At 45.8% G+C, this 57,671-nt stretch carries 54 protein-coding genes (2 of these 54 cut by a window edge); 34 read left to right on the forward strand and 20 right to left on the reverse strand.

Translation table 11 applies throughout. The features are described 5' to 3' along the window. Nucleotides 1-262, reverse strand: partial view of an ArsR/SmtB family transcription factor gene (locus tag G9F48_RS05555; protein ID WP_007407855.1) — the 5' portion only. 50 nt of this gene lie to the left of the window's left edge; the window shows 262 of its 312 coding nt (coding positions 1-262); it begins with the start codon at nucleotides 260-262; the stop codon falls past the left edge of the window. Nucleotides 263-404: 142 nt separating this feature from the next. Here G9F48_RS05555 and G9F48_RS05560 point away from each other — a divergent pair, with 142 nt between their 5' ends. Further along, nucleotides 405-824, forward strand: coding sequence for a DUF5391 family protein (locus G9F48_RS05560; protein WP_004393203.1), 420 nt, complete (start codon nucleotides 405-407; stop codon nucleotides 822-824). 103 nt (nucleotides 825-927) lie between these two features. Further along, nucleotides 928-2,172 carry an outer membrane protein assembly factor BamB family protein gene (locus tag G9F48_RS05565; RefSeq protein WP_165409168.1) on the forward strand — a complete coding sequence of 415 codons (1,245 nt, stop codon included), beginning with the start codon at nucleotides 928-930 and terminating at the stop codon, nucleotides 2,170-2,172. Between the two features lie 39 nt (nucleotides 2,173-2,211). On the opposite strand, the gene G9F48_RS05570 is transcribed toward G9F48_RS05565, so the two are convergent. Further along, the gene (locus G9F48_RS05570) at nucleotides 2,212-3,549 is read right to left on the reverse strand and encodes an aldehyde dehydrogenase family protein (protein WP_004393206.1); all 1,338 of its coding nucleotides are present in this window, start codon (nucleotides 3,547-3,549) and stop codon (nucleotides 2,212-2,214) included. A 141-nt stretch (nucleotides 3,550-3,690) separates the two neighbouring features. Here G9F48_RS05570 and G9F48_RS05575 point away from each other — a divergent pair, with 141 nt between their 5' ends. The 4 genes from G9F48_RS05575 to G9F48_RS05590 all read left to right on the forward strand — a co-directional run bounded on the left by G9F48_RS05575 (nucleotide 3,691) and on the right by G9F48_RS05590 (nucleotide 7,975). After that, nucleotides 3,691-4,848 carry a TetR/AcrR family transcriptional regulator gene (locus G9F48_RS05575; RefSeq protein WP_165409169.1) on the forward strand — a complete coding sequence of 386 codons (1,158 nt, stop codon included), beginning with the start codon at nucleotides 3,691-3,693 and terminating at the stop codon, nucleotides 4,846-4,848. Between the two features lie 222 nt (nucleotides 4,849-5,070). Continuing rightward, complete coding sequence (locus G9F48_RS05580; RefSeq protein WP_165409170.1) at nucleotides 5,071-6,120, forward strand: fatty acid desaturase; 1,050 nt, start codon at nucleotides 5,071-5,073, stop codon at nucleotides 6,118-6,120. Nucleotides 6,121-6,242: 122 nt separating this feature from the next. Then, entirely contained in the window at nucleotides 6,243-7,379 is a 1,137-nt protein-coding gene (locus G9F48_RS05585; RefSeq protein WP_165409171.1) for a sensor histidine kinase, read from the forward strand. Beyond that, nucleotides 7,376-7,975 carry a response regulator transcription factor gene (locus tag G9F48_RS05590; RefSeq protein WP_007407848.1) on the forward strand — a complete coding sequence of 200 codons (600 nt, stop codon included), beginning with the start codon at nucleotides 7,376-7,378 and terminating at the stop codon, nucleotides 7,973-7,975. The genes G9F48_RS05585 and G9F48_RS05590 overlap by 4 nt, the downstream gene beginning before the upstream one ends. Nucleotides 7,976-8,035: 60 nt before the next feature. On the opposite strand, the gene G9F48_RS05595 is transcribed toward G9F48_RS05590, so the two are convergent. Then, entirely contained in the window at nucleotides 8,036-8,857 is an 822-nt protein-coding gene (locus tag G9F48_RS05595; protein WP_004393214.1) for an SDR family oxidoreductase, read from the reverse strand. A 128-nt stretch (nucleotides 8,858-8,985) separates the two neighbouring features. Here G9F48_RS05595 and G9F48_RS19695 point away from each other — a divergent pair, with 128 nt between their 5' ends. Both G9F48_RS19695 and htpG read left to right on the forward strand, forming a co-directional pair. After that, nucleotides 8,986-9,234, forward strand: coding sequence for a hypothetical protein (locus G9F48_RS19695; RefSeq protein ID WP_021494665.1), 249 nt, complete (start codon nucleotides 8,986-8,988; stop codon nucleotides 9,232-9,234). A 171-nt stretch (nucleotides 9,235-9,405) separates the two neighbouring features. Beyond that, nucleotides 9,406-11,286 carry a molecular chaperone HtpG gene (gene htpG / locus G9F48_RS05605; protein WP_109567328.1) on the forward strand — a complete coding sequence of 627 codons (1,881 nt, stop codon included), beginning with the start codon at nucleotides 9,406-9,408 and terminating at the stop codon, nucleotides 11,284-11,286. A 42-nt stretch (nucleotides 11,287-11,328) separates the two neighbouring features. Here the strand turns inward: htpG and G9F48_RS05610 are convergent, their stop codons facing one another. The 3 genes from G9F48_RS05610 to G9F48_RS05620 form a co-directional block, all read right to left on the reverse strand. Continuing rightward, nucleotides 11,329-12,717: a sugar porter family MFS transporter gene (locus G9F48_RS05610; protein WP_065180357.1), complete on the reverse strand. Its 1,389-nt coding sequence runs from the start codon at nucleotides 12,715-12,717 to the stop codon at nucleotides 11,329-11,331. A 118-nt stretch (nucleotides 12,718-12,835) separates the two neighbouring features. Then, the gene (locus tag G9F48_RS05615; RefSeq protein ID WP_109567326.1) at nucleotides 12,836-13,768 is read right to left on the reverse strand and encodes an aldo/keto reductase; all 933 of its coding nucleotides are present in this window, start codon (nucleotides 13,766-13,768) and stop codon (nucleotides 12,836-12,838) included. Nucleotides 13,769-13,845: 77 nt separating this feature from the next. Next, nucleotides 13,846-14,601 (reverse strand): DeoR/GlpR family DNA-binding transcription regulator, encoded by a 756-nt coding sequence (locus G9F48_RS05620; RefSeq protein WP_004393223.1) that lies wholly within the window; start codon nucleotides 14,599-14,601, stop codon nucleotides 13,846-13,848. Nucleotides 14,602-15,045: 444 nt separating this feature from the next. Between G9F48_RS05620 and iolA the strand changes: the two genes are divergently transcribed. The 10 genes from iolA to iolJ all read left to right on the forward strand — a co-directional run bounded on the left by iolA (nucleotide 15,046) and on the right by iolJ (nucleotide 26,323). Next, nucleotides 15,046-16,509 (forward strand): methylmalonate-semialdehyde dehydrogenase, encoded by a 1,464-nt coding sequence (gene iolA / locus G9F48_RS05625; RefSeq protein ID WP_165409172.1) that lies wholly within the window; start codon nucleotides 15,046-15,048, stop codon nucleotides 16,507-16,509. Nucleotides 16,510-16,582: 73 nt separating this feature from the next. Then, nucleotides 16,583-17,398: a 5-deoxy-glucuronate isomerase gene (gene iolB / locus G9F48_RS05630; protein WP_109567324.1), complete on the forward strand. Its 816-nt coding sequence runs from the start codon at nucleotides 16,583-16,585 to the stop codon at nucleotides 17,396-17,398. A gap of 23 nt (nucleotides 17,399-17,421) precedes the next feature. Then, a complete protein-coding gene (gene iolC / locus G9F48_RS05635; protein ID WP_165409173.1) occupies nucleotides 17,422-18,414 on the forward strand; it encodes a 5-dehydro-2-deoxygluconokinase in 993 nt (330 codons plus the stop codon). Nucleotides 18,415-18,438: 24 nt separating this feature from the next. After that, entirely contained in the window at nucleotides 18,439-20,352 is a 1,914-nt protein-coding gene (iolD, locus tag G9F48_RS05640) for a 3D-(3,5/4)-trihydroxycyclohexane-1,2-dione acylhydrolase (decyclizing) (RefSeq protein WP_165409174.1), read from the forward strand. Nucleotides 20,353-20,367: 15 nt separating this feature from the next. Further along, entirely contained in the window at nucleotides 20,368-21,264 is an 897-nt protein-coding gene (iolE, locus tag G9F48_RS05645) for a myo-inosose-2 dehydratase (protein ID WP_057080344.1), read from the forward strand. 12 nt (nucleotides 21,265-21,276) lie between these two features. Continuing rightward, nucleotides 21,277-22,572 carry an MFS transporter gene (locus G9F48_RS05650; protein ID WP_165409175.1) on the forward strand — a complete coding sequence of 432 codons (1,296 nt, stop codon included), beginning with the start codon at nucleotides 21,277-21,279 and terminating at the stop codon, nucleotides 22,570-22,572. 22 nt (nucleotides 22,573-22,594) lie between these two features. Beyond that, a complete protein-coding gene (locus G9F48_RS05655) occupies nucleotides 22,595-23,629 on the forward strand; it encodes a Gfo/Idh/MocA family protein (RefSeq protein ID WP_165409176.1) in 1,035 nt (344 codons plus the stop codon). A gap of 19 nt (nucleotides 23,630-23,648) precedes the next feature. After that, nucleotides 23,649-24,518, forward strand: a complete 870-nt coding sequence (locus G9F48_RS05660) for a sugar phosphate isomerase/epimerase family protein (protein WP_165409177.1) — start codon at nucleotides 23,649-23,651, stop codon at nucleotides 24,516-24,518. An 87-nt stretch (nucleotides 24,519-24,605) separates the two neighbouring features. Beyond that, nucleotides 24,606-25,448: a 2-keto-myo-inositol isomerase gene (gene iolI, locus G9F48_RS05665; protein ID WP_012118841.1), complete on the forward strand. Its 843-nt coding sequence runs from the start codon at nucleotides 24,606-24,608 to the stop codon at nucleotides 25,446-25,448. Nucleotides 25,449-25,450: 2 nt separating this feature from the next. Beyond that, nucleotides 25,451-26,323, forward strand: coding sequence for a 6-phospho-5-dehydro-2-deoxy-D-gluconate aldolase (gene iolJ, locus G9F48_RS05670; protein ID WP_165409178.1), 873 nt, complete (start codon nucleotides 25,451-25,453; stop codon nucleotides 26,321-26,323). 282 nt (nucleotides 26,324-26,605) lie between these two features. Here iolJ and G9F48_RS05675 read toward each other — a convergent pair whose 3' ends face one another. Beyond that, nucleotides 26,606-28,807, reverse strand: a complete 2,202-nt coding sequence (locus G9F48_RS05675; protein WP_165409179.1) for a peptidase domain-containing ABC transporter — start codon at nucleotides 28,805-28,807, stop codon at nucleotides 26,606-26,608. Nucleotides 28,808-28,858: 51 nt separating this feature from the next. Next, on the reverse strand, nucleotides 28,859-32,047 hold the full coding sequence (locus G9F48_RS05680; RefSeq protein WP_165409180.1) for a type 2 lanthipeptide synthetase LanM family protein: 3,189 nt from the start codon (nucleotides 32,045-32,047) through the stop codon (nucleotides 28,859-28,861). A gap of 209 nt (nucleotides 32,048-32,256) precedes the next feature. Between G9F48_RS05680 and G9F48_RS05685 the strand changes: the two genes are divergently transcribed. Beyond that, on the forward strand, nucleotides 32,257-32,841 hold the full coding sequence (locus tag G9F48_RS05685; RefSeq protein ID WP_165409181.1) for a flavoprotein: 585 nt from the start codon (nucleotides 32,257-32,259) through the stop codon (nucleotides 32,839-32,841). 48 nt (nucleotides 32,842-32,889) lie between these two features. Here the strand turns inward: G9F48_RS05685 and G9F48_RS05690 are convergent, their stop codons facing one another. From G9F48_RS05690 to G9F48_RS05710, 5 genes are all read right to left on the reverse strand, one after another. Further along, complete coding sequence (locus G9F48_RS05690; protein ID WP_007614849.1) at nucleotides 32,890-33,531, reverse strand: response regulator transcription factor; 642 nt, start codon at nucleotides 33,529-33,531, stop codon at nucleotides 32,890-32,892. A gap of 95 nt (nucleotides 33,532-33,626) precedes the next feature. Beyond that, nucleotides 33,627-33,833, reverse strand: a complete 207-nt coding sequence (locus tag G9F48_RS05695; RefSeq protein WP_029325769.1) for a plantaricin C family lantibiotic — start codon at nucleotides 33,831-33,833, stop codon at nucleotides 33,627-33,629. A gap of 283 nt (nucleotides 33,834-34,116) precedes the next feature. Further along, the gene (locus G9F48_RS05700) at nucleotides 34,117-34,851 is read right to left on the reverse strand and encodes an ABC transporter permease (protein WP_229154627.1); all 735 of its coding nucleotides are present in this window, start codon (nucleotides 34,849-34,851) and stop codon (nucleotides 34,117-34,119) included. Between the two features lie 16 nt (nucleotides 34,852-34,867). Then, on the reverse strand, nucleotides 34,868-35,626 hold the full coding sequence (locus G9F48_RS05705) for an ABC transporter permease (RefSeq protein WP_165409182.1): 759 nt from the start codon (nucleotides 35,624-35,626) through the stop codon (nucleotides 34,868-34,870). Beyond that, nucleotides 35,623-36,534 (reverse strand): ABC transporter ATP-binding protein, encoded by a 912-nt coding sequence (locus G9F48_RS05710; RefSeq protein ID WP_165409183.1) that lies wholly within the window; start codon nucleotides 36,532-36,534, stop codon nucleotides 35,623-35,625. The genes G9F48_RS05705 and G9F48_RS05710 overlap by 4 nt, the downstream gene beginning before the upstream one ends. 242 nt (nucleotides 36,535-36,776) lie before the next feature. Between G9F48_RS05710 and G9F48_RS05715 the strand changes: the two genes are divergently transcribed. From G9F48_RS05715 to G9F48_RS05745, 7 genes are all read left to right on the forward strand, one after another. Next, nucleotides 36,777-37,499, forward strand: coding sequence for a response regulator transcription factor (locus G9F48_RS05715; protein ID WP_165409184.1), 723 nt, complete (start codon nucleotides 36,777-36,779; stop codon nucleotides 37,497-37,499). Beyond that, complete coding sequence (locus tag G9F48_RS05720) at nucleotides 37,496-38,935, forward strand: sensor histidine kinase (protein WP_165409185.1); 1,440 nt, start codon at nucleotides 37,496-37,498, stop codon at nucleotides 38,933-38,935. Before G9F48_RS05715 ends, G9F48_RS05720 begins: the two co-directional genes overlap by 4 nt. A 151-nt stretch (nucleotides 38,936-39,086) precedes the next feature. Then, complete coding sequence (gene yxdJ, locus G9F48_RS05725; RefSeq protein ID WP_165409186.1) at nucleotides 39,087-39,776, forward strand: two-component system response regulator YxdJ; 690 nt, start codon at nucleotides 39,087-39,089, stop codon at nucleotides 39,774-39,776. Continuing rightward, on the forward strand, nucleotides 39,773-40,750 hold the full coding sequence (gene yxdK / locus G9F48_RS05730; RefSeq protein WP_165409187.1) for a two-component system sensor histidine kinase YxdK: 978 nt from the start codon (nucleotides 39,773-39,775) through the stop codon (nucleotides 40,748-40,750). The genes yxdJ and yxdK overlap by 4 nt, the downstream gene beginning before the upstream one ends. A gap of 144 nt (nucleotides 40,751-40,894) precedes the next feature. Then, the gene (gene yxdL, locus G9F48_RS05735) at nucleotides 40,895-41,668 is read left to right on the forward strand and encodes an ABC transporter ATP-binding protein YxdL (RefSeq protein WP_071392484.1); all 774 of its coding nucleotides are present in this window, start codon (nucleotides 40,895-40,897) and stop codon (nucleotides 41,666-41,668) included. Beyond that, entirely contained in the window at nucleotides 41,643-43,511 is a 1,869-nt protein-coding gene (yxdM, locus tag G9F48_RS05740) for an ABC transporter permease YxdM (RefSeq protein WP_165409188.1), read from the forward strand. Before yxdL ends, yxdM begins: the two co-directional genes overlap by 26 nt. 13 nt (nucleotides 43,512-43,524) lie before the next feature. Next, nucleotides 43,525-43,872, forward strand: coding sequence for a YxeA family protein (locus G9F48_RS05745; protein ID WP_004393256.1), 348 nt, complete (start codon nucleotides 43,525-43,527; stop codon nucleotides 43,870-43,872). Nucleotides 43,873-43,912: 40 nt separating this feature from the next. On the opposite strand, the gene G9F48_RS05750 is transcribed toward G9F48_RS05745, so the two are convergent. Next, nucleotides 43,913-44,875, reverse strand: a complete 963-nt coding sequence (locus G9F48_RS05750; RefSeq protein ID WP_004393259.1) for an iron-hydroxamate ABC transporter substrate-binding protein — start codon at nucleotides 44,873-44,875, stop codon at nucleotides 43,913-43,915. A 129-nt stretch (nucleotides 44,876-45,004) separates the two neighbouring features. On the opposite strand from G9F48_RS05750, the gene G9F48_RS05755 reads away from it, so the two are divergent. Further along, complete coding sequence (locus tag G9F48_RS05755) at nucleotides 45,005-45,397, forward strand: hypothetical protein (protein ID WP_004393261.1); 393 nt, start codon at nucleotides 45,005-45,007, stop codon at nucleotides 45,395-45,397. 50 nt (nucleotides 45,398-45,447) lie between these two features. On the opposite strand, the gene G9F48_RS05760 is transcribed toward G9F48_RS05755, so the two are convergent. Both G9F48_RS05760 and G9F48_RS05765 read right to left on the reverse strand, forming a co-directional pair. Continuing rightward, on the reverse strand, nucleotides 45,448-45,810 hold the full coding sequence (locus tag G9F48_RS05760; protein ID WP_007407823.1) for a hypothetical protein: 363 nt from the start codon (nucleotides 45,808-45,810) through the stop codon (nucleotides 45,448-45,450). A gap of 160 nt (nucleotides 45,811-45,970) precedes the next feature. Beyond that, the gene (locus G9F48_RS05765) at nucleotides 45,971-46,357 is read right to left on the reverse strand and encodes a hypothetical protein (RefSeq protein ID WP_004393267.1); all 387 of its coding nucleotides are present in this window, start codon (nucleotides 46,355-46,357) and stop codon (nucleotides 45,971-45,973) included. Between the two features lie 111 nt (nucleotides 46,358-46,468). Between G9F48_RS05765 and G9F48_RS05770 the strand changes: the two genes are divergently transcribed. From G9F48_RS05770 to G9F48_RS05800, 7 genes are all read left to right on the forward strand, one after another. After that, nucleotides 46,469-46,888, forward strand: coding sequence for a DUF3255 family protein (locus G9F48_RS05770; protein ID WP_015387486.1), 420 nt, complete (start codon nucleotides 46,469-46,471; stop codon nucleotides 46,886-46,888). Continuing rightward, a complete protein-coding gene (locus G9F48_RS05775) occupies nucleotides 46,878-47,402 on the forward strand; it encodes a hypothetical protein (protein WP_014306122.1) in 525 nt (174 codons plus the stop codon). The genes G9F48_RS05770 and G9F48_RS05775 overlap by 11 nt, the downstream gene beginning before the upstream one ends. A gap of 68 nt (nucleotides 47,403-47,470) precedes the next feature. After that, complete coding sequence (gene yidA / locus G9F48_RS05780; RefSeq protein ID WP_165409189.1) at nucleotides 47,471-48,283, forward strand: sugar-phosphatase; 813 nt, start codon at nucleotides 47,471-47,473, stop codon at nucleotides 48,281-48,283. Nucleotides 48,284-48,353: 70 nt separating this feature from the next. Further along, a complete protein-coding gene (locus tag G9F48_RS05785) occupies nucleotides 48,354-49,295 on the forward strand; it encodes a sugar-binding transcriptional regulator (RefSeq protein ID WP_004393275.1) in 942 nt (313 codons plus the stop codon). Nucleotides 49,296-49,385: 90 nt separating this feature from the next. Next, the gene (deoC, locus tag G9F48_RS05790; RefSeq protein ID WP_004393277.1) at nucleotides 49,386-50,054 is read left to right on the forward strand and encodes a deoxyribose-phosphate aldolase; all 669 of its coding nucleotides are present in this window, start codon (nucleotides 49,386-49,388) and stop codon (nucleotides 50,052-50,054) included. A gap of 92 nt (nucleotides 50,055-50,146) precedes the next feature. Then, nucleotides 50,147-51,328: a NupC/NupG family nucleoside CNT transporter gene (locus G9F48_RS05795; RefSeq protein ID WP_004393280.1), complete on the forward strand. Its 1,182-nt coding sequence runs from the start codon at nucleotides 50,147-50,149 to the stop codon at nucleotides 51,326-51,328. 27 nt (nucleotides 51,329-51,355) lie between these two features. Further along, nucleotides 51,356-52,657: a pyrimidine-nucleoside phosphorylase gene (locus tag G9F48_RS05800; protein WP_165409190.1), complete on the forward strand. Its 1,302-nt coding sequence runs from the start codon at nucleotides 51,356-51,358 to the stop codon at nucleotides 52,655-52,657. Nucleotides 52,658-52,710: 53 nt separating this feature from the next. On the opposite strand, the gene G9F48_RS05805 is transcribed toward G9F48_RS05800, so the two are convergent. From G9F48_RS05805 to hutU, 4 genes are all read right to left on the reverse strand, one after another. Continuing rightward, a complete protein-coding gene (locus G9F48_RS05805) occupies nucleotides 52,711-54,114 on the reverse strand; it encodes an amino acid permease (RefSeq protein ID WP_165409191.1) in 1,404 nt (467 codons plus the stop codon). A 68-nt stretch (nucleotides 54,115-54,182) separates the two neighbouring features. Then, nucleotides 54,183-55,133, reverse strand: coding sequence for a formimidoylglutamase (gene hutG, locus G9F48_RS05810; protein WP_165409192.1), 951 nt, complete (start codon nucleotides 55,131-55,133; stop codon nucleotides 54,183-54,185). Beyond that, nucleotides 55,126-56,391 carry an imidazolonepropionase gene (hutI, locus tag G9F48_RS05815; RefSeq protein ID WP_004393286.1) on the reverse strand — a complete coding sequence of 422 codons (1,266 nt, stop codon included), beginning with the start codon at nucleotides 56,389-56,391 and terminating at the stop codon, nucleotides 55,126-55,128. Before hutI ends, hutG begins: the two co-directional genes overlap by 8 nt. A gap of 1 nt (nucleotide 56,392) precedes the next feature. Beyond that, nucleotides 56,393-57,671: the 3' portion of a urocanate hydratase gene (gene hutU, locus G9F48_RS05820; RefSeq protein WP_165409193.1), read on the reverse strand. Its footprint extends 386 nt past the window's final position; 1,279 of the gene's 1,665 nt are visible here — the last part of the coding sequence; its start codon lies off the right edge, out of view; its stop codon occupies nucleotides 56,393-56,395.

A 57,671-nucleotide genomic window follows, 5' to 3' on the forward strand; every position in this document is an offset into this window, starting at 1 on the left:
TTCTTCTGTAATAGGTCCACTTTCCGATTCGTTCGGATTCAAGCAGGCCGGCTTTTTGCATCGTCAGCAGGTAGCTGGAGATGACGGACTGCGCAAGCCCTGACTTTGCCTGAATATCACCGACGCAAATTCCGGTGCGGAAACTGAGTCCCTGATCAAGATAAGGTCTTTCATCAAAATGGTCTTCCGGGTGTTTAAGCCACGTCATAATATCACTTCGTGTTTTGTTAGATAACGCTTTATGAATCAATATCGGTTCCATAACGTTTATTATATCTATTTTTCTGGATTTGTAAATTCGTTTTTAACAAAACATTCTCAAAATAACTAAATATCGTGCTAAAATATAACATATTATCAGATTACCGGTAAAAAAGCCGGGTTATTGTCAGGAGGATATTCACATGAATCAAAAGAAAAAAGGTGCGGTTGCGGTGACCTTGCTTTCCGCTCTGATGTTTTGTTTATTGCCGGTCCTCGTCTCGCTTTCTCCGCTTGCAGAAACGGGGCCGAACGCGAATCGTTTTAATTCCGCGGGCATGTGGGCCGCCGTCGGCCAGATCCTTGTGATATATGCGGTCCCGCTCATTATGTATATTCTCGGTGTTCGTGGCATGAAAATCATCATGGCTGTTTTTTGCGGAATCGGGCTTATCATTTGCGCGGCTGTCTTGTTGGTGGCGTTATTGACCGCAATTTCCTTAGGGCAGGAGCTGTCTCTTTATTACGGCCTTTTCGTTTGGTCAGGCGCGGCTTTCATCGTCAATGTGGTGTGGTATATTGCTGCGTTTCGATCATCCCCGAAGCATCAGCAGGCTATGTGACATTTGTTCTATAAATCTACCGAAAATACAAATATTTCATAGGATGATTATGGTATGATGAAAGCGGTATAGCAGTTTTTAATAGAAACGGGAGGAACTGACATTGAAAAAAAAGACAGCTTCATTGCGAGTGAAAACATTGGCGGCCGGCGCTGCGGTTGCTGCGGCTTTATCTGTGGGAGCGGTTACTGATCTGCCGGGGGCAAAATGGCTGCATCCGGCGGCTGCTCAAGCCGCGGAAACGGTATTTAAACAAAATCATGCGGCATCCGGTTTCTTGGCGGGACGGTATGACGCGCAGGCGATGTCTCCGACGATGTTCAACTGGTCAAGAGAAAGCCGGTTTACAAGCACTGCCGATGGCGCGTTAAAATGGGAAAAGAATGTTCCGGCCAATCCTCAAAACGGCGCGGGAGCCGCGGTTGACGGGGACGGCACCGTATTTATTCAATCAAAAGACGGGAAGCTGACGGCGTATCATCCGGACGGTACTGTGAAATGGGTGACGGAAAACCTCGGGACGACCTATACGCTGACTCCGGTGCTCGGAACAAACGGTGTTATTTATCTTCCTTCTCACGATAAAAAACTGTATTTCATCGACAAAGAAACCGGAAACATTTTAACATCGGTTCCGTTGAGCGGAGCGCCTAGTTCCGATGCGGCTATCGGCTCTGACGGCACGCTGTATGTGTCGACGCTGGATAACTATATCTATGCGATTAAACCGACGTCGCCTTCGACATGGACGCAGAAGTGGAAGTTTAAAACAAACGGCGTGGTCGGTTCCGCTCCCGTGTTAGCATCAAACGGCACTCTGTATACGGCAACGTACAATAATATCTTTTACGCGATCAATTCCGGAACGGGCCAAGTGAAATGGTCAAAAACGACGTCCAACGGGTTTAAAGGTTATCCGGTTATAGATAGAGACGGCACCGTTTACGCCGGAAACCAGGACGGCAACTTATATGCCTATACATCAACGGGTGCTGTAAAGTGGACGTTCCCGTTAAACGGTTTCTCCAGCTCTTCATTAGCGATCGACCATAACGGCAATGTGTATATCGGTTCCGGAAGCGGCGAGCTGTTTTCCATCAGCAAAACCGGCAATATGAACTGGTCTTTCTATACGGACGGGGCTGTGAGAACGGCGCCGCTGATTGATGCGGACGGCAATGTGTACTTCGGCTCTGACGATAAAAACGTCTATGCGGTTGACGCTGACGGTAATGAAAAATGGCGCTATCAAACAGACAGCAATGTCATTTCCTCCCCGGTTCTGGCTGAAGACGGCACGCTTTATGTCGGCACTTATACGAAACTGCTCGCATTCGGAGCAAAATAATATAAAAAAGAATCCGCGTCATCTGCGCGGATTCTTTTTTTATTTAGAGGCTTGAATAAATACGCCTTTTTCATGAGAAAATTCTTTAAAGCCGTACACACCGTGATATGAACCGATCCCGCTCGTATTGACACCGCCGAACGGAAGGTTGACGTCAGTGAAATGAACGACGACATCATTGACAGAAGCATTGCCGGATGTCGTATGCTGCAGAACATAATCGATCAGCTCCTGATTATGGCTGAATACATACAAGGCAAGCGGCTTGTCCCGTTCAGTGATGTAATCAACGGCTTCACTGATATCTTCGTAATTCATAATCGGCAGAATCGGTGCGAAGATTTCTTCCTGCATGATCTTCATATCAGGCGTGACGTTTGTCAGCACGGTCGGAGAAATCGTGCGGTCATGCGCATCAAATACACCGCCGAACGCCGTTTTCGCCCCTTTTTCAATGGCATCATCATACAGAGCTTTGACACGGTTAAAGTTGCGGTCGTTGACAATCTGCGTGAATTTGTTGCGGTCAACCGTATGATCATCCTCCATAAAACCTGCATTGACAATGGTCTGGAGAAGATCTGTAAAGGTGTCCTGTACATCTTCCTTCATAAGAAGATAGTCAGGAGCGATACATGTTTGCCCTGCATTGACAAATTTGCCGACGGCGATTTTTTTCGCCGCGTCCATCAAATCATAGCCGCTGTCGATGATCGTCGGGCTCTTTCCGCCAAGCTCAAGCGTGACGGACGACAAATGCTTCGCCGCTGCCGTCATGACGATTTTACCGACATTCGTGCTTCCGGTGAAGAAAATGTGGTCAAACGGCTGGTCGAGCAGTTCTGTGGCGACATCGACCTCACCTTCAAAAATGGCGACTTCTTCTTCGTGAAATGCCTCGCGAATAACTGTCGCGGCGATATGGCTCGTCTCCATCGTAAAATCGGACAGCTTCACAATCGCGCTGTTTCCCGCCGCAATGGCAGCCGCAAGCGGAGCCATCGTCAGCATAAACGGATAATTCCATGGGCCGAGAATTAAGGTAAGGCCTTTTGGCTCGTACATTAATACGCCGTCAGCGTCGGGGCTGACGGATGAGCCGACGCGTTTCGGCGCCATCCAGGTGTCGAGATTGTTCATATTATCTTTAATCGCCTTGATCGTTCCCTGCGTTTCCGCTCTTTTCACCTCATGATAAGGCTTGCGGACGTCCCGTCTGATCGCCTCGATGATTTCTTCTTCATGTGCGGTGACGGCATCTAAAAAGCGCTGAAGCTTTTCTCTGCGCTGCCCGGCTGTTGAAGCACGCAGCGTTTTTTGATTTTTTTTCTGAAGCGCAAAGACGCGTTTGATGTCTGCTTTTATATGCTGATCCATCGGTCTTCCTCCTCTGGTTGCTTTTTTGTTTCTTCAGGGCCTATTATAATGTGATGTGATTTTGCGGCAAAGACAGCGTAAACGCATCTATACGTTACCGTACAAATTGCCGTGATCTGTCTAATGAAAGGAGTGTTTCTTGTGCCGGATTCTGTGACAAATGACATCAAACAAGCGCTTTTGGCCATGCTTGGAGAGCGGGATATCCGCCGTGTGACCATGAAGGACATCGCCGGACGGGCGCGTGTGAGCCGGGGGACACTGTACCTTTATTACGAGGATAAATATGCGATTTTAGAGGATATAGAGGAAGAAATGAAAGACGGGCTGAGCGAAGCGCTGTATGATTCGCTGAAGAATAAAGATGTGCTTCATTTACATGGCGGATGGCAAAAAGTGCATCCGACACTGTCTTTTGTGGACCGGCATCGGGTGTTTTTTCAAACGATGATGGACCGTCATAAAATGCCGTATTTTCACTTTCATGCTTTTTTAAAAGATGTGTTCCGGCATGATGTGCTGCTGTCACCGGTCAATGCGGATTTCTCGCCGACTGAACAGGATATGTACATTCATTACCGCGCGTTATACACGTATGCCATTGTGTTGTACTGGCTGAATGAGGAGCCCGGGGCATCCCCGGAAGAAATCAGCGGACAGGTGTGGGATTTGATTTCTCAAAAACGGTTTTACTGGCTGTTTGGCCGCCGGGTGCCGGAACAAGAAGAAAAAAAGCCCGCCGACCGCCGGGTGACCCGAACGAGGCAGGCCTTGCAAGAAGCCATGATCGGCTTAATGGCGGAAAAAAAAGAGTACGCGGCAATCACGATTTCCGATATTGCCCGTCAAAGCAACCTCCGCCGTGCCACTTTTTATGACCATTACGCCAACAAAGAAGCATTGCTGAAAACGATCATCCATCAATCATGCCGGGATCTGATCGGATTATTGACGGTAAAAGGAGACCCTGCCGACTGCTCCGTGGAAGAAGCGGAAGCCGCGCTCGTCCGGCTCTTTTCGGCGCTGTCCGGCGGCCTTCCGCTCGTTCATTTTCTGAGAGAGGGTTCAGGAGTGCCTGACGTCATCCCGGAAATGTTCAGAGCGCTGCAATCGTTTTATCTTCATCAGCCTCTGCACATTCAGGCGGGCAAAAAGCTCTATGCATACTATGTCGCGTCCATGCTCGTCGGTCTGATTCAATATCGTCTTCATGAAGGAAAAGACCACGCGCCGGATATGCTGGCCCGGGAGTTTCTGCAGTTTTTGGATGTGAAGAAGTATCGGGTGATTTTGCTGTGAGGATGATGAAAAAGAACTCAGCCGGAAAACAGGCCGGGTTCTTTTTTGCTGTTTTCTTTGAGAAGTGCCGATATGAAAGAAACCTTCCATATGGCGCCTGATCAGCATTCTGCCGCCAAACATGACAAATGTCATATTCGGGGCATGATGGCTGCTACTACAACCGCGTCGGGCGCCCCGTTATACTTGAGATCATAATGAAAAAGAAGGGACATGACATTCATGATCAATCACGCCGCAACTCAAAAACAAGCGTCTTTAAAAAAGCAGGTTGCCGCATTTTCCGGCGCCGATACAAAGCATAGTATCATTCAGCTTTTCAACACGTTTGTGCCGTTTTTTGCCCTTTGGTTTCTTGCTTACTTCAGCCTCAATATCTCCTATCTTCTGACCCTCGCCTGTACTGTTATAGCAGCGGGATTTTTGACAAGAATCTTTATTATTTTCCACGACTGCTGCCATCAATCCTTTTTCAAACAAAAGAAGCTGAACCGGCTGTTCGGGTTTATTTCAGGTGTTCTGACACTGTTTCCGTTCCTTCAATGGCAGCGAAGCCACTCCATTCATCATGCGACAAGCAGCAACTTAGATAAACGGGGCACCGGCGATATTTGGATGATGACCGTCAAGGAATACAACGAAGCGTCAGCCTGGACAAAAATACGCTACAGACTTTATCGCAATCCGTTTATTATGTTTATTCTCGGTCCGATTTACGTATTTCTGATTAAAAACCGTTTCAATGTAAAAGGCGCCCGCCGCAAGGAGCGCTGGAACACTTATTTCACGAACGCGGCGATTGTCTTATTGGCTGCTGCGACGTGCCTGCTTGTCGGCTGGGAAAGCTTTTTGCTTGTTCAGGGTCCGATTTTCCTTATTTCGGGGTCAATCGGCGTCTGGCTCTTTTATGTTCAGCACACGTTTGAGGATTCTTATTTTGAAGCCGATGAGCATTGGGATTATGTGCAGGCCGCTGTAGAAGGAAGCTCCTTTTACAAGCTGCCGAAGCTTTTGCAATGGCTGACGGGCAATATCGGCTACCATCATGTCCACCACTTAAGCCCGAAAGTGCCGAACTACAAGCTGGAAGCGGCTCATGAGGGACACGAGCCTTTAAAAAACGTACCGACCATTACGCTTAAAACAAGTCTTGAATCCATGAAATTCCGTCTGTGGGATGAGGACGAAAAGCAGTTTGTCACCTTTCGGGAGGCGCGGAAAACACCGGCGCCCCATCCGGTGCCGAAAGAACCTTTAAAGAAAAATGCCTGATACGGCGCACGGCTGGCTCTTTCTCTTATCGGAAAGAGCCTTCTCTTCATGCGTGAGGGTGCAATGAAGGCGGTGTTTTGATAAAGTGATGGTAGACACAAGCAGCAGAAGGTGGAACAAAGATGAAGAAGTATTTTAAATTTCAAAAACTGAACGGGATTTCTCCTTATATATGGACGGTTTTTTTCATCCTGCCTTTTTATTTTATTTTTAAAAGCTCTTCTACCTTTGTCATCGTGGCCGGCATCATTTTCACGCTCGTTTTCTTTGGGGCATACCGCTTTGCATTTGTTGCAAAAGGCTGGCCGCTTTACTTATGGGCGCTTCTTCTGATCGGCATTTCAACCGGCTCAGCCATGCTGTTCAGTTATATTTATTTCGCCTTCTTTATCGCCTACTTCATCGGCCATATCCGAGACAAAGTTCCATTTTACATCTTATATTACATTCATATCATCAGTGCGGCGGTTGCCGTCAACTTCAGCCTTGTTCTGAAAAAAGAATGGTTTTTGACACAAATTCCGTTTATCGTCATTACACTGATCAGTGCCATCCTGCTTCCGCTCAGCATTCGAAGCAGAAAGGCACGGGAGCGCCTTGAGGAGAAATTAGAATATGCAAATGAGCGAATTGCCGATCTTGTGAAGCTGGAAGAAAGGCAGCGCATCGCCCGGGACCTTCACGATACACTTGGACAAAAGCTCTCCTTAATCGGACTGAAAAGCGACCTTGCCCGAAAGCTGATATATAAGGACCCTGAACAGGCCCGCACTGAGCTGAAAAGCGTGCAGCAGACGGCCCGCACCTCCTTAAATGAGGTCAGACAAATCGTCTCATCGATGAAAGGCATCCGATTGAAGGATGAGCTCGGCAATGTTCGGCAAATTCTTGAAGCGGCAGGAATTGAATTTGTGTATGAAGAAAAAGAAGCGCCCAAACATATCTCTTTGCTGAACGAAAACATCGTCAGCATGTGCATTAAAGAAGCCGTCACCAATGTCGTGAAACACAGCGGCGCCAAAGTATGCCGCATCACCATTCAGCAGCTTTGGAAAGAGGTTGTCATTACGGTAGAAGATGACGGCAGCTTTCAATGCAGAGAAGACCGCTTTTTTTCAAAGGGGCACGGCCTGCTTGGAATGAGAGAACGTCTTGAATTCGCAAACGGCAGTTTAGCCATCGATACAGCCGCCGGAACAAAGCTGACCATGAGAATCCCGAATGATTCAAAATCAAAAGAAAAGGATGGTAGCAGATGATCAACATCTTCATTGCCGAGGATCAGCAAATGCTGCTCGGCGCACTCGGTTCGCTGTTGAATTTAGAAGAGGATATGACGGTTGTCGGCAAAGGCACAAGCGGCCAGGATGCCATCGATTTCGTGGAAAAACATGCGCCCGACATCTGTCTGATGGATATCGAAATGCCCGGGAAATCAGGACTTGAAGCGGCAGAAGAACTCAAGGACAGCGGTGTGAAAATCATCATTTTGACGACCTTTGCCCGCTCCGGCTATTTTCAGCGGGCGCTAAAAGCAGGCGTCAGCGGGTACATGCTCAAGGACAGCCCGAGCGATGAGCTCGTCAGCGCCATCCGCAGCGTCATGAAAGGGAGACGCGTCTACGCACCTGAATTAATGGAGGACATCTATAGCGAAGAAAACCCGCTGACCGAACGGGAAAAAGAGGTGCTCGAGCTTGTCGCAGACGGAAAAAACACGAAAGAAATCGCAAACGCCCTCAGCATCAAAAGCGGCACAGTCCGCAATTACGTTTCGATGATTCTGGATAAACTAGAAGTGAAAAATCGAATTGAAGCCATTACCCGATCAAAGGAAAAGGGCTGGTTTAAGTAACCCGCCCTCAGCTTGTTCAGCCAGTGTTTTTTTTACACTGGCTTTTTTTATTATCTATCGTCACTCCGTCTCTTCCTTCCACTTCTTATCAATCAGCATTTTCCCCGGCCAAGTGTAAGCCATGATGCCGCCGTCTGCGGTGATGTCTTCTCCCGTGACGTAAGAGCTGTCGTCTGAAGCGAGGAAGAGCGCGACAGCCGCCATTTCTTCCGGTTTTCCGAGCCGGCCGAGCGGCGTGATCCATTTGTTGGCTTCACGGAACGCCTCGCCCATTTCGTCTTCTTTCGTGCCTGCCAATTTGTCAATGAGCGGCGTTTCAATTGTGCCCGGCGATAAGGAATTGACGCGGATTCCGCTTCTGGCGTAATCAATGGCCATCGCTCTCGTCAGGTTCGTGATTCCGCCTTTTGCGGCGTTATAGCCGGAGCGGTCAAGGTCTGCGGCCCGGCCGGACATGGAGGAGGTGTTGATGATGGAGCCTCCTTTTTCGAGCATGAGCGGAATCAGGTATTTGCTGCACAAAAATGTGCCGCGCAGATCGACGGCGATGATCCGGTCAAACAGGTCGACCGGGTATTCATGGACTTTGCCGCCCTCTTGGTCAACACCGGCATTGTTAAACAGAATATCAATTGTTCCGTACTTTTGCTGAATGCCGTCCGCAAAAGACTTTACGTTTTCTTCGTCTGATACATCAAGGTGAAAGGCTTCTGCTTCTCCGCCGTTTTTTCTGATGGCGCTGACGGTTTCATTCAGTTCGCTTTCATTGATGTCACCGCAGATCACGCGGGCGCCTTCATCGGCGAAAACCCGTGCCGTCGCTTGTCCGATGCCTGTCGCGGCCCCTGTGATGATTGCGGTTTTGTCTGTTAATCTTCCCATATTGCGATTCCTCCTTTTTCTATATCTGTTCCCGCTGAATAGGGGGATAAACATACGGAGGTTTGTTTCTAAATACCTATTAAATATGTTAATATTATGTATATACATCATTGGGAGGTTTGCATATTTTGAAGATACAGCATAAGAAGGAGATAGCGTTTTACTGTTATGCCATTGTTCCTATGGGATTTGTGATTTACACCGTTATCTCTATTCTGTTTCAGGACATCACGTTTCCTCTCACTGTAAGAAATGTTCTGCATGAGTCTTTGCGAAACTTGGGATCTCTTATCTTATTTAGTTTGTTTTTCTACCCGTCATACATATGGATGAAGAAGGAATTCGGCCGCCGGAAAGAAGCAGAGGGGAGAGGATGATCAACATTCTCTCTTTTTTATTGATAAAATGGGTGAAATGAATCCATTAACATGTTAAATTTACAATATATGCATCTGCCAATCCTAGTTGACAATTGTCACTGTATATGATAAATAGATGCTGAAAAGATTTTACATAACATCAAAGCATAATTAAAGGAGAGATCTGAAGTGCGGAAAAAAAAGTTTAAAGCAGAATCCAAGCGATTGCTGGACATGATGATTAACTCCATTTACACGCAGAAGGAAATTTTTCTCCGCGAGTTAATTTCCAACGCGAGCGATGCGATTGACAAAATCTATTACAAGGCGTTAACCGATGATTCATTAACGTTTGATCAAGACAATTACTACATAAAAGTGACGGCGGATAAAGAAGCGAGAACGCTCACCGTCACAGATACCGGTATCGGGATGACCAAAGACGAGCTTGAACAGCATCTCGGCACGATTGCGAAAAGCGGTTCACTCGCTTTCAAGCAAGAAAATGACTCGAAAGACGGCCATGACATTATCGGCCAGTTCGGCGTCGGGTTTTATGCGGCGTTTATGGTGGCTGATAAAGTCACGGTGAAAAGTAAGGCGCTCGGCAGTGACGAGGCGTATGTATGGGAGTCGGAAGGGGCCGCCGGCTACACGATCGCGCCGTGTGACAAGGAAACCGTCGGTACGGAAATCACCCTGAAAATAAAAGAAAACACAGAAGATGAAAGCTATGATGAGTTTTTAGAAAACTACCGCATCAAAGCGATCGTGAAAAAGTACTCAGACTTTATCCGCTACCCGATCAAAATGGAAGAGACGGTCAACAAGCCGAAAGAGGGCAGCGAGAACGAGTTTGAAGAGGTTCAGGAAGAACAGACGGTCAATAGCATGGTTCCGATCTGGAGAAAAAACAAAAGCGAGCTGACGGATGAGGATTACGAGGCTTTTTACGCTGAAAAGCATTATGGCTTCGATAAACCGCTGACCCACGTGCACATCAGCGTCGATGGAGCGGTGCGCTACAATTCGATTTTGTTTATTCCGGAAAACATGCCGTTTGACTATTATACGAAGGAATTCGAAAAAGGATTGGAGCTGTATTCCAACGGCGTGCTGATCATGAACAAATGCGCCGACCTGCTTCCGGATCATTTCAGCTTTGTAAAAGGCATGGTGGACTCTGAGGATCTGTCGCTGAACATTTCCAGAGAGATGCTGCAGCACGACCGCCAGCTGAAGCTGATTGCGAAAAACATCAATAAAAAAATCAAAGCCGAGCTGAAGAGCCTGCTGAAGAACAAAAGGGAAAAATACGAATCTTTCTATGAATCTTTCGGCAGACAGCTGAAATTCGGCGTCTATAATGATTTCGGCGCGAATAAAGACGTATTAAAAGATCTGCTTCTCTTCTATTCATCTAAGGAGAAAAAGCTCGTCACTCTGGACGAATATGTGTCCAGAATGCCTGAGGATCAAAAATATATCTATTACGCGTCCGGCGATTCATATGAGCGGATTGAAAAGCTGCCGCAAACTGAAATGGTGGCGGACAAAGGCTACGAAATTTTATATTTCACGGAAGATATTGATGAATTCGCGATCAAAATGCTGACAAGTTACGAGGAAAAAGAGTTCAAATCCGTCTCAAGCGCCGACTTAGGCATCGACAGTGACGAAGATGAAAAGCAGACTGAAGCCGAAGAAAACGAGTATAAAGACCTGTTCGAAAGCATGAAAGAGATTCTTGCGGATAAAGTCAAGAATGTCAGAGCCTCAAAACGCTTAAAATCCCATCCTGTCTGCTTTGCGACAGACGGCGAAGTGACGATCGAAATGGAGAAAGTGTTAAACGCCATACCTGACAGCCAGCAGGTCAAAGCGGAAAAAGTGCTGGAAATCAACCCGAACCACGAAGTGTTTGAGACGTTAAAGAACGCGCACGGACAAGATCGGGAAAAGCTTGCATTGTACACAAATCTTCTCTACAATCAGGCGCTTCTGATTGAAGGGCTGCCGATCCATGATCCGGTCGAGTTTACGAATGACATCTGCAAAGTTATGGTATGACGCCAAAAAGGAATCGCCCAGCGGGGGCGATTCCTTTTTTGATTACAGTGTGCGCTGTTTAAGAATTTGATTTTGTTTGCTGCGCTTCTTTAAGGAGAACCGTTTTTTCAAGTGCGTTTCGATTTCTTCTAAACTTCTGCCCTTCGTTTCAGGAACGATGTAAGCGGCGAAGAAGAAGGATGTAAGGCAGATGACTGAGAATATTCCGAATACCCAGCCGATGCCCATGGCGCTCAGCATAAGCGGGAATACCAGTGAAACGACCAGGTTTGTTGCAGACAGAATCAATGTCGTAAATCCGGTTGCGGCTCCGCGTGCGTTTGACGGGAACAGCTCCGGCATCAGGACCCATACGACGGGACCCCATGTCGCCTGGTAGAAAACGATATAGATTCCGAGAAACAGCACGGTCAGCCAAGCCGTAGAAGCTGACAGACCGGCCAGAAGGAGAATGGCTGATAGTGACGCCAGGCTCAAGGTAATGCCGACACTTCCCCACATCAGCAGTTTTTTCCGGCCGATCCGGTCAATTAAGATCATGGCGGTGATGCACATGATGACGTTTAAGACACCGATGCCCATCGTGCCGAGAACGGACGCCGAAGTGCCGAGTCCGGCCTTTGTAAAGATGGTCGGCGCATAGTAAATCACCGTGTTGATCCCGACCGCCTGCTGGAAGATGGCGAGGCCGATCCCGATCAGCAGCATAGGGCGGATCCATTTTGCTTTCAGCAAGCCGAGCGTAGATTCTTTTTTCTCGGCTTCTCCTTGTTTCATTTCCGCCAATTCAACGGCGATATCCTCTTTGTCGTGAGTCATTTCCATGACTTGTCTGGCTTCCTGCTCACGGCCGCGTTTGACGAGCCATCTCGGAGATTCCGGCATAAACGCGATTCCGATTAATAAAAGCGCCGCCGGTACTGCCGCGAGACCGACCATCCAGCGCCAAGCTTCAAACGGGGTGAATATGTAATTCACAATATATGCGAGTAAAATTCCGGTTACAATCATTAAGTTATTCAATGTGCCGAGCGTTCCGCGTATTTTTGTCGGCGCCATCTCAGATAGATAAACGGGAACCAGCGCCGTTGAGCCGCCGACGGCTAACCCGAGTATGACACGGGAGATAATCAGCATGGTGACGGTTTGCGAAGCCGCACAGGCAAGCGCGCCGATAATAAAAATGAGTGAAAGGACGAAAACCACTTTTCTCCGGCCCCATCGGTCAGAGCATGTCCCGCTTAAGGCGGACCCGAAAATCGCACCGAGCAGCAGCATGCTCACGACCAATCCCTCGGTCAGCGTGTTTAAAGGAATATCATTGTTAATAAATAACAAAGCCCCTGAAATCACACCGGTGTCATAGCCGTAAAGCAGCCCGCCCAATGCTCCGAAAAAGTAAATCAGGTATTTTTTGGTGTTTTTCTTCACAGATGATCCTCCTCATCTTTTGGAACGCATAATAGTTTATTTAGATAACTATTTCATTCCCCGAAGAGAAAAATATAAACATAAAAAAACACGCCCTTTCAAAAAGGCGTGTTTTTTCTTATGAAAACAGCTTATCAATAAACGCGATTTCTTCAGCAGATAGCGTAATGGAGGCTGCTTTCACGTTGTCTTTTAATTGATCCGCGCGTTTGGCGCCCGGAATCAGGATATCGATTTCAGGTCTCGCCAAGTACCAGGCAAGCACGATATGCGCCGTATCGGCATTGTGCTTTTCGGCAATCGGTTTGAGCTGGTTGACTTTTTTGATGTTTTCTTTAAACTGCTCCCCTTGGAAATGCGCCTGATCATTGCGCAGGTCGCCTTCCGGGAAGGTTGTGTTCTCGTCGTATTTGCCGGCCAGCAGTCCGGATACGAGCGGGAAGTACGGAATGAATGAGATGCCGTGTTCTGTCGTATAAGGGAAGAAAGTCTTTTCCGCCTCACGGTTCAGCAGGTTGTATTCTCCTTGAATCACGTCGACTAAGCCGTCTTTATTGGCTTCTTTCAGCTGTTCCAAAGAGAAGTTGGATACGCCGATGGAACGGATTTTTCCTTCTTTTTTCAGCTCATTCAATGCTTGAACGGCTTCGTCCTTCGGTGTATGCTCATCCGGGAAATGGATGTAGAATAAATCGATGTAATCCGTCTGCAGGCGTTTCAGGCTGTCTTCGACCGATTGTTTCAAAAAGGCCGGTGAGTTGTCGAAAACAAAGTCATCGCCTTCTTTTCTGTGAGCGGCTTTTGTGGCGATGAAGACATCCTCGCGGTTATATTCTTTCAGCACCTCGCCGATCAATTCTTCAGAACGGCCCACACCGTAAATATAGGCAGTATCTAACATGGTAACGCCGCTTTTAATCGCTTCCCGGACCAATTCTTTTCCCGTCTCTTCATTCAGATTCGGATAGAGATTGTGTCCGCCGACCGCATTTGTTCCCAAACCGATCGGAAATACCTTTAGGTCAGTTTTGCCGATTGTTACTTTGCTCATGTTTTCGCCCCCTGAAAAAATTGGATATCATAGCGCCTGCCGGAAAAATACGGCAGCGTTCTCTATTAACTATAACGCTATGCCAAGTGAATGTCGATTTGGTGCTCTTGGCAATACTTCGTATACTCCTCATCGAGCTGCTGAGAAGTGACAATGCTGTGAAGCCGGTCGAAAGGCGCGTATGTCAAAAGCGTGGATTTGCCGAATTTGGAATGATCCGCGAGCAGATACACTTCGTTCGCCTTTTCGGAAATTTTCTTTTTCACCTCGTATTCCAGTAAATCGGAATTCGTCAGGCCGTGGGTGATCGTTGTCCCGGTAGCGGACATGAACGCCTTGTTAATGTTGTATTTATTGAGGGTGCTCGGATCATCAATGCCGACAAACGACCTTGTCTTCCGTTTGTAGTTATTGCCGATGATGATCAGGTCGATATTTTTCATGGATGAAGCGGCGTTAATAATATCAAGGCTGTTCGTCAACACCGTTACATTCTTATCGGGATCAAGCGTCTCCAGCATCGATTTGGTTGTCGTGCCGGAATCAATAAATACAAGATCGTGATCCTCGATAAACCGCGACGCATAGCGGGCGATTTTGATTTTTTCGTCCTGATGTTGAATGGTGCGGTTCTCAAAAGGGACGAGCACAGATTTTTCTGCTGACGTCACGCCGCCGTATACCTTTTTGATCACCCCTTTTTCCGCAAGCTTATTAATATCGCGTCTGACCGTGTTTTTAGAGACGTTGAATACCTCGCACAGCTCATCCAGCGAAGTGGCTCCGTGTTTGAGAATGTATTCTTCCATCTCCTGAATCCGCATCAGTTTCATAAAAAAACTCCTTCTAGAATTCTTAAAGTAATTAAAATATATAATAAACACCAAGAGTTAATCAATAGTTACTTAACAAATGATAAAAAAGAGGGTTCCCACCGTACGATTCGACACGGTTCTCCAAGTTCCTGTTTTCCCGCTCAAAAAAAGTATGATAAAAATAATGAAAAAATTTTGATTTTTTAGATTGACTTGGAGGTGTGTTAGGCTTACAATGTAACCAAGAAATGACCAAAATATAACCTGTAAAATCAAAAGTGAAAGATGTAACCGTTTGCTTTATCCGGCACATGACCAACTTTTACATGGAAAGATTGGGAGTCACCATCATTTTAGCATTTGTAAGCGTTTAATTCATGTCTTTTATATGTAAAAGATGAATATATTCATCCGTTATTATCCAGCTGAACAGGATGTTTACTATTTAAGGAGGCAATGAGAATGGCAGAGATCAGAAAACTGAAAAACTACATCAATGGTGAATGGGTTGAAAGTAAGACAGATCAATATGAAGACGTTGTCAATCCGGCTACAAAAGAAGTGATGTGCCAGGTTCCGATTTCTACACGGGAGGATGTGGAATACGCCGTCCGCTCAGCGTCAGAGGCGTTTCAAACATGGTCAAAGACGGCAGTGCCGCGCCGTGCGAGAATTCTATTTAACTATCAGCAGCTTCTCCAGCAGAACAAAGAAGAGCTTGCCCGTCTGATCACTTTGGAAAACGGTAAAAACACGACAGAAGCACTCGGTGAAGTGGGACGCGGAATTGAAAACGTCGAATTCGCAGCGGGCGCGCCGTCACTCATGATGGGCGATTCACTTGCCTCTATCGCCACAGATGTAGAGGCGGCGAATTACCGCTATCCGATCGGGGTGGTCGGCGGCATCGCACCGTTCAACTTCCCGATGATGGTCCCGTGCTGGATGTTTCCGATGGCGATTTCGTTAGGAAACACTTTCATTCTGAAGCCTTCTGAGCGCACGCCGCTGTTAACGGAAAAACTGGCAGAGCTGTTTGAACAGGCCGGTCTGCCGAAGGGCGTCTTCAATGTCGTGCACGGCGCGCATGACGTCGTAAACGGCATTCTTGAGCATCCGGAGATTAAAGCCATCTCATTCGTCGGTTCAAAACCTGTCGGCGAGTATGTTTTCAAAAAAGGCAGCGAACATTTGAAACGCGTGCAGGCGTTAACGGGCGCGAAAAACCATACGATCGTGTTAAATGACGCCCTCCTTGAAGATACGGTCACAAACATTATCGGCGCGGCATTCGGTTCGGCAGGAGAGCGCTGCATGGCATGCGCGGTTGTGACGGTTGAAGAGGGAATCGCCGATGAGTTTATGGCGAAATTACAGGAAAAAGCAGCGGACATCAAGATCGGAAACGGACTGGATGACGGCGTATTTTTGGGCCCGGTCATCCGCGAGGACAACAAAAACCGCACGCACAGCTATATTGAAAAAGGCATCGAAGAAGGAGCGAGACTGCTTTGTGACGGCCGTGAACATGTAACGGAAGACGGCTATTTCGTCGGACCGACGATTTTTGACAACGTGACGACGGATATGACGATCTGGAAAGATGAAATCTTTGCGCCCGTTCTGTCGGTCATCCGCGTGAAAAACTTAAAAGAAGCGGTTGACATCGCCAACCAGTCTGAATTTGCGAACGGCGCGTGTCTGTTCACTTCAAATGCGAACGCGATCCGCTACTTCCGTGAGAATATTGACGCGGGAATGCTCGGCATCAACCTTGGCGTCCCGGCGCCGATGGCATTCTTCCCGTTCTCGGGCTGGAAGTCTTCTTTCTTCGGCACATTGCACGCAAACGGAAAAGACAGCGTCGACTTCTATACACGTAAAAAAGTCGTGACGGCACGATACCCGTCTCCTGACTTCAATTGATCTGACAGCCGGCCCGGACGGCTTTGTGATTCCGTCCGGGTTTTCTTTTACCATCCATTAAGGAGGAATAAACATGAGTCATTTGCTGCGCAAACCGCAGACCGATGAGATTTCTCAAGGCGTGACCATCATACATGACGTCACTTCAGCCAATTCAGACCTCAAATACGTCGGATTTAAAGTCGTTGATCTCGCTCCCGGCTCAACATATACAGAAGATTTGAAAAAGACGGAGTGCTGCATCGTTGCGGTAACGGGAAAAGTTACCGTCACTGATTATGATCAGACATTTGAAAGCATCGGCACCCGTGAAAGCGTATTTGATAGAAAACCGACGGACAGCGTTTATGTGTCCAATGACCGCTCTTTTGGAATCACAGCCGTCAGCGGGGCGAGGGTCGCGCTGTGCTACTCTCCGTCCGAACACCAGCTTCCGACAAAGCTGATTAAAGCGGAAGACAACGGTGTGGAACATCGCGGCAAGCTGGCAAACAAACGAACCGTTCATAACATTCTCCCCGATTCAGATCCATCGGCAAACAGCCTTCTCGTTGTTGAAGTTTACACGGACAGCGGCAACTGGTCGAGCTACCCGCCTCATAAACATGACCAAGACAATCTGCCGGCTGAATCCTTTTTAGAAGAAACCTATTACCATGAAACGGACCCGCCGCAGGGATTTGTCTTCCAGCGTGTGTACACGGACGACCGCTCGATTGACGAGACGATGACCGCAGAAAATGAAAACGTTGTCATCGTGCCGGCGGGCTATCACCCGGTTGGTGTTCCGGACGGGTATACCTCTTACTACCTGAATGTAATGGCGGGACCGACACGAAAATGGAAGTTTCATAATGATCCGGCCCATGAATGGATTCTGGAACGCTGACAAGTGAGGAGTGGCAGATAACGATGAAATATACGTTTAATGAAGAAAAAGAGTTTGATATTGTCGCGATCGGACGCGCGTGTATTGATTTGAACGCGGCGGAATACAACCGGCCGATGGAAGAAACGATGACGTTTTCTAAATATGTCGGCGGCTCCCCGGCAAATATTGCGATCGGCAGCGCCAAGCTCGGATTAAAAGCCGGTTTCATCGGCAAAATTCCGGATGACCAGCACGGCAGATTTATCGTTTCTTATATGCAGGAAAAGGGCGTTGATACGTCACAAATGACCGTTGACAGAGAAGGGCGCAAAGCCGGGCTCGCTTTTACGGAAATTCTCAGTCCCGAAGAGTGCAGCATTCTGATGTACCGGGATGACGTGGCGGATTTGTATCTTGAGCCGTCCGAAGTCAATGAAGGCTACATCGCAAACGCGAAAATGCTGCTCGTATCAGGTACGGCGCTTGCGAAAAGCCCGTCGCGCGAAGCCGTCTTAAAAGCGGTGCAAATCGCAAAAAAACATGACGTAAAAGTCGTGTTTGAGCTCGACTACCGTCCGTATACATGGCAATCGGCAGAAGAAACAGCCGTGTACTACACGCTGGTGGCGGAACAATCCGATATCGTCATCGGTACGCGTGACGAATTTGACGTAATGGAAAACCGCAGCGGCGGAAATAACGATGAAACCGTCCGCCATTTGTTTGCGCACTCCGCCGGCCTTGTCGTCATTAAGCACGGCGTTGACGGATCATACGCATACAGCAGATCGGGGGAAGTTTTCCGGGCGCACGCCTATAAAACAAAGGTGCTGAAGACCTTCGGAGCGGGTGATTCCTATGCGTCCGCCTTCATCTACGGACTGGTCAGCGGCCGGGATATTGAAACGGCTTTAAAATACGGGAGCGCTTCCGCTTCCATCGTCGTCAGCAAACACAGCTCCTCAGAAGCAATGCCGGCTGCCGGTGAAATCATCGAACTGATTGAAGCGCAGCACAGTCTTAACGGTAAATAGAACGTATAAAAGGTGGGATCGTTTGTGGGTAAGACCATTCGCTTAACGACAGCACAAGCGCTGATTCAATTCTTGAACCGGCAGTACATTCATGTTGACGGAAAAGAAGAGCCGTTCGTTGAGGGCATCTTCACGATTTTCGGCCATGGAAATGTGTTGGGGATCGGGCAGGCGCTCGAGCAGGACGCCGGGCACCTGAAAGTCTATCAAGGCAAAAACGAACAAGGCATGGCGCATGCCGCGATGGCATACAGCAAGCAGATGCTGAGAAGAAAAATTTACGCGGTATCGACATCGGTCGGTCCGGGTGCCGCTAACTTGACGGCTGCCGCGGGTACGGCGCTGGCCAATCATATCCCGGTGCTGCTGCTTCCGGCCGATACCTTTGCAACGAGGCAGCCTGACCCGGTGCTTCAGCAGGTGGAGCAGGAATACAGTGCCGCCGTCACGACAAACGATGCGTTAAAGCCCGTGTCCCGCTATTGGGACCGCATCACCCGCCCCGAGCAGCTGATGAGCAGCTTAATCCGGGCATTTGAAGTGATGACAGATCCGGCAAAAGCGGGCCCGGCGACCATCTGCATTTCTCAGGATGTAGAGGGAGAAGCATTTGATTTTGATGAAAGCTTCTTTGAAAAACGTGTTCATTACATTGATCGGATGCAGCCGAGCGAGCGTGAGCTGAAAGGCGCCGCGGAGAGAATTAAGGAGAGCAGCCGTCCCGTCATTTTAGTGGGCGGAGGCGCGAAGTACTCCGGCGCGCGTGAGGAATTAATCGCGCTTTCTGAAACATACGGCATTCCGCTTGTCGAAACGCAGGCCGGTAAGTCAACGGTTGAAGCCGATTTCGCCAACAATCTGGGCGGCATGGGCATCACGGGCACACTCGCCGCAAACAAAGCCGCCCGCCAGGCTGATCTGATCATCGGTGTCGGCACACGGTACACGGACTTTGCGACATCCTCGAAAACGGCGTTTGATTTTGACAAAGCAAAATTTTTGAATATCAACGTCAGCCGCATGCAGGCTTACAAGCTTGACGCGTTTCAGGTCGTAGCCGATGCGAAAGTGACGCTCGGCAGGCTGCACGGCTTATTAGACGGATATAAAAGTGCTTTCGGCACGGCGATTAAAGATTGGAAAGATGAATGGCTGGCTGAACGGGACCGGCTCGGCAAGGTCACTTTTACACGTGATGCGTTCGAACCGGAAATTAAGAACCATTTCTCACAGGACGTGTTAAACGAGTATGCCGACGGGCTCGAGACTGATCTGCCGCAAACAACGGCGCTGTTGACCATCAATGACACGATTCCTGAAGACAGCGTCGTCATCAGTTCGGCGGGATCTCTTCCGGGAGATCTGCAGCGGCTGTGGCATTCCAACGTCCCGAATACGTACCATCTGGAGTACGGCTATTCCTGCATGGGATATGAAGTATCGGGCACGCTCGGCCTCAAGCTGGCTCATCCCGACAAAGAAGTCTATTCACTCGTCGGCGACGGAAGCTTTCTGATGCTGCACTCAGAGCTGATTACCGCGCTTCAATATAACAAAAAAATCAATGTCCTGCTTTTTGACAACTCGGGATTCGGCTGTATCAACAACCTGCAGATGGATCACGGGAGCGGCAGTTATTTCTGCGAGTTCCGCACAGAGGACAATCAGATTTTAAACGTTGATTACGCGAAGGTGGCAGAGGGCTACGGCGCTAAAACATACAGAGCCAATACGGTTGAAGAACTGAAAGCGGCGCTTGAAGATGCGAAAACGCAAGACGTATCCACTTTAATTGAAATGAAGGTTCTGCCGAAAACGATGACGGACGGCTATGACAGCTGGTGGCATGTCGGCGTGGCGGAAGTGTCGGAGCAGGAAAGCGTTCAGCGGGCATACGAAGCGAAAGAGATGAAGCTGAAGTCTGCGAAGCAGTACTAGAGGGGAGGCATCACGATGGGCAAACAAAATATTTTGTGGGGCATCGCTCCCATTGGGTGGCGCAATGACGATATGCCGGAAATCGGAGCCGGGAATACGCTGCAGCATTTGTTAAGCGATATTGTTGTCGCCGGTTTTCAAGGTACGGAAGTGGGAGGGTTTTTCCCTGAACCCTCCGTCCTCAATAAGGAGCTGGCTCTCCGGAACTTGCGGATTGCGGGGAAATGGTTCAGCAGCTTTATCATTCAAGACGGTATTGAAAAAACGGCTGAACAATTTACAGAACACTGTGATTATTTGCAGAAAGTCGGAGCGGATGCCGCCATCGTTTCTGAACAGACGTACAGTGTCCAGGGCTTGGATATTGATGTATTTAAGAAAAAACCGCACTTCTCAGATGAAGAATGGGATACACTGTGCCAAGGCTTGAACCGTCTCGGGAAAATCGCTGACGAATACGGGCTGGAGCTCACGTTTCATCATCATCTCGGCACAGGCGTCCAGACGGCGGAAGAAGTTGACCGGCTGATGGATGGAACGGACCCGCGGTATGTCCATTTACTTTATGATACCGGCCATGCCTATATCTCGGACGGAGACTATATGACGATTCTCAACAAGCATATGGATCGGATCAGACACGTTCATTTCAAGGACGCGCGGTTTGACATTATGGAGCGGTGCAGACAGGAAGGCAAGTCATTCAGGCAGTCGTTTTTACAGGGCATTTTTACGGTTCCCGGAGACGGATGCATCGATTTTACCGAAGTGTACCAAACGCTCGTCCGTCATGATTATTCAGGCTGGATCGTCATTGAAGCCGAACAAGACCCGGCAGTCGCCAATCCGCTTGAGTACGCGCTGATTGCGAGAAAGTACATCGACAGTGAACTGCTTGATCCTGCAAATTAGAGGGGGACTTATATGAATCGTGCCAAGGCGGAATCAGCTTTCAGCAAACGGACCATCGCCGCAGCATTAGCAAATTACATTGATGCAGGTTCCATCGTGGCAGGATCAGCGGGTTTATCTATGTGGGTCAGCTACTTGAAGCTGTCCGACAGTCAGATCGGATTGCTCGGCGCCTTCAGCGCAAACGCGATATCAGCGGCCATCGGAGCGCTGCTCGGCGGGTATTTGGCTGATAAGGTCGGCCGAAAAGCTGTATATACAAACAGTATGCTCGTCTACGCTTTAGGAATTTGTTTGGTTTTGTTTGGATTCAACTTTCCCATGCTGTTATGCGGATACATGATTATCGGGATTTCTGTAGGCGCGGATATTACGGCTTCATGGACCATTATCGCGGAAAACGCCCCCGAGAAAAACCGGGCGAGGCATTGCGGAGTGGCGCAGGTGGCGTGGGCCGCAGGAGCCGTTGTGGTTCTGCTGTTATCCGTTGTGGTCGGTGACCTCGGGCTTTTAGGAAATAAAATTGTCTTTGCGCATCTATTGGTGATCGCCCTGATCACATATGTGATAAGAAAGCGTTTACCTGAGTCGGATGCCTGGAAAAACAGTGAAGAGCGGCCTGCCGCCGTGAAAAAAACATCTTATTTTGACTTGCTTCAGCCGAAATTTTTCAAGAACATTTTGTTTTTAATGGGTGTGTTTCTCGTATGGAATCTCGCCGCGGGCGTCATGGGATTCTTCATGCCGTACATCTACCAGCAGGTCGGCGGCGTATCCGCAAATACGGCCAACATTCTGCAGATGGCCCTGTTTATCTTCACCGGGCTCGGCGTCGCCTGTATCTTCATGCCTTTTGCAGATCAATATCGGAAAACGGTGTTCGGAATCTGCGCCTTTATGGCTGTTGTCGGCTGGTCGCTGTTTTTGCTGCCGTTTCAGGGGCTCCCGATGCTGCTTTTGTTTGTCTTAGCGATCGGCATCAATAACGGAGCCGGCCAGCAGGCGAACTACCAGCTGTGGGCAAGCGAGCTGTTCCCGACAGAACACAGAGCGTCAGCACAAGGGCTCATGTTCTTTCTCGTCCGTATTTCAATCGGCATTTGGAGTTTATTTGTGCCGGTCATCATGTCACAATTCGGCATCGGTTTTATGGCCGGTATTCTGCTCATATGTGTGACGGCCAGTATGATCATCGGGCTTGTCTTCGCACCGAATACGTCCGGCAAGTCGCTTGAACAGATACAGGAGGAACTGTACGGTGCTCCTCAGGACGGCAGAGAGAAAAGAAAGACGAGAACCATTATTTGATTATCAGAAGGAGTGGCGATCAATGAATTTACGTATAGGTGTTATCGGAACCGGTGCTATCGGAAAAGAGCACATCAACCGCATCACAAATAAGCTGTCCGGAGCGGAAATTACCGCTGTCACAGATGTGAATGGGGAGGCCGCGCAGCAGACCGTTCAGCATTTCAATTTGAACGCCTCCGTTTATCCTGATGACGACAGCCTCCTCGCTGCTGAAAATGTGGATGCCGTCTTAGTGACAAGCTGGGGCCCGGCTCACGAATCCAGCGTGTTGAAAGCGATTCAGCACGGCAAGCACGTGTTTTGTGAAAAGCCGCTTGCGACAACGGCAGAAGGCTGTATGCGCATTGTCGAGGAAGAAATGAAGATGGGAAAACGATTGGTGCAGGTAGGTTTCATGCGCAGATATGACAGCGGTTACGTTCAGCTGAAAGAAGCGATCGACAACCGTGCGGTCGGCGAGCCGCTGATGATTCACTGTGCGCACCGCAACCCGACAGTCGCATCGAATTATTCAACGGACATGGCCGTCGTCGATACGCTCGTTCATGAAATTGATGTCCTCCACTGGCTTGTCAATGACGACTATGAATCCGTACAGGTCATCTATCCGAAGAAATCAAAAAATGCGCTGCCGCATCTGAAAGATCCGCAGATGGTCATCATCGAAACAAAAGGCGGCATCGTCATCAATGCAGAAATCTACGTGAACTGTAAATACGGCTATGACATTCAATGTGAAATCGTCGGGGAAGACGGCGTTATCAAGCTTCCGGAACCGTCAAGCATCAGCTTGAGAAAAGAAGGGAAATTCAGCACCGATATACTGATGGACTGGCAGCGCCGATTTGTGGCTGCGTATGATGTGGAAATTCAGGACTTCATTGATTCGATCCGGAAAAAAGGCGAAGTCAGCGGTCCGACGGCATGGGACGGTTATATTGCCGCGGTGACAACAGACGCGTGCGTAAAAGCTCAGGAATCCGGACAGAAAGAGCCAGTGGCGCTTCAAGAGAAACCGGCATTCTATCAATCATTTACGACTGTGAACAAATAATAGATTTGGAGTGAAAGCAATGAAACTGGCCTTAGATCCATCCATGTACCGCGATGATTTAACGTTAGAGGAAATGGTTTATAAAACGGCGGAGCTCGGATACGAATATATCGAACTGTCCCCGCGTGAGGATTTTTGTCCTTTCTACAAATATCCGAAAGTCGATTCAGCAAAAATCAAACAATTGAAGCGCCTTTTAAAGGATACAGGTGTGAAGCTGTCCTCTCTTCTTCCGCTTTACCACTGGGCGGGTCCTGATGAAGACCGCCGACAGGCCGCCGTGCGCAACTGGAAACGGGCGATCGAAATTGCGGTTGAACTTGAAGTGGATTTGATGAACAGTGAATTCAGCGGTTCAAAGTATGATCCGTTGACAAGTGAAGAAAAATTCATCAAATCCATGGATGAGCTGCTGCCCGTCTTTGAAAGAGAAGGCGTTAAACTCAACCTTCAAGCCCATCCATACGATTTTATCGAAACGCACAAAGGTGCGATGGATATGATCCGCGCGCTCGATAAGGATTGGATCAACCTTGTCTACTCAACTGCGCATACGTTCTTCTATGATGACGGCAAAGGCGATATCGAAACCATGTTTGATGAAGCCGGCGACCGCCTCACGCATGTTTTATTTGCAGATACTTTTAATCATAAAGCGGCGCACGGCCTGCGTTACATCGTCAATCCGCCTGATGCGAAAGTAACGGTGCACCAGCATTTGGACATCGGGCAAGGCGAGGTCGATTTTGAGACGATTTTCAGAAAGATGAGAGAGATGAAATTCGACGGAATTGCGACGAACGCCGTGTTTGCTTGGGTCGGCGAAAGAGCGGATGAATCAAGCCGGACCACGCTTAAGAAATTAAAAGAAGAACTGGGTATGGCATAAGCTGAGTATGGAGTTCGGCGGAGCGGGGCAAAAAAGCCCTTCAGCCGGACTCCCTTCATATCGAAAACGCGGATGGGAGAGGCTGACATGAAACTTTGCTTTAATGAAGCGACTACGCTGGAGAATTCAAACCTGAAACAGGATTTAGAACTGTGCGAAAAGCACGGTTATGATTATATTGAAATCCGCACAATGGATAAGCTGCCGGAATACTTAAAAGACCATTCACTGGCCGATCTGGCGGAATATTTTCGAACCCATCACATTAAACCGCTTGCCCTGAACGCCCTGGTTTTCTTCAACAATCGTGATGAGAAGGGTTATAGGGAGATCATTTCGGAATTCAAAAGCATGATGGAAACCTGCAGGACGCTCGGCGTGAAATACGTAGTGGCCGTGCCGCTTGTGACAGAGCGGAAAATCTTGAAAGAAGAGATTAAAAAGAGCAGCGCAGAGGTGCTGACTGAGCTTTCGGACATCGCGGAGCCGTACGGCGTAAACATTGCCCTTGAATTTGTCGGCCACCCGCAATGCACGGTCAATACATTTGAACAGGCGTATGACATCGTGAACGCTGTCGGCCGCGATAATGTCGGACTGGTGTTTGACAGCTTCCATTTCCACGCGATGGGCTCCAATATTGAGAGCTTGAAGCAGGCGGACGGAAAGAAAATTTTCATCTATCATATCGACGATACAGAAGACTTTCCGATCGGCTTTTTAACGGATGAAGACCGCGTCTGGCCTGGGCAGGGTGCGATTGACTTAGACGCCCATCTGTCAGCGTTAAAAGAAATCGGATTCAATGATGTTGTCTCCGTAGAGCTGTTCAGACCTGAATATTATAAGCTGACTGCGGAGGAAACGATCAAAACGGCAAAGGAAACAACGGAAGCCGTCGTATCAAAATACTTCATGAAGGAGGCGTGAACATGGCTTTTGTCACCATGAAACATCTTCTTGCAGAAGCGAAACGGGAGCATTATGCAGTCGGCCAGTTTAATATCAACGGCCTCCAATGGACGAAGGCGATTCTGCAAGCGGCGCAAAAGGAGCAATCGCCGGTCATCGCCGCGGCTTCCGATCGTCTGGTCGACTATTTAGGCGGATTTAAAACGATTTCCGCCATGGTCGGCGCGTTAATGGAAGAAATGGCGATTACCGTTCCCGTCGTGCTTCATCTTGATCACGGAAGCAGTGCGGCACGCTGCAGACAGGCCATTGACGCCGGATTCAGCTCGGTGATGATCGACGGCTCCCATCAGCCGATTGACGAGAATATCGCGATGACAAAAGAAGTCGCCGATTATGCCGCAAAGCACGGCGTCTCAGTAGAAGCAGAAGTCGGCACGGTCGGCGGCATGGAAGACGGGCTGGTCGGCGGGGTCCGCTATGCCGATATTGCCGAATGTGAGCGGATCGTGAAAGAAACCAATATCGATGCGCTGGCCGCCGCCCTCGGCTCCGTCCACGGCAAATATCAGGGCGAGCCGAATCTCGGATTTAAAGAAATGGAGGCTATCTCCCGCATGACTGATATTCCCCTCGTTCTCCACGGAGCATCCGGGATTCCTCAGGATCAGATCAAAAAAGCCATCACGCTCGGCCACGCGAAAATCAATATCAACACGGAATGTATGGTAGCCTGGACAGACGAAACACGCCGCATGTTTCAGGAAAACGGCGATCTGTACGAACCGCGCGGCTACATGACACCCGGCATTGAAGCCGTGGAAGAGACGGTGCGAAGCAAAATGAGAGAGTTCGGATCAGCCGGTAAAGCCGTAAAACAGCAGGTCGGCTGAAGAAAAAGCACTCACAACATCGTGAGTGCTTTCGTCTTTTCGTTTATTTCGTTCTTGCGTTTCACCAAAGTATCACAATCAAATCAACCTGTTGCTGACTGAGAGCGATTGGTAAAGGTAGATGGTGTCAAAGTCATTGATAAACACATGGTTATGTTCGACAGCGGCAAGATTTTTTCTAAATGGGGGATTGCTCTGGCTTGTTTTGTTTCAGTCTTTCAAATTGTAGTCTGCGAACATGGAGATAAAGGGTATAGCACGCGTTATTGAAATAAAATAAAGTCAGCGGCCCAAAGTTTTTCCAGTGGGCTCATTGAGGAAAAAGGGCTTTTCCAGCGTAGCTTTCTGTCTATCCCCTACTTGTTTTATCCATAAGTCATAATAATATCCCTTTTTCTCTAATAACTCTTGATGTTTTCCTTTTTCGACTATTTTTCCTTGATCTAATACCACTATTAAATCAGAGTCTTGGCTGCTTAAAAGACGATGAGTTATTACAATACGGGTAATATTTGATTTTGCAAAGTATTCGTCAATTTTATGCTCTGTTAATGTATCCAAGTTACTTGTTATTTCATCTAAAATGACTACAGAAGGGTTATCGACGATAGCTCTTGCTATTGCTATGCGCTGACGCTGCCCTCCTGACAACATACTGCCATTTTCCCCGATAATTGTGTTATATCCCATTGGCATTCTTATTATATCTTCGTGTAACTGCACTCTCTTTGCTGCTTGTTCAATTTTATCTTGAGATAAGCTTTTAAATCCAGCTATATTGTTTGCAATAGTATCATTGAAAAGAAAGCTTTCTTGTAATACGACCCCCATTTGTTTTCGGAGCTCGTAAAGGTTTAAATTCTTCAAGTCTTCTTCACCATATAATACTTTTCCCTTAGTGGGTTTGTATAACCCCAGTATAATTCTTGATAAAGTTGTCTTTCCACTACCTGTACGGCCTACCAGAGCTAATTTAGTACCTGACTTAATGTTTAATGAAACTTCTTTAAGAATATGTAAGCTCTGGTGCGTAAATGTGACATTTTCAAGTTTTATGTCCTGTTTTGATAGTTCAGTTTCAATTATTGAAGTTTGGTTGAGTTGTTCGGGCTCAGTTTCCATAACATCTTGCATTCGTTCAAAAGTGTCACCGACCAATTGAAATTGTTGCATGCTTGTTATTAAAGAAGCAATCGGCAACAAGAAAGATGTTCCTAAACTGCTAAACCCTAATAAGCCTCCGAGTGTTAAATTTCCGGTGATAACTTCTTTTGATCCAAACCATAATAAGAGAAGGGGTGCACAATATCGGATGCTTATACTTATGCTATCCATTATAGCGTCTAAGTGGTATCGCTGTGAAAATGCTTCGATTTGTTTATCATAGTAATTTGACCACTTTGTTAGGATAGAATGATCTAAACCATTTGATTTAATAAAAGTGATAGCTCTTAGAGCTTCCACCAAAAAACTTTGTGTAGTTGTTTGAATTGATAAGTCATTATGGATTAAATTTTTTATTCTTGGAATCAAAATCATCATTAGTAAGAATTGAATAATTGCCAATCCAATAGCAAAAAATGCAAGCTTAAATGATTGAGTTAACATAGCAATAAAAAATGAAATCAGAGTAATAATATCTAGTACTACTGTTGCTCCATTCTTAGCCATAATCTCCCTTATCATGGAAATGTTACTTACTCTCATTGCAATATCACCGGTTGTTCGATTTTCATAAAAATTAAGAGGTAATTTTAATAAATGTTCCACAAAATCGTTTGAAATGCTTTTACTTATAATAGCTTGAAGTTTAATTGTGAAATAATTGCGGATAAACATAACAAGTCCCAATATAAAAACTGCTATGATGACTACAATTCCTAAAAATAGAAAAGAATTTGTTGATTTACTTATTAAAGAATGATCCACTAAATATTTAATTAAAAAAGGAACGGCTAAGAAGACTACTTGTGTGACCAGTGAAAAGAGAATGATAAGTGAAACAATAGTACGGCTTTTAACTATATAACGTAAATAATACTTTGCTGCGGGTGATGGCATCATCTCTTTAAATCTATCTGACTTCGTAAAAGTCAAGATTACCTTGCTATAATGTCTTTTAAATTCTTCTTCGGATAATCTCAACTTTCCTCTGTTGGGGTCAATTATATGAAAAAGACCTTTTTTAATCTGTTCTAAAACCACAAAGTGCCGTTCATCCCAAAATATGATGCAGGGAAGATATGAATGGATATATTTTTTCAAATCTTTAAATGAAACTTGGTATACTTTGCAGTTAAGCCCATAGTATTCTGATACTGATTTTAAAATGGATACAGATACGCCATTTCTTTGGGCATCACATTGTTCACTTATTTTATTTAGAGATATAGTACTCCCATAGTAACTTAAAATCATGGTGAGGCAGGCGGGCCCGCACTCATATTGTCCCATTTGCCTTACTAGAGGAACTCTTCTTCTCATTGGATCACTCCTAAGAAATAGAGCCTTAACAAAGTAAGGCTCATTTTAATTTTACAATTTTAGTTCTAAAGGTGATTGGAGTCTCAAAACTGATGGCACTTCAGTCGGTGCAAAAATCTTAAGCAATCCAAGTCCTATACCTGCATACCCCATCATTAAGGATGGGGATTCGTTATTTTTTTCAAATCCAGTTAACCATCCTCTGAGCTTTATATCATTTAAAATTTTATGGCTTAGTTCTGTTACATTTACGCTTAACTTTTTATTAAAGTTTTCCGCTGCGTACATAAGGATGTCCAGATTACCTAAATCACCATGGCATAAAGAATGATCATGTTCAAAACCATATTTTAGGGTTGTATTAATGGCGACTTGTGCTTCATCCTTTATCAATTCATTTTGATTGTGTGGCAGGATCAATATTCTGCCTAATCCTATGCCTGCTGCGCCATTACACCAAGCAACAAAATTATCATTTCGAAACTGTCCGTTTTCAAGTTTAATATCTGCCCAATTGTTTTTTTCCGGAATAAACAAAGTTCTTTCAAATTCTAATGCTTTTTCAGCTACCTCTTTAAATACAGTTTGCTCAGTAATTGCGTAAATTTCATAAAGAGCCCATATAATTCCTGAGGCACCATGAGCAAACCCGGAGGCTGGCGTTGGGTTTGCCGGGACTTTCCATCCAACTCCCTTTTCCATAACGTTAATATTTTGAATAAGACGATTTCCGCATTTTGTAATCAAGTTTAAGATTTGTTCTTCTTTATACCGTTTAAACAAATTTATTAAAATAACTGCTGTTCCAGCCACCCCTGTTAAAATATCGTTGTTTTCATCCCTTTCGATCAAAGAATCTAATTTGTTGAGGGCAGAATGAAGTTCGTTTTTCAATAGTTGTTCATCATTCCATAATTTTGATAAATGATCCAACAAATAAAGGTAAGAAGCAATCCCCCCAAAGGCACCCAAATCACTAGATGCAGACATATTTTTGTGTACTGCCACTAAAGCTTTTTTAGATAGTTTGGTGTATTTTTCATCGTTAGAGAGGCGACCTAAATAAGCAAGGAAGAGAGAAATACCTCCTACACCCTCGTATAATGAACTATTTGCAGCTGAAATCTTGAATTGATCCTCTCGTTGATTGTCAACAAACGATCCAATCCAAGATACATCCTCTTGTCCATCTAACTGTTCACCTTCAATCGCCCTACTAGCAAGAAAGTCTCCAATTTTAATAGCTTCTTGAAAAAAATCTTTTGGGTTAAATACGTGTAATCGAGGATTTATATCAAATACTTTATGTTTACGATAAGAATCCTTAATTACTAAAATAGCTGTTTTTATAAAGCTTACTTGTTCATGACAGTCACTTTCATTCATTTCATTTATTTTTTCCTTTGTCTCATTTAAGGCACTTGTTTTAAAAAAATTGTTGATTTTTCGACCGTTGGAATCCCACATATTTGTAGATTCAGGCTTGCTTGTGAAATATGGGATATCCCCAAGAAATAAGTCGTCCTTTTCACTATTTACAACTTGGTTCAATCGTGGATTCAATTTGGTATCTAACCACAATTTATCTAAAATCATTTCACGATCTAAGCCGTCTCTCATGAAATCTGGATGTAAACTTATTTTCAGAAGGTTTGCATAGCGAGATGTACCACGCAATATTTGTCTTACAGTAACCCCTTTAAAAGAATCTATTTGTTCGAGCATGTCTTGTTTATATTTCATGAAAAGGAAGTAGGTTTCTTCAAATCCTTTTATAATATCTCCTTCGTAAGCAACACTATTAATGATTTGCCCATGCAGCATAGGTCTATGTTGACTAACTGGAATTGGAAAGTTTTTTTCTTCTATCCTGACCGTATCTTTATCTCGATCAACTATTGTACTGGTTTTATGCGGAGATACTTGTCCTTCTTGTGCACCTAATGCACTAAGGTCAATTCCTTCAAATCCAGCTTTACTATTTATTTTTCTCGGTAATAACCCAATCCGCAAAACTGAACGTTCAATATGTTCTTGTGCGCGACTAAAAGCACTGGTATCTGTATACGTGGAATTATTATGAAATAAAGATTCTAAATCAACTAAAATAGGATATTCTCCCTCAGCAATTAAATTTTGCATATGAAAATCTACCGCATTCATTGCATATAAGATAGCTAAATAACTTCCAATACGCCAATAAAATTTTCCAATTTGCAGTTCTTCCTGACATTCTTTATAAGAGATAAACTGCGTCCATCCATAAGATTTTTTGTTAAGTGTGTGCACAGTTTTTAAGTCAAAACTTAAATTTTTACCATTTAGATAATTTACAAACTTATTGAATTTTATGTCTATTTCTAAGGAACGAGGTTTATACACAATTTTAATTCCAGTCTCAAAGTTTAAAATGGCGACTGTTTTTCCTTTGTTATGAGTATCTGAGACGCTACTTCCTGTATCGATGGAAATAACTTTTCCTAATTTTTTACCATTAGTAAACTCAGATTCTAATAGCCCTTTATCCTGATGAAATCTTATAAGGAGTTCAGAAGTATTTTGAATCCAATACATTGTTTTTGTTGCTAACAGTCTTGTTAAAACTATGTATTCTTCTCGAATTGATCGAACATATGCCGGGTCATTTAAAAGGACTTTATTGAAATAAGAGGCTCGTTCTTCAGAAGTTTCACCTCGGAGCTTTCCTGCTACCCTTGCTACATTTAACTCCAATATTAATATCCGACTACTTATAGCTGACAAAGTTTCACCAAGAATATTAAGTGAATCATCAATTACAGACGGACTAAGTTCTTCCTTTATCAGAGATTTATTAGAGTGAGAATATAATATTTCCTCTAATTTTCCTCTTGCTATTTTCAAAAATGGTTTTATAAAACTAAAGAAGAGAATATCTTTTCTAACTTCTATATTTACATCTTTATAGGATTGTTCATCAACTAGCTGAATAATTTCTAGCCATCCTAGATGATCACTTTCATTAATAAATTCCACTTCTTTTGCATTGATAGTATGCTTTAGAGTTTCTTCATCAATATTTTGGGTGGCTAATACATTCTCAATTCGAATCCCCTCATCACTTTCAACAAGGCTTTTCCATCTTTCGAAGCGTCTGTTTGTTAGTTCATCCCAATTAGTATTAAGTGGACGCCTTACTTTTCTTTCACTTATCGAAGAAGATCTATTCCATACCGAATTCCATTTTAATTTTGTATGCATATTGACACCTCATTTTTAATAAATTTGAACAATTAAGATTCCTTAATTATCCATAAATATAGCAGGGTTATTTAAAAGTTAAAAGAATTCCAAAAGAAGTTTAGGTTTATTTTATATGTGTTTATTAAGAATATTTAATATTTGAAATAAACACCACAAAAAGAATAATTGTGTAGTATGATAGTTTAAAATTTACAGGAGGAGAAAAAATGAGTATTTCAATATTAAAAGATAAAAAGTTATTGATCGGGATTTGCGGATCAATCTCATCTGTCGGCATCTCCTCGTATCTCTTATATTTTAAAAGTTTCTTTAAGGAAACAAGGGTTGTTATGACAAAAACAGCGGAAGACCTTATTCCAGCTCATACTGTTTCTTATTTTTGTGACCATGTATACTCAGAACATGGGGAAAACGGAAAAAGACATAGCCACGTAGAAATTGGCCGCTGGGCGGACATATATTGCATTATTCCAGCTACAGCGAACATCTTAGGACAAACTGCTAATGGTGTAGCAATGAATTTAGTTGCAACTACTGTATTAGCTCATCCACATAACACTATTTTCTTCCCTAATATGAACGATTTAATGTGGAATAAAACAGTTGTTTCCAGGAATATTGAACAATTAAGAAAAGATGGGCATATTGTTATTGACCCAGTTGAAATTATGGCGTTTGAGATCGCGACGGGTACAAGAAAACTTAATCGTGGTCTAATTACACCCGACAAAGCTTTATTAGCAATAGAAAAAGGGTTTAGAGAAAGAACAAAACACCCCTCACTAACATAAATGGGATGACTCAAAAGTCATTTTAAAATGATTTTTGGGTCATCCTTTTTACACAACATTTTTTGAGTCTGCTTTTTTTTCAAGACAAATATATGTACTGTCAGATAGGAGGTACCCTTTTCCAAACTTTGTTTGAAGAATCTTTGGATCTCCAGGATTATCCTCTACTTTTTCTCTAAGAGAACTAATGTGTACATAGAGACTTGACCTACCAGTAAGGTCAGCGTATTCAATAAGTTCTTCAGAACAGACTATTTTATTTGAATTTAAATAAAGCAAATATAAAATTTTAAATTCTTGTATTGCCAGAGGGATATATTCATTCTTTTTCCAAATACAATGCTTTCCAACGTCGAAAAAAGTTGTAAAAGACAATTGAAAAACATTATGTTTTAGGGTTGAAACATTATTTATTTGATTTAATATTGGACCAGGGTTGTAATCTGAAACGTTAGTTTCTAAGGAGTTAAGTATTATGACTGGGCAAGATATCGATTTTATCAGTTGCAACACTAAATCATTAGGGTGGCAAGTATCGATGATTACAGAGGAAAAATTTTCCTTGGATATTATTTGTTTTAATTCATCCAATGTGTTAACATTTATTATTTCATTACTATCTGGCGTTAATAAATGATTCATATATGCTTGGAAATAGCTATTTTCTGAACAAACGAGAGTTTTCCCCAACGATTTACCCTCCTGTTTTTTAAGAATTTTCTAATATTTTATATAATAAAATATAGGCTGTTCCTTCTGAAGGGAAACAGCCTATATAAATCAAATTAGCAAATACATTCAGAAGTTAGAGTGCAAACACCGCCGCCACCAGGCAATGTAAAAGTACATGCTGCTTCCATGTCTCCCGCACCTACTAACTTATCCATTTGTGCTTCTTTCAGCTCACTGAATGGGTTACCAGCTGGATTTTGTGTTGAATTTTCACGGGAAAAAGGATCTTTCCATGAACGAATGATAGCTTCTTGACTCATTGTATTCACCCCCTTATTAAGTATAGTATTATATTAACTCATAATCAAAAAAATGGAAGAGATATTATTAAATGTAAAAAATGTTTAAATAAAGAGTCTTAAGATATCTTTATATTTCTTATGTCTTATGCCTTGAAACATCACCTTTTCCATTAGTCGTTTAGTTTCAAAGAATACAACCAAAAAGATTTAGTCTTACCTTCATATAAATTTCTGTTTTACATAGCGCTAGTCAAATTAGTTTACCTTGTCTCGAATTCTCATAAGTTAGACCGTATATACCCTACGTAAGGTCTCGTTTAGTAAAACTTCTTATTCCGTAAACCAAGAGAACGAGGCAGGTTATTACCATAATTGAGTAAAACAGGAAATTTGATTGAATCGGTGATTCATCTGCGGGTGACATTGCTAACATAGGCTGTGTCCATGGATATACTTGACCTAATGGTGTACTGGCAATAATAATGGCCGGTAATGTAAAAACAATGCTAACAGCGAGTGGTATGCCAAATGTTTTAGACCTGATTGAAACAATAAGCTGCAATAAAATTAATGGTAAACAAGCTAAGATCCCTCTAATTCCATATCCTAGAATTGTAAGTAAAGGAAGACTCCCGCTTATGCCTAACATATAACCGAATCCAATAAATAAGAGGATTAAAATGAACATACTAATGAATATCATGCGGACCACTGTCAGAAACTTTCCCAGAAAGATATCTGAGTGTTTAACTGGTAAGGCTAGAAGCTGTTTCCAACCGCCTCCTACATGTTCCCCCCTGCAAACAAGGGCGGCGAAAATTCCCACTACGATAGGCAATACAAAAGGGCCCATAAATAAGGCCACTTGTGTCCAAGCCTCTACCCAGGGATTGTCTCCAGGATTCATAAAAAGGTTATAGTTTTTAATAAAGTTAGTGTATGCCAGGGATACACCTAACAAAGGACCTAGTAAATAGATGATCCATAACTTTGATCGCCTAAGCTTTAAACGTTCTACAAATAAAATGTTTTTCAAGTATTTCGCCTCCTTTTTACAAAGCATCCCGTTTAGCAAAATGAATAGAGCCTAGAAATAATATAATTATCCCTAAGAAAAGGCTAATGCAAAGGTAAGATGAAAGATCTGGGTTATATCCTATACCTTCATACTGCAGAATGACTGTCGAAGATTGACTAGGATAAGCCAGCGGAAACCATCTCGTTGATTGAGCAGCAGCCAAAAACAAACCCATTATAGATGATACTGATCCTACAAGAATTGAGAATGCTTGGTTGCTAAACACCATAGATAACCATATCTGGAATGCCATTATAGGCAGTACTGTAACTAACATGCTGTAACTATCTCCAAACAAAAGTCCCCAAGGTACACTGCCTTCGAATCCTGCCAGTTTGCCCAGCAGTACCATGCCGAGCAAGAAGATTGTTGACGAAATAAATAAACTGACTACTAAGCAAATAAATTTACTTACATAAATTCGCATTCTAGATACGGGAAAAGAAAGGGTTTGCTTCCATCCGTTTGCTTGATGCTCTATATTTGCTATTATTGACGCAGAAAGTGTGGCGGCTAATGGAAAACCCAGACCAAATAACAAACTGTTATCATACAGTAAATACATCCACATTGATCCAGCATGGAACATTTCAGCTTGTTTTTCCACGTATTCAGATCGATAAGTAAGATTCACCAACTCGTAGGCTATAATGAGTAAGGGAACCAATAAGACTACAATCAATAACGACGAACGTTTCAGTTTTAATTGATCTGCCCATAATAACTTTTTCATAGACTTCCCTCTGTACCAGTTAATTCTAAAAAAATATCCTCAAGCGATCGAGTCTTTTCTTCAAGTCGAAATACAGACAGCCCTGAATGAAGAAGTATGGAATTGATTTCTGAAACAAATTCCGGTTCTGTTTGAGACAGCCACAAATAATTTTTTTGTAAATCAACCTTTAATCCTTTCCTGTTTAGTATTGTTTTTGCTTCGATTACGTCACTAACACCGACTTTTAAGAGTGGTTTTCGTTTTTGATGTAAACTTGCAATTGAGTCCTGGAAAATCATCCTCCCATTGTTTATAATCCCCACTTGAGTAGCCATTTGATCTATTTCACTCAACAGGTGGCTGGATACAACGACACTCATTCCCAATTTAGGCAATTCTTTAATTAACTCTCTTATTTCTTGGATACCGGATGGATCTAAACCGTTTGTCGGTTCATCCAGAATTAATAAATCAGGACTGCTTAACAGGGCAACTGCAATTCCCAAACGTTGTTTCATTCCAAGGGAATACTCCTTAGTCAGTCGATTTGCTACTTTAGATAACCTTACAGTTTCCAATACTTCATTGACCCGTTGTTCCGGAAGCCCTCGTAACCTCCTAACAGCTTCTAAGTTTTCGTAACCGGTTAAATTACCATAATAAGTTGGAGATTCTACCAGTGACCCGATTCTTTGCAATATCTGCAAACGATTCTTGTTTAGGTTTTGGCCAAAGATTTCGATGTTTCCTTTTGTTGGTTTAATTAAACCTAATAACATTCGGATGGTTGTTGTTTTACCAGCACCATTCGGTCCAAGAAAACCATAAATTTCGCCGCGCCTAATCCTTAAGTTTAATCCATCAACTGAAGTATGCTTTTTATACTTTTTAGTTAGATCGTGTGTTACCACTATTTGATCATTCATTTGTCTCTCACCTCACTTTTATCATAAGCGATGTTCTTTAAACACAAACGAAACTCTTCCTAAACATTCACTTAACGACATCCATTGTTTATTTTCTGTATGTAGTTATATTGATCCCTGAATATCAAGGTTAAAAAAATAAAAGAATATTCTGAACCCTTAACGAAAGTTAAATTCTTTCCTTTTCTGACCTTTATGTCCTTGATCTCATATAAAATAAGAAATAAAAAGGAGGATAACTTATGACTTTAGAAGAGAACAAAATCCTCATGGTGGATGATGACGAACATATCTTAAACTTATTAATAACTTGCTTTGAAAAGGAAGGTTTCAGCAATATTTCCACAGCTATGACAGGGAGCGAAACCCTTCTTAAAATCGATCAGGAACTTCCAAATATTATTTTATTAGATGTCATGCTTCCGGACACTGATGGCTTCACCTTATGTAGCAAAATACGCTCCCATACAAATGTGCCGATACTCTTCTTAACAGCAAAAACAACAGATTTAGATAAATTGCAAGGGTTTAGTTTTGGGGGAGATGACTATATTACTAAACCATTTAATCCACTGGAAATCGTAGCTCGTGTAAAAGCCCAATTAAAGAGAACGACTCAGCTCTCTTCTTCTTACCCTCTAAAACAGGTATACGATTATGAATACTTTAAAATAGATCCCAATACCGGAAGACTTGTTGTTAACGGGACAAGAATCGATTGCCCTGCTCAGGAAATGAAACTTCTGATTTATTTCTGTGAACATCCCAATCAAATTTTAAGTAAACACCAAATTTATAAAGATGTATGGGGGGAGTTTTATGGCGGAGATAGTACTGTAATGGTACATGTAAGACGATTACGTGAAAAATTAGAGGAAGACCCGAGCAGACCAAGATGGATTAAAACGGTTCGAGGACAGGGCTATATATTTGAAGCAGAGCCTATAGATGAGGATTTATTGTGAAGCTGAGAAATAGGATAGCATTTTACTTCGTATCGAGACTTTTTTTACTCATGTTTATTTGGGGTCTGCTCATGGTGGGCAGTATCATATTTTTCAGCCTCGTCTTAGGTCAAAATAAAATGGAAACGCCGCACTTATCCTTAAAAAAAATTGTTGCCCAAACAGTTGTTGCAGATAAACAATTTTCCATAAATACGAAAGCAAAAGAAGATTTATTAGAGAATCGGATGTGGATTCAAATTTTAGATGAACAAGGAGATGAGGTTTTTTCTTTTAATAAACCTAAAAATATACCTAAGCATTATATTCTTGGAGAATTAATATCAGATTACATGTATCCTGCCAAAAAAGGTTATCAATTATCTACGTGGTACGAAACGAAAAACAATCAGGATTTAACATGGGTATTGGGAAAGCCGATGGAAAAAAATAACCCTTTTTTCTATTGGGTGAATAACTTGTGGATTGTTTCTATTATTATGGCAGGAATTGTAATTGCAATATTTTACGGAAAAAAACTAGGTGCTCCCCTGCTGTTTATTGTATCTTGGATTGAGAATTTGTCTAAAGAAAAATATGAAGAACCTTATGATCGGAAGTTTCATTCAAGCAAATATAGACATAATAAATCTGGATATAAAACCTATCAAGAATTAATGCAGGCTCTGTCTGAACTTACCGCAACGCTTCAAAGGAATAAGGCTGAGCGAGAATTATTGGAAAAGACACGAGAAGAGTGGATGGCCGGTGTCTCACATGATTTAAAAACCCCTCTTTCGGTTATTAAGGGATATACGGTTCTTTTATCTTCAAATGAATATGAGTGGGAAAATCAGCAAGTGCGTGATTTTTCCTTAATAATGGAAGAACGTGTCGAATATATGGAAAAGCTGATTGAAGATTTCAACTTAACTTTTCAATTGAAAAATGAGTCGCTTCCAATCCATCTTGAAGAAAAAAACGTAGTGAAAGTAATTCATGACACTTTAGAAAAAATGAAGCTGCTACCGGAGTCAGAAAATAAGAGATTCGCTTTAGAATCCAGTCACAATAAGATACTTTTTAATATGGATGAAAGGTACCTAAAGCGCGCAGTTGAAAACTTGATTGCTAATTGTATTAAACATAATCCTCCGGGCACTAAAATAAAGGTCATATTATATCAGGACGTGGTACATGACAATGAAATACAAATTATAATAGAAGACGATGGGATAGGAATGGACGAAGAGACGGTTGAATGTTTATTTGATCGGTATTTCAGAGGGACAAGCGCTTCGTCAAATAACTCAGGGACTGGATTAGGGATGGCTATTGCTCAGCAAATTATCAAGGCGCATGGTGGAAATATTGATATATACAGTCAGCCGGGAGTTGGCACAAGATTTAAAATTACCTTTCCGAATCCGCCATCTAAGTATAACAATGTCAATTAGAAAAATAATCGATCTTACATTGAGAAAGGGAGAAGCGGGTCTTTTATAAAGGCCCGCTTTCTCATGTTGCAGAGAACCGATGAAAGCATTATGATGGGGGCATCAAATAATGAGGGCTCCGAAAAGCCGTATCCTTTTGGAGGATGGTTGCATGAATAAAATCATGATAGTAGAAGATAGTGAAGACATTCGCGGACTATTGCAGAATTACCTTGAAAAATACGGATATCAAACCGTGGCCGCTGCGGATTTCACGGCTGTTCTTGATGTTTTTTTGCGGGAAAAGCCTGATGTGGTGCTGCTTGATATCAATCTGCCGTCTTATGACGGCTATTATTGGTGCCGCCAGATCCGCCAGCATTCTACAAGCCCGATCATTTTCATCTCAGCCAGAAGCGGGGAAATGGATCAGGTGATGGCGATTGAAAACGGTGGAGATGATTATATCGAAAAACCGTTTTCCTACGATATTGTGCTGGCGAAAATCAAAAGCCAGATCCGCAGGGCATACGGAGAGTACGCCGCCAAGCAGGGTGAGAAAGTGGTTGAATATGCCGGTGTGCAGCTCTTTGTGGAACGGTTTGAACTGCGCTTTCACGACGGAAAAAGCGAGCTATCTAAAAAAGAAAGTAAGCTTTTGGAAGTGCTGCTGGAGCGGGGAGAAAAGGTAACGGGAAGAGACCGGCTCATGGAAAAAACGTGGGACACCGACATTTTCGTCGATGACAATACACTTAATGTGTATATCACGCGGCTCAGAAAAAAACTGCGCGAGCTGAATGCGCCTGTTTCCATTGAATCAGTGCGGGGCGAAGGCTACCAGCTGAGGGCGCTGTCATGAAGCTGTTTCTCCGGTCTCATGCCGTGCTGATTCTGCTTTTTCTCCTTCAAGGGCTGTTTGTCTTCTTTTATTACTGGTTTGCGGGTCTCCATTCTTTTTCCCACCTGTTTTACATATTGGGCGTGCAGCTTCTTATTTTGGCGGGGTATCTTGCCTATCGCTGGTACAAAGACCGCGGTGTGTATCATTGGCTCAGCTCGGAGCAGGAAGGGACGGACATCCCGTATCTCGGTTCTTCAGTGTTTTGTTCAGAGATGTATGAAAAGCAGATGGAGCTGACCCGGCTGCAGCACCAGAAGCTCCATGAAACCGAAGCCAAACTCGACGGGCGGGTGACGTATATGAATCAATGGGTGCACCAAGTAAAAACGCCGCTGTCGGTCATTAATTTAATCATTCAGGAAGAGGATGAGCCCGTCTTTGAACAAATCAAAAAAGAGGTCCGGCAGATTGAATTCGGGCTGGAGACGCTCCTTTATTCATCAAGGCTCGACCTGTTTGAGCGGGATTTTAAAGTCGAAGCGGTGTCCTTATCAGAGCTTCTCCAATCGGTCATTCAAAGCTATAAACGATTTTTTATTCAATACCGCGTTTATCCGAAAATGGACATTCGCGATGATCATCAGATTTACACCGATGCCAAATGGCTCAAATTTGCGATCGGCCAAGTGGTTACAAATGCGGTCAAATATTCGGCAGGCAAGAGTGACAGACTGGAGCTGAATGTCTTCCGCGATGAAGACAGGACGGTGCTTGAAGTCAAAGATTACGGTGTCGGCATTCCCTCGCAAGATATCAAGCGGGTGTTTGACCCTTATTACACCGGCGAAAACGGGCGGCGTTTCCAAGAATCTACGGGAATCGGCCTCCATCTCGTCAAAGAAATTACGGGCAAGCTCAATCATACGGTGGACATCAGCTCGTCCCCCGGTGAAGGGACTTCGGTCCGATTTTCATTTCTTACAAAAATGTAAGACTGCGTTAAGAAAACAACATAGCTCATTCTGTTTCCCCTTGATAACATGGATTTACGTCAAGGGGATTTTTTATGCTGAATGCCCCGGCACTACATGAAAGCAGCCCAGATCAACAAGAATAAAACCATAAGGAGGATTCTCATGGCGAATATGCTTGAAGTCAAACATATAAATAAAACCTATAAAGGACAAGTATCCTATCAAGCTTTAAAACAAATTTCATTTTCAATAGAAGAAGGCGGGTTCACGGCGGTGATGGGACCGTCCGGCTCCGGAAAAACAACACTTTTGAATATCATTTCAACGATCGACCGGCCGGATTCAGGCGATATCCTGATTCACGGAGAAAACCCGCACCGGCTGAAGCGGACAAAGCTCGCCCATTTCCGCCGCAAGCAGCTCGGATTTGTATTTCAGGATTTCAACCTTCTGGACACGCTGACGATCGGTGAAAATATCATGCTGCCGTTAACGCTAGAAAAAGAAGCGCCGTCTGTCATGGAAGAAAAACTGCACGGCATCGCGAAAAAGCTCGGAATCGAAGACCTGCTCAGCAAACGGACGTTTGAAGTATCAGGCGGACAGCGCCAGCGTGCCGCTATCGCAAGAGCGGTCATTCATAAGCCGTCACTCATTCTCGCCGATGAACCGACGGGAAACCTGGATTCCAAAGCGTCAAAAGACGTCATGGAAACGATGCAGAGCCTGAATCAGGATGATCATGTCACGGCTTTGATGGTGACCCACGATCCGGTTGCGGCAAGCTACTGCCGCCGCGTCATCTTTATAAAAGACGGCGAACTGTTTAATGAGATTTACCGCGGGGAAAACCGCCAAGTCTTTTATGAGCAGATTCTTGATGTGCTGTCTATGCTGGGGGGAAACGCAAATGACCTTTCTTCAGTTCGCTTATAAAAACGTCACGAGAAACAAAAGGGCCTATCTTGCGTTCTTTTTAAGCAGCGCCTTTTCCGTTTTGATTTTCTTTACCTTTGCGATGTTCCTGTTTCATCCGGCGTTAAAGGAAGGCTACCTGAATAACATCGCCAAAAAAGGCTTAACCGCCGCGGAATGGATGATCTTTGTTTTTTCTTTCTTATTTGTTCTGTATTCAGTTAATGCCTTTTTGAAATCGAGAAATAAAGAATTCGGCATCCTGCTGATGCAGGGCATCACGCCGGGGCAGCTGAGAAAGCTCATTACGGCGGAAAACATGATCATAGGCGTCATGTCGATCGCAGCCGGAATTATCGGCGGATTCATTTTTTCGAAAACGTTCTTTACGGTCGGCGCTTATATTTTAGAAATGGACGCGCTGCCTCTGTATATGCCTTGGAAAGCGCTTGGCATTACGGCCGGCGGATTTCTGCTCTTATTTTTTCTTTTATCGCAGTTCACAATCCTTTTTGTCAGATCAAATACGGTGATCAAATTAATAAAGGGCACTGACAAGATCAAGCCGAAGCCGAAGCCGTCCGTGCTTCTGTCCTTATTCGGCATCGCCTGCCTGTGCGGCGGGTACGGCATGGTTCTGAAAGGCAATGTCCACGGGACCGAGCCGTTCATCATTTTACTGCTTACCGTCATCGGCACGTATTTCTTTTTCAGCCAAAGCAGCATCTGGATTCTGCGCGCGCTGAAGAAGTGGAAAACCTTTTATCTGCGCGGGAAAAACGTCATTTGGGTTTCTGATCTTGTGTATCGTTTAAAAGACAACGCCCGCCTGTTCTTTATCGTCAGCATTATTTCCGCGGTTGCCTTTACGGCGACGGGCGTGCTCGCGATGTACAAATCGACCGTCGGGGCGGAAGAGTCCGCCTATGAGATGGAGTATTTATCTTTCAGCAATAACCCGAAAGAACAGACTCATTTGAAAGATATTGACCATGAACTGAAAACACACGGCTTTACGTATAAGAAAGACAAAATAAATGTTTCCTATGTCCGCTATCAGGAAGGAGATACGGTTCCGCCTGTTTACATGATCAGCGAATCGGATGTGTCAACATACTTTCATGTCAAGCTGAACGGCCTGAAACATGGTGAGGCCGTGTATTTCCCGGGCACGTATGACCGCAATTTCAAAAACGAAGCGCCGGATCAGCTGAAGCTGCTGAACCAAAAAGGCAAGCCGTCTGACCAAAAACTGACGGTAAAAGAAGTCAAAAAACCGCTGATTTCATTGAATGCCATCATCGCGGTAAACGATCAAACCTTTGATCAGCTGAATTCACTCGGTGAGAAAGCGTCATTATACGGCTACAGCTATGATCATTGGAAAGACAGTCTTGGGATCAGTCAATCCTTGAAAAATGAGATTTACGGCAACTATATCGACGTGCATTCTGATTTTATGGCAAAAGCCGGGACGTACTATGATACGGTGCAGCTGCCGAGCCTGAGTTTATTCATCGGCCTGTTTATCGCGATCGTTTTCTTTGTCGCGGCAGCGAGTTTCTTATATTTCAGGCTGTTCACCGATTTAGATGAGGACCGGGAGCGCTACCGTTCATTGGCCAAAATCGGTCTGAGTGAGCGTGAAATGGCACAAAGCGTGACGATACAATTGGCGATTCTCTTTTTCTTTCCTTTCGTCATTGCCGTCATGCATACGCTGTTTGCTTTGAGAACATTGGCGGTGGAAGGCTATTCCGATGTAGCGGGGCCGCTCAGTCTGACCATCGGAGGGTTTTTCATCTTTCAGCTTCTGTTCTTCCTCGCGGTGCGGACAAGCTATTTGAAAAAAATGAACAAGTAAGGGGAGTGCACAGATGAAAAAAGCATTGGCAATCCTGGCCGTCTTGGCGGCCGCTGCCGTCATATACGGACTTCTCTTTTTTCATAATGATGTTACAGACAGATTTAATCCGTTTATTCACCAGCAAGATGTTTATGTACAGATTGATCGAGATGGCAAACATCTTAGCCCGGGCGGTACTGAGTATACATTAGACGGATATAACGCATCCGGGAAAAAAGAAGAAGTAACCTTTTTCGCCGGGAAAGACCTTCGGAAGAACGCGTATTTGAAGGTGAAGGCGAAAGGAAAGTATGTCGAGACCTGGGAAGAAGTCAGATTTGAAGATATGCCGGGCTCCGTACAGTCAAAATTAAAGTGAACATGAAAAACGGCACAGTGTCATGACTGTGCCGCTTTTTTTACTTTTTATTTTCTTCAGCCCGTTTGATCAGCATGTCGGTGATGATATCCATCTGTTTGCTGACGGCAATCGGGTCATACGGATAGAAGGTGTTGAAATCGTTGATAAAGACACGATTGTTCTTTACGGCATCGAGATTTTTCCAAACGGATGACTCTTTCAGACGCTCAAATGTTTTGCTTTCTCCATTCGGATTGTAATCGGTAATGAACATATAATCAGCCGCATATTGGGGAATGACCTCTTGGGAAACCTGTTTCATGGCGCCCGTTTTCATGATGTCTTTTTCGATTTTGGCCGGCGCTTTCAATCCGAGCGCGTTATAAACGGCTTGGCCGCCGCGGCCGGAATTGTCATTAAAAATCCAGATTTCGCCTTTATCCGTCGTTTCATAAAGGCCGACTGTCTCGTCTTTGCCGATCACGTTTTTGAGGCGCTTTTGATCGGCTTCGGCCTTTTTGTTGAAGTCTGCCATAAAGCTTTTGGCTTTATCCTTCGCCCCGGCAATGTCGCCGAATAGGCTGACCGTATCTTTCGTATTCTTTGCGGTGTTAAAAGGAATGACAATCGTCGGTGCGATTTTCGATAGTTTCTCGTATTGGTCATCCTTCATCAGCACGATTAAATCAGGCTTCAGCTGCATCACTTTCTCCACATTGACGGGATTGCCGATGTCCGTGGTGTTTTTCAGCTGTTTTTTGATAAACGGATTTTTGAAAGCCCATGAGCCCGCCCCGACGACATTTGCGTCAACGGACAGCAGCTCACCTGCATAAAAGTCAGTGACGATCCGTTTCGGATGTGCGGGTATGTCAATATTTCCTTTTGTTGATTCATATGTACGCATGTCTGTCTTTCCTTTGCCTGATGCCGATCCGTTGTTTTCCTTCGCGCCGCTGCAAGCGCTTAATGCGAAAACAAGCAGAAGTGCCAGGCCGATCAGCCATGATTGTTTCTTCATAATGATCCCCCTATTTCAGTGATAATGATTATCATTATTAATATAGCAGGAAGACGTCATTCCGTCTATGTTTTTTATAGAAAACCTTCCTTGATTATCCATGTTATAGTAGTAAAGGAGGAGGAATGAATGTTGATTACGAAAAGAGGGACTTGGTGGGAAGTGCTGCACAGCTGGTGGCTGCTGCTGACTTTCGCGCCGTTTGGGCTGACCGCTTTCTTGGCCTTTTTCTATATCGGCTACCGGGCCAAGAACAAAAAATGGCTGAAATACGGACTTATCTATTTTATTATTTTAGCAATTGCTTTTGTTCTGCCGAGCACGCCGGGCGTGTATATCGTGCTGCCTTTATGGGTCATCTCCATCATCCACGGGCTGAAAGTGCGGGCGGCTTATTTAATACAGCTTGATGTGTTTAAACAAAACGTCGAAGCAAGAGCGTTTGAAGCGGTAAGGCATGAGGCGGAGGAAAAATTCGGCGGAAAACCCGCTCAACGCATTGATCTGACAAAACAGAGATAAAAACAAATGACAAAGCCGGTATCTCGCGCTTTGTCATTTGCATGACCGGCCTATTGCTGGTATGAATGCTGCTGAAACGGTGTGTGATGCTGTGTTTGCGGGAATGAAGAAACATTAGCGTTTGCCATCGGTGCAGGCATGTGTCCGCTTACTTCCTGCTGAAGCTGATTGCACACATTCACGATTTGCTGGCATTTCTGAATGGCCGCTTCATGTCCCTGCAGCGCTTGCTGAATGGTATGAACGGCATGCTGTTCATGGTTAAGCATCTGCTGAAGCATTTGAATGTTTTGCTGTTCCTGCTGGAGCATTTGCTTGTACTGCTGACTGCTTTGCTGTGTCTGCTGAATAAGCTGCTGTGCTGTTTGGCGGCATTGCTGCAGCTGATTTCCGCTGTATTGGTTTTGATACATCATGAAGACCTCCTAAAGTGATTGATTTTACACATTTATCATGTGAAAGAATAGGAGAGGCATTCATGCAAGAAAAGAATTCAAATATTTACCTGTTATGTACAGAGCGGAATACAAGGCTCGGGATGGCCTGTCGAGCTTTGTATTCCGGCCCTTTTTCTCAGAAGCCGCCTTCTGTAGCGTGAAAAGGAATATTGAGTCTGTTTTCGACTGCGCGCAGGCGCTGATTCAAACGGTTTAAGCGGCGGGTATGGATTTCAATGGACTGGCTCAGCCGTCTGATCTGCTCATTCATACGCGTGATTTCCCGGTTTTGGCGCTGGTCTTCTTGTGAGAGGCGGGTGAGCTCTCTCGTTTGCTGGGCGTTTTGTCTTTCAAGCTGGGCGACTCTCCGTTCTAAAGCCGTCGGCTGCCGCTCTTCAGACTGAGGGGGCGCATAATAATAGCTTTCCTGCTGCTGATACGGCTCATACTCAACGGGGCTCACTTCGTATTCCTGCTGCTGAGGGAAATAGGCAGATGGGGTGTAGTACTGATATGGGTTCATTCATCATTCTCCTTATCTAGTGAAGTCTTTATACACTATGTAGTCAATTGCACAGTGCCACGGCATCCGCCTAACTTACAGGCGTAAAAAAAGCTTCAAAAGAAGGTGATCATGTTGCGGAACATACGGATTTTCATCATGACGGTTCTTGTTATCGGATGCGTCATGATAACAGGCTGCTCGCAAAAGAAAGCAGACGAACCCCCTTTTTATTACGGGACATGGGATGCGGGGCTGAAACCGGGCCCGATGGACGGGGTCAGATCTGAAACCGTTACGTTTACGAAAGACAGCGTGCTGACAAAGCAGGTCATTAAAGGCCGCGGCGAGGTTCCCATGCCCTCAGATGTTTACAAGGTGGTCTCACAAAACACGGACGGAACGATTGAGATTGAATACCTCGGACATCCGCACCCCGTCAAAAGCACGTTGAAAAGAGGAAAAAACGATACGCTCATTTGGAAGATATACGGAGAAACAAAAACAATGACAAGAATAAAAACCGGCGGGGAGGATGCACATGAGAAATAAGGCTGCCGACAGACTCGTTTTGACGGGTGTCATCGTACATATCATTCAATGGTTTTCACTGTTATGGTTATTTTTTATGCTTTTTGATCAGTTCGGGCGTTTTACCATTTATAATCCCAATGTCGTCAACGGCAGCATGCAGTCTTTTTCATTCTTTGATATGATGCGCGCTCTTCTGTTTTCCGGCACGCTGCGGAATACGCTCCTGCTGTTTCTGTTTGCGGCGATGCTCATTTACTTATGGGTGAACGCTCTGTTTATCCTGCTGGAAATCGTTTCTTATATCATGATCAGGCGGAACAGCCGTTCATTATGGGCATACTTTCCCGCAGCGATGGGAATAAAGCTTGCCCTTCTGGACATAGCGGCCGTCCCTTTCTTTGCGGCGGGGCTGATGCTCTTGAAGCAGAAAACAGATGACGGCGGCGAACAAGCTGACAAGGGGAAAAGACGGCCCCGCATCCGGAGGCAGGCCCGGTATACGAAGAGAAGGCGGAGAAACTTGTCCGTTTGATTTTTCATTGAAACGAAAAAACGATATGATGAAAGCATAAGCAGAAAAGGATACAAAGGAGATGCAGGATGTACAAGTTAATCGCAATAGATATGGACGGAACACTATTAAACGATCATCATGAAGTGACGGCTGAAGTCCGCGGGGCGCTTGATGCCGCCAAAGCGGAAGGGGTCAATATCGTCCTGTGCACGGGACGGCCGATCGGCGGCGTGCGTCGGTATTTGGAAGAGCTGAATTTACAGGAAGAAGGCGACTTTGTGATTGCCTATAACGGCGCACTCGTCCAAAATACGTATACAAACGGTGTCGTGGCCGAGCAGTCATTAGGCTTTGAAGATTTGGAGTCGCTTTACGAGCTGAGCTTACAGCTGGACACTCCGATGCATTACTTTGACACAGCCAATCTGTACACGCCGAACCGGGATATCAGTGAATACACGGTATACGAATCATACATTACGAAAGTGCCGCTTCATTTCCGCACGATCGATGAAGTGCCGAAGGATATTCTGATTCCGAAAGTCATGTTCATTGACGATCCGGACAAGCTGGAGAAAGCGATCGCTTCCATTCCGGAATCATTCAGGGAAACATACACAATGGTCAAAAGCGCGCCATTCTTCCATGAGATTCTTCATCCGAAAGTCAGTAAAGGAAACGCGGTCAAGCTGCTGGCCGAAAAACTCGGCATTGAACAGAAAGACGTCATGGCAATCGGCGATAACGGCAACGACAAGTCCATGATTCAGTGGGCCGGCTGCGGTGTGGCAATGGCCAACGCCATCCCAGAAGTAAGGGAGATTGCTGATTTTGAAACGAAATCAAATAACGAACACGGCGTGGCGCATGCGATTCAGGAGCTTGTGCTGAAAAAATAGGCACCCCATCAGAGGGTGCTTTTTTACCGCGTGTTTTGGTGATATGATAAGCGGAGAGGGGAGGCGCGACATGGATCGTGAAAAACAGCAGCTCAGCATAGAAGCGGCAAAACTATATTATCAATCAGATTACAGCCAGCAGCAGATCGCCGAACGGCTTAATCTGTCACGCCCCACCGTTTCAAGGCTGCTTCAGTACGCAAAGGAAAAAGGGTATGTTCAAATTCGCGTCATGGACCCGTTTGAGGATCTGGACGAACTCGGCGCAAAGCTGGAAGAAAAATACGGGCTGCTTGAGGCGCACGTCGTCTTTTCTCCAAGCGACGATTACCAGGCCATTACACATTACTTAAGCCGCTATGGCGCAGACTATATGCATAAAACTGTAAAGGACGGCGATATACTCGGCGTAAGCTGGGGGACGACGATGTATCAGATCGCAAGCCGCATGGAGCCGAAGCAGGTAAAGAGCGTTGAAGTTGTGCAGCTGAAAGGCGGCATCAGTCATTCCAATGTCAATACGTATTCGTCAGAAACGATTCAGCTGTTCGCCGAAGCATTTCAGACCATGCCGAGGTATTTGCCGCTGCCGGTTATATTTGACAGCGCTGATGTGAAGCAGATGGTCGAGCGGGACAGGCATATTAAGCGGATCATTGAAATGGGCAGACAAGCCAATATCGCCCTGTTTACGGTCGGAACCGTCCGGGATGAGGCGCTGCTTTTCAGACTCGGCTATTTCCGGGAAGAAGAGAAACAATTGCTGAAAGCACGCGGAGTCGGCGATATTTGTTCGCGCTTTTTTGACGAGGAAGGCAGGATTTGCAGCAGCAGCATTAACGGCAGGACGATCGGAGTCGAGCTCAGCGACTTGAAAATGAAAGAGCGTTCGATTCTGGTGGCGGGCGGCAGCAGAAAATGCAAGGCCATTCACGGTGCCCTGAAAGGAAAGTACGCCAACGTTTTGATTACCGATCAGCATACGGCCAAAAAACTCATTCAAGAATTGTGACAATTCATGAACATAATTTCAATTACCAATTTACATATGTTCAAAATTCGGTTATTCTAAACGTATCCTAGGAAAAAGGAAGTGCATACAATGTCAATTGCAAGTCAAATAGACCATACTGCTTTGAAACCGCATACACAAAAAGCGGATATTTTACAACTGATAAAAGAAGCAAAAGAATATAAATTCGCTTCCGTTTGTGTGAACCCGACTTGGGTCAAACTCGCAGCGGAGGAACTGAAAGGCACGGGAGTTGACGTTTGCACCGTTATCGGATTTCCTCTCGGCGCAACGACATCGGAAACAAAAGCATTTGAAACGAAGGATGCCATCTCAAAAGGAGCCACTGAGGTTGACATGGTCATCAATATCGGCGCATTAAAAGACGGCGATGATGAAGCGGTTGAAGCTGATATCCGCGCGGTAGTTGAAGCAGCTGATAAAAAAGCGCTCGTCAAAGTGATCATCGAAACATGCCTTTTGACAGATGAAGAAAAAGAGCGCGCGTGCCGCTTGGCGGTATCTGCAGGCGCCGATTTCGTCAAAACGTCTACCGGTTTTTCTACAGGCGGGGCAACGGCTGAAGATATCGCTCTTATGAGAAAAACAGTCGGACCGGACATCGGGGTCAAAGCATCAGGCGGCATCAGAACAAAAGCTGATGTTGACAGCATGATCGCTGCGGGCGCGAGCCGGATCGGCGCAAGTGCGGGCGTCTCTATCGTGAGCGGCGGAGACAGCGGCAGCAGCGACTATTAATCAGCATTGCGGAAGCCGAAAGCTTCCGCCATCCTCTTTCTTTGTTGATGCATAAAAAATTGTAAGCGAATACAAATAAAAGGAGAACACATATGAAGTATCTCATCGGAATTATCGGAATCATTGTGTTTTTAGGTCTTGCCTGGCTTGCCAGCAACGGCAAAAAAAGAATCAGAATCCGGCCGATCGCCGTCATGCTCGTGCTGCAGCTGATTCTCGGTTATATTCTCCTCAACACCGGTATCGGGAATTTTCTTGTCGGCGGTTTTGCAAAAGGATTTAACTACTTGCTGGAATATGCATCAGAAGGGATTAACTTTGTATTCGGCGGGCTTGTGAATGCGAAACAGACGACGTTCTTCATGAGCGTGCTTCTGCCGATCGTCTTTATATCCGCTTTAATCGGAATTCTGCAGCATTGGAAGGTCCTTCCCTTCATCACGAAGTATATCGGGCTTGCGTTAAGCAAGGTGAACGGAATGGGGAAAATCGAATCTTATAACGCTGTCGCATCCGCGATTTTAGGGCAATCAGAAGTCTTTATCAGTTTGAAAAAACAGCTCGGTTATCTTACTGAACAGCGCTTATACACGCTTTGCGCGTCCGCAATGTCGACGGTCTCAATGTCGATCGTCGGTTCTTACATGATGATGCTGAAGCCTGAATACGTCGTGACGGCGCTTGTGCTGAACTTATTCGGCGGATTTATCATCGCTTCTATCATCAACCCGTACACCGTCAGCAAAGAAGAGGATTTGATCGTCGTTCCTGAAGAAGAAAAGCAATCCTTTTTTGAAGTGCTCGGTGAGTATATAATGGATGGATTCAGAGTCGCCGTTGTCGTAGCGGCGATGCTGATCGGATTTGTCGCACTCATTGCCCTGGTCAACGGTGTTTTTAACGCGGTCTTCGGCATTACATTCCAGGCGCTGCTCGGATATGTATTCGCGCCGTTTGCGTTTTTAACCGGTATTCCGTGGAATGAAGCGGTGAGCGCCGGAAGCATTATGGCGACGAAAATGGTATCGAATGAATTTGTGGCGATGCAGACGCTCTCATCCGGCGATTTCCATTTCAGCGCGCATACACAGGCAGTGGTATCTGTATTCCTTGTCTCATTCGCGAATTTCTCCTCTATCGGGATCATTACCGGTGCGGTGAAAGGGCTGCATGAAAAACAAGGAAACGTCGTCGCGCGGTTCGGGCTGAAGCTGCTGTACGGCGCAACGCTCGTCAGCTTCCTGACAGCGGCGATCGTCGGATTGATTCACTGAACATAAATGAAGGACAGGTGATAGATCATGAGAATGGTAGATCTTATTGTAAAAAAACAAAATGGAAAAGAACTGACAACAGAAGAAATTCAATTTTTCGTAAAAGGATATACAAACGGAAGCATCCCTGATTACCAGGCAAGCGCGCTGGCTATGGCGATTTACTTTCAGGATATGACGGATCGGGAGCGCGCCGATCTGACAATGGCGATGGTCAATTCAGGGGAAACGATTGATCTCTCCGCCATTGAAGGCATTAAGGTCGACAAGCACTCTACGGGCGGGGTCGGCGACACGACAACTCTCGTACTCGCTCCGCTCGTCGCGGCGCTCGGCGTTCCCGTCGCTAAAATGTCCGGCCGCGGCCTTGGGCATACGGGGGGAACCATTGATAAGCTGGAAGCGATCGAAGGCTTCCATGTGGAATTGTCAAAAGATGAATTCATCAAGCTTGTGAACCGCGACAAGGTAGCCGTTATCGGACAAAGCGGGAACTTGACGCCTGCCGATAAAAAGCTGTATGCGTTGCGTGATGTAACGGGTACGGTGAATTCCATCCCGCTGATCGCAAGCTCAATTATGAGTAAAAAAATCGCCGCCGGAGCAGATGCCATCGTGCTTGACGTCAAAACGGGAGCCGGCGCGTTTATGAAAACGGATGAAGACGCCGTGAACCTCGCCAAAGCAATGGTCCGCATCGGAAACAACGTCGGCCGCCAGACGATGGCCGTGATTTCTGACATGTCGCAGCCGCTCGGTTTTGCGATCGGGAATGCCCTGGAAGTACAAGAAGCCATTGATACGTTAAGAGGGGAAGGCCCTGAAGACTTAAACGAACTCGTCCTCACGCTCGGCAGCCAAATGGTCGTATTGGCGAAAAAAGCTGAGACATTGGAAGAAGCAAGAACGAAGCTTCAGGAAGTCATGAAAAACGGCAAAGCGCTTGAAAAGTTCAAAGAGTTCCTGAGCAATCAGGGAGGAGACGCTTCCGTCGTTGACGAACCGTCCAAACTTCCGCAGGCGGCGTACAAAATTGACGTTCCGGCAAAAGAAGCGGGTGTCGTTTCAGAAATCGTCGCTGACGAAATCGGCGTCGCAGCGATGCTGTTAGGCGCGGGACGTGCGACAAAAGAGGACGAAATCGACCTTGCCGTCGGCATTATGCTCCGCAAAAAAGTCGGTGACACAGTCGAAAAGGGCGAGCCGCTCGTCACCCTTTACGCCAACCGCGAAAACGTTGACGACGTGACTGCCAAAGTCTATGACAACATCCGCATCTCAGAAAAAGCGGCAGCGCCGAAACTGATTCATACGCTGATTACGGAATAACAGAAGAAAGGCACATACCTCATCAGTATGCGCCTTTTTTTTATGGCATGGTTTTATCCAAATGAATCACGGACGGATTGTTTCGGCTGTTTCTTTCTCAAAAAACGAATGAGATAGCACAGGATCATACAAGGAACTCCGCAGAAGAGGGCGATTCTTTGATTGGGATCAAATGCAAGGCCTACGCATGAAGCGAAACATAAGATCACAGCGGCGATCGGAACGAGAGGGTATAACGGCGTGCGGAAGGTCAGATCCGCGACGCGTCCGCCGTTTTTCACATAATGTTTTCGAAATAACAGCTGAGACAGGGCGATGCTCATCCACACCACGACGCCGGCAAATCCGGCTATTGCCACGAGCACCACGTAGACCGTGCCCGGGGCGGCGATGCTTGAGATCAAGGATATGCAGGAAACGGCCATGCTGGCGAGCAGGGCATTCAGCGGAATGCCTTTCGGCGTGACTTTTTTGAACCGGGCGCTGATCATGTTTTCATTCACAAGAGACCACAGCATCCGGGTGGAAGCATACAGTCCGGAGTTGGCGACCGAAAGCAAAGCCGTTAAAATCACGAAGTTCATGATATCTGCGGCGTATGGAATTCCGATTTGGGAAAAGACCGCGACAAACGGACTTTCAATCACACCGGCTTCCTTCCAGGAGATCAGTCCGGACAGCACAAAAATGGCGCCGATAAAAAAGATGACCGTTCTCCAGGCGACATTTCGGATCGAACGCGGAATATCTTTTGCCGGATTGGCGGTTTCACCCGCTGTAATTCCGATCAGCTCCGTCCCTGAAAAGGCGAAGCTTACGGAAATCATTGCGATGAAAACCGCAAGAAAGCCGTTCGGAAACAGTCCGCCGTGTGAGGTGAAATTCGACAGCATCGGAGCTTCATCCGAACCGTGCAATGAAATCAAACCGAACATCGCGGCGCCGCCTAAGATGATAAATAAAAGGATGGTGACGATTTTGACGCTGGAAAACCAAAACTCCGTTTCTGCAAACAATTTAACGGAGAATGCATTGGCCGCAAAAAGGAGAGCCGCGAAAATCGCGCTCCACATCCAGACGCTGCTGTGGGGAAACCAGCGCTGCATGAGGATACCGGAAGCTGTAAACTCCGATCCTACCGTCACCACCCAATTCACCCAATACATGATACCGACCATAAAACCCGTGGACGGCCCGATAAACGTTGTCGCATACGTTTGAAATGAACCGGTCACAGGCATGGCTACTGACAATTCTCCGAGACACTGCATGACAAGATACATCATCAAGCCGCCGATCAGGTAAGCGGCGATCGTCCCGCCCGGCCCGGCCTGGCTCAATGTATACCCTGTGCTCAGAAACAGCCCCGTGCCGATGACCCCTCCCAATGAAATCATAAATAAGTGCCTGCTTTTCATCGTGCGCTTTAGTTGATTGCCGCCTTGATCAACATCCATCGTGATCTCCCCCTTTTTGCGTGGCATGAATCTTCCGGCAGCCGAGAGCACGCGTGCCGGGTTTGACTTTAACGTGACAATTTAAATCCCTTCAATGCATGTAAAATGACGTGTGCGGCTGCCCGGCTTGTCATATCGCGAAAATCAAGTGTCGGATCAACCTCAACGATCTCAATACCCGAGATGTCAGCCTCCTGGGCTAAAAACCGGACCGCCTGAAGCAGTTCCTCGGTATACAGGCCTCCGGGGCCGATCGCAGGACAGCCGGGCGCATGAGCTTGATCCAGCACATCCATATCAACCGAAATAAAAATGGCGTCGGCTTTTTTTTGAACGGCCGGCAAGACCTCTTGTACCGTTCGGAGGAGCCCTTTCTCCCGGATCATTTCCATTGTATGCACATCTGCCTGCCGTTCTTTTACATATTGTTCATATGCCAAGCTGTTGCTGAACTCCCTGATTCCAAGCTGAATCAGGTTTTGTCCGCTTATGATGTTTTCATCTAACAGACGGCGGAACGGCGTGCCGTTTGTCGGCCCTCCGTCTTCTGTGTTGCGGACGTCGTGGTGGGCGTCGAATTGAAAGACGGCAGTTGTTCCTTTCGTTTCCGCAATGGCTTTAATGGTGGAATAACTGATGGAGTTGTCGCCGCCGAGAATGACGGGCACCCAGTCAGGCTGGTCCGTCAGAATGTCATAAATGGTCCGATAAATGTGTTCGTGAGATTTGACGACATCCGTGACGTGAATCTGAATATCGCCGATATCGTACAGATGGTCAATGACATGCTTCCGCAGCTCCGCGGAATATGCGGAAATGCCGCCGAGCGCCCGGCGGATCGCACCGGGTGCAAAGCAGGCGCCGGAATGGCTGATTGACGACTTAGAAAGCGGAACGCCGATCAAAGCAGCCCCTTTGATCGTTTGTCCCGCCCACGCTTCCGTCACATCGCCGATCCTTGTCACATGGCGGTCGTTGAAGAGGGAGCCGGCTTTTTGCAGAAACGGATACTTAGCCAAGAGCGGCTCCCTCCCTTGAAACGACCGTCTTTCCGTTCTTGATGACACGGCGGACATGATTGACGCCGTAATGATACGGGATATACATGTAATTCGGCGCTTCCCAAATGACAATGTCAGCCGCCCGTCCGGCTTTGATTTGTCCGGCCTCTTCGCCTTTTCCGATGGCATACGCGGCATTAACGGTGACAGCGTGCCAGATTTCTTCTGCGGTCATTTTTAAATGAAGCGCGGCAATCGACATAATGAGCTGGAGATTTTCCGTCGGTGAGCTGCCCGGGTTGAAGTCAGTCGCCAAACTGACCCGTACACCCGCATCAATCATCTCCCGGGCTCTCGCATAAGTGTGTTTGCCGAGATAGAAAGTCGTGCCCGGCAGCAGGACGGCGATCGTTCCGGACTCCGCTAGCTTTTCGATGCCTGCATCAGATGCCCCCACCAAATGATCGGCAGAAACAGCATGCAGCTCTGCCGCCAATTCCGCGCCGCCGAGCGGGTCAATCTCATCAGCATGAATTTTCAAGCCGAAACCAGCTTCAGCCGCCTTTTTCAGGTAGTCCCGTGACTGGCTGACGGTAAAGACGCCTGTTTCTGTGAAAATATCGGCAAATTGCGCAAGGCCTTTTTCTTTTATGTCAGGCAAAAGCTGCAGCATGCGATTCAGAAATTCGTCAGGGCTGTTCCGGTACTCAGGCGGAATGGCGTGTGCTCCCATAAAGGTCGTGACGAGGTCGACCGGCTGGCGCTCACCCAGTTTTTTCGCCGCGGTCAGCTGTTTCAGCTCCGTGTCTTTGTCGAGTCCGTACCCGCTTTTTACTTCCGCGGTTGTGATGCCGTATGACAGCATGCGTCCGAGGTGAAAAAGCCCTTTTTCAATCAGTTCTTCTTCGGAGGCGGCTTTCGTGTCTTTGACCGTTGACAAAATACCGCCGCCTTGCGCCAGAATATCCAAATAAGACATGCCCTGAATTTTTAAATTCAGTTCTTTTTCGCGGGACCCTCCGAATACAAGATGGGTATGGGGATCGACGAGGCCGGGGGTGACGAGCCGTCCCCCGCAGTCGATAATGTCTCTTGCCTCGTATCCTTTCTCCGCTCCTTGATGTCCGGCAAAAACAATGCGCCCGTCGTGAACGCCGATGACGGCATTTTCCGTGACATGAAGATCCTGCATGCTCCCGCCGGATCGGGGGCCGCCGGATTCCATCGTCAGCAGCTGGCCGATGTTGGTGAGTATGGTATCTATTTGTTTCGGCATGTTACCGCTCCTTTTTCATCGGTATCATAATGTCTTGTTCCTCGGCGACTTGAACCGCTTTTTCATAACCTGCGTCCGCATGGCGGATGATGCCCATACCCGGATCGCTTGTCAGAACGCGGGAAAGCCGTTGTTCCGCAAGGATGCTGCCGTCAGCGACCGCGACCATTCCCGCGTGAAGGGAATACCCCATGCCGACGCCCCCGCCGTGGTGAAAAGAAACCCAGCTTGCGCCTGAGGCCGTGTTGATCAGCGCGTTCAGCACCGCCCAATCGCCGACCGCGTCGCTTCCGTCTTTCATCGCTTCTGTTTCCCGATTCGGAGAGGCGACAGATCCGCAGTCTAAATGGTCTCTTCCGATGACAATCGGGGCTTTCAGCTCGCCGTTTCTGACCAATTCATTGATGGCGAGCCCCATCTTTTCCCGTTCACCGTAGCCGAGCCAGCAAATACGGGACGGCAAGCCTTGGAATGTGACTTTTTTCTGTGCCATGTCAATCCAGCGGTGAAGGGCTTGATTTTCGGGAAACAGCTCTTTTAATAAAGCGTCAGTGCGGTATATATCTTCAGGGTCTCCCGATAACGCGGCCCAGCGGAACGGCCCTTTTCCTTCACAAAATAAAGGCCGGATGTAGGCGGGAACGAATCCCGGAAAATCAAAAGCATCGGCGAGACCCTCATCTTTGGCAGCCTGGCGGATATTGTTGCCGTAATCAAAGACGACGGCACCTTTTTTCTTGAAGGCGAGCATGGCTTCCACATGCTTTTTCATACTCTGCTTGGAAAGCCTTACGTATAATTCAGGCTGATCCCGGCGCAGGCGGTCGGCCTCTTCAAGTGAGTATCCTGCCGGAATATAGCCGATCAGCGGGTCGTGAGCGGAAGTCTGATCGGTCACGATGTCAATATGGACGCCGCGGTTCAAAAGCTCATGATGCACCTCAGCCGCATTGCCGAGAAGGCCGATCGATAAAGGCTCTCCGGCTTGTCTGGCTGCTTCGGCCCAGCGCAGCGCTTCGTCAATTGATGCTGTTTTACGGTCGCAATAGTTTGTTTCAATGCGTTTATCAATCCGTGTTTCATCCGCTTCAACGGCGATGACGACGCCATCATTCATCGTGACGGACAGCGGCTGGGCGCCTCCCATTCCGCCAAGTCCGGCCGTCAGCGTAAGGGTTCCTTTCAGACTGCCGCCGAAATGCTGTCTCGCAAGCTCCGCAAAGGTTTCATAGGTGCCCTGCAAAATACCTTGTGAGCCGATATAAATCCAGCTGCCGGCC

Origin of the sequence: Bacillus sp. EKM420B (genome assembly GCF_011065565.1) — a bacterium.
GTDB lineage: Bacteria > Bacillota > Bacilli > Bacillales > Bacillaceae > Bacillus > Bacillus velezensis.

Coding starts and splice junctions, on each gene's coding strand:
- G9F48_RS05685 (WP_165409181.1), top strand. CDS start 32,257: ATGAGTATTTCAATATTAAAAGATAAAAAGTTATTGATCGGGATTTGC.
- G9F48_RS05680 (WP_165409180.1), bottom strand. CDS start 32,047: ATGCATACAAAATTAAAATGGAATTCGGTATGGAATAGATCTTCTTCG.
- G9F48_RS05615 (WP_109567326.1), bottom strand. CDS start 13,768: ATGAGCAAAGTAACAATCGGCAAAACTGACCTAAAGGTATTTCCGATC.
- G9F48_RS05675 (WP_165409179.1), bottom strand. CDS start 28,807: ATGAGAAGAAGAGTTCCTCTAGTAAGGCAAATGGGACAATATGAGTGC.
- G9F48_RS05765 (WP_004393267.1), bottom strand. CDS start 46,357: ATGAACCCATATCAGTACTACACCCCATCTGCCTATTTCCCTCAGCAG.
- G9F48_RS05660 (WP_165409177.1), top strand. CDS start 23,649: ATGAAACTGGCCTTAGATCCATCCATGTACCGCGATGATTTAACGTTA.
- G9F48_RS05770 (WP_015387486.1), top strand. CDS start 46,469: ATGTTGCGGAACATACGGATTTTCATCATGACGGTTCTTGTTATCGGA.
- G9F48_RS05590 (WP_007407848.1), top strand. CDS start 7,376: ATGATCAACATCTTCATTGCCGAGGATCAGCAAATGCTGCTCGGCGCA.
- G9F48_RS05655 (WP_165409176.1), top strand. CDS start 22,595: ATGAATTTACGTATAGGTGTTATCGGAACCGGTGCTATCGGAAAAGAG.
- G9F48_RS05620 (WP_004393223.1), bottom strand. CDS start 14,601: ATGAAACTGATGCGGATTCAGGAGATGGAAGAATACATTCTCAAACAC.
- iolE (WP_057080344.1), top strand. CDS start 20,368: ATGGGCAAACAAAATATTTTGTGGGGCATCGCTCCCATTGGGTGGCGC.
- G9F48_RS05750 (WP_004393259.1), bottom strand. CDS start 44,875: ATGAAGAAACAATCATGGCTGATCGGCCTGGCACTTCTGCTTGTTTTC.
- G9F48_RS05570 (WP_004393206.1), bottom strand. CDS start 3,549: ATGGATCAGCATATAAAAGCAGACATCAAACGCGTCTTTGCGCTTCAG.
- hutI (WP_004393286.1), bottom strand. CDS start 56,391: ATGCCGAAACAAATAGATACCATACTCACCAACATCGGCCAGCTGCTG.
- deoC (WP_004393277.1), top strand. CDS start 49,386: ATGTCAATTGCAAGTCAAATAGACCATACTGCTTTGAAACCGCATACA.
- G9F48_RS05585 (WP_165409171.1), top strand. CDS start 6,243: ATGAAGAAGTATTTTAAATTTCAAAAACTGAACGGGATTTCTCCTTAT.
- iolJ (WP_165409178.1), top strand. CDS start 25,451: ATGGCTTTTGTCACCATGAAACATCTTCTTGCAGAAGCGAAACGGGAG.
- yxdJ (WP_165409186.1), top strand. CDS start 39,087: ATGAATAAAATCATGATAGTAGAAGATAGTGAAGACATTCGCGGACTA.
- G9F48_RS05760 (WP_007407823.1), bottom strand. CDS start 45,810: ATGTATCAAAACCAATACAGCGGAAATCAGCTGCAGCAATGCCGCCAA.
- yidA (WP_165409189.1), top strand. CDS start 47,471: ATGTACAAGTTAATCGCAATAGATATGGACGGAACACTATTAAACGAT.
- G9F48_RS05745 (WP_004393256.1), top strand. CDS start 43,525: ATGAAAAAAGCATTGGCAATCCTGGCCGTCTTGGCGGCCGCTGCCGTC.
- G9F48_RS05595 (WP_004393214.1), bottom strand. CDS start 8,857: ATGGGAAGATTAACAGACAAAACCGCAATCATCACAGGGGCCGCGACA.
- G9F48_RS05785 (WP_004393275.1), top strand. CDS start 48,354: ATGGATCGTGAAAAACAGCAGCTCAGCATAGAAGCGGCAAAACTATAT.
- iolI (WP_012118841.1), top strand. CDS start 24,606: ATGAAACTTTGCTTTAATGAAGCGACTACGCTGGAGAATTCAAACCTG.
- G9F48_RS05560 (WP_004393203.1), top strand. CDS start 405: ATGAATCAAAAGAAAAAAGGTGCGGTTGCGGTGACCTTGCTTTCCGCT.
- G9F48_RS05710 (WP_165409183.1), bottom strand. CDS start 36,534: ATGAATGATCAAATAGTGGTAACACACGATCTAACTAAAAAGTATAAA.
- G9F48_RS05755 (WP_004393261.1), top strand. CDS start 45,005: ATGTTGATTACGAAAAGAGGGACTTGGTGGGAAGTGCTGCACAGCTGG.
- iolB (WP_109567324.1), top strand. CDS start 16,583: ATGAGTCATTTGCTGCGCAAACCGCAGACCGATGAGATTTCTCAAGGC.
- G9F48_RS05580 (WP_165409170.1), top strand. CDS start 5,071: ATGATCAATCACGCCGCAACTCAAAAACAAGCGTCTTTAAAAAAGCAG.
- yxdL (WP_071392484.1), top strand. CDS start 40,895: ATGGCGAATATGCTTGAAGTCAAACATATAAATAAAACCTATAAAGGA.
- yxdK (WP_165409187.1), top strand. CDS start 39,773: ATGAAGCTGTTTCTCCGGTCTCATGCCGTGCTGATTCTGCTTTTTCTC.
- iolC (WP_165409173.1), top strand. CDS start 17,422: ATGAAATATACGTTTAATGAAGAAAAAGAGTTTGATATTGTCGCGATC.
- iolA (WP_165409172.1), top strand. CDS start 15,046: ATGGCAGAGATCAGAAAACTGAAAAACTACATCAATGGTGAATGGGTT.
- G9F48_RS05775 (WP_014306122.1), top strand. CDS start 46,878: ATGAGAAATAAGGCTGCCGACAGACTCGTTTTGACGGGTGTCATCGTA.
- G9F48_RS05805 (WP_165409191.1), bottom strand. CDS start 54,114: ATGGATGTTGATCAAGGCGGCAATCAACTAAAGCGCACGATGAAAAGC.
- G9F48_RS05695 (WP_029325769.1), bottom strand. CDS start 33,833: ATGAGTCAAGAAGCTATCATTCGTTCATGGAAAGATCCTTTTTCCCGT.
- G9F48_RS05715 (WP_165409184.1), top strand. CDS start 36,777: ATGACTTTAGAAGAGAACAAAATCCTCATGGTGGATGATGACGAACAT.
- yxdM (WP_165409188.1), top strand. CDS start 41,643: ATGACCTTTCTTCAGTTCGCTTATAAAAACGTCACGAGAAACAAAAGG.
- G9F48_RS05795 (WP_004393280.1), top strand. CDS start 50,147: ATGAAGTATCTCATCGGAATTATCGGAATCATTGTGTTTTTAGGTCTT.
- G9F48_RS05705 (WP_165409182.1), bottom strand. CDS start 35,626: ATGAAAAAGTTATTATGGGCAGATCAATTAAAACTGAAACGTTCGTCG.
- G9F48_RS05650 (WP_165409175.1), top strand. CDS start 21,277: ATGAATCGTGCCAAGGCGGAATCAGCTTTCAGCAAACGGACCATCGCC.
- G9F48_RS05800 (WP_165409190.1), top strand. CDS start 51,356: ATGAGAATGGTAGATCTTATTGTAAAAAAACAAAATGGAAAAGAACTG.